This is a genomic window from Bacillus sp. Cr_A10 (assembly GCF_029222665.1).
GTDB lineage: Bacteria > Bacillota > Bacilli > Bacillales_A > Planococcaceae > Psychrobacillus.
In genome coordinates, this window is sequence record NZ_JARHXR010000024.1 from 1 (window position 1) to 57,671 (window position 57,671).

Below are 57,671 nucleotides of genomic sequence, written 5' to 3' on the forward strand. Positions count from 1 at the left end.
GTTTTCAATGTTCATGTTTAAAATTTATTGCGTTGTCGTTTTGGCGACTTTAATATCATACCAAATCTCGTTATCTATGTCAACAACTTTTTTATTTTATTTTCGATGTGAATCGGTAATAAAAATGACAACTTGATTACTATACCACCCTTTTAAACTTATGGCAAGTCTTTTTCTCGAATTTCTAAATGAAGATGGTTGCATCATCAATCATTAATACTTAAGTAAAATAAAAAGTACCAGAATATAGCTAAACGTTTAATTGATGTGCTTTACAAAATGGCTAAAGGTTACGTTTACTAAATCTATATTATAGAAAAAACTCTAATGATGATGAAAATATTTCTTATCAACAATTAAAGAACAAGTAAGAAAGAAAGTTATTGATTAAAGCACTTGTTATTTAGCAAATAGATGTCACCCTTTGGCACTATGTAGACCCACAATAATCAAGTACTTATAATTAATTCTGTAACACAATCCTTAACATTAATGAACTGGTCCCATAAATTCAGTAATAATAAAAATATGTTCCTTCAATTTGACTTTTTTAAATTCTCTACTTTTTCTGCCCCACCTAAACCTAATAGAGGAGTGTATCCAAAACACTCGTCATAGTTAGTGGCACTGTATTTACTAATTGCTTCAGGATAAGGTTGCCACATTAATTCATCGTTCATAAAGTCATTATCTTTTAAATCATCAAAAAAGAATTCAAATCCGGATGAAACAACATTAACAGATCCTTTCCTAAAGTTTAATAAATTTACATACTTATCTTTTTCCCATACTATAATATCACCCATTGCGGTTGTAAAAATAGGAATCGCCTGCTCATGCCTTAGATAACTTCTCTCTAAAATCTATAATCGTCTGGATTAATAACTTTTAAAAAGTCATTTACGAAAGCACCAAAACCATATTTTTCCATGTTTCTATTAATTCTTCAGGAAGTTTATCCTTATATTTTAAAATAACAACTTCATCAACTGTTTCATTTTTTATAAAATCGCTAAATATTGTTTCCAATTAAAATACCCTCCTTTGATTATTGAGTTAATTCACATTTAAATAAGTATTCTTTAGCTGCTAAGGTGTCATATTCTTAGCAATTTTCCTAATTTGTTCATCAACAACATCAATTCTATATTTCCATTGTGAACCTATCGAGGAATTTACTCTTCTATCCCCTAAACCTCCAATAATGTCTTCTCTTCCTCCAGATATTTGATCTGGATTATGAAGTGCTACTTATGTTTCCAGCCATTCTGAAGCTTACTGTGTCGCATCTGCTCTGGAAGGTCCTTGTTTTCGCAGTTTAGCAATTTTATCTTTAAGTGCTTCTTGTCTAGCTGATAATTTACTGGTTATTTATAAGAGATGAAATACATTAAATAGGGTATACGTTTTAAAGGTGTTGTAAGTACTATATAATTTGTTAATACATCATCAATTGATTATAAGGGTTATCACTATTCTATTATTCTACAAGCGGTTTATTTGACACTCCGTACCACCTAAACTATAAAAAATGACCTTGATATAATTTCAAGGTCATCAATAGAAGGGTATTATTTATAAGCTTTCTATATAAACATCTGAATTAGTTTTTAGTCCCTTCTCTAATGCTTTCATTAACATATCTATTAAGTCCTCACCTTCACTTGTTATAAAGTAATTAGATAAGTTTGTGATATCCTTACTAATATTATCACCCCAAGGTGGTCTTTTAGATAGATCTTCAATATCCCATATTACTTGTGATGGACTATAATTCTGTAATTTCTTTTTTATTACTTCTAATTCAGTTATAGCACTATCAATATTCTCATTCTCAAGTTTCCCGTTATAGAGTTCATTTAATAAGAAGGGATACTCAGTTCCCCAACCATTTCGCTCTAAATGATAGCTTATTGTAGAGAAAAAAGAATGTAAGAAATCGCCATGCCCTACTTGATACCAGTAATATTTCACCTTAAATCCCACAGCCATTCTTCTCACCTCAATCAATTTGTTTTAAATCTTATATCTACTTTACCATTTGTTTTATTCATAATCTTTTCATACAATTCATCTAAAATTTCATCTGATACATTTTGTCCTCTAATATCAATTATAACAGATGTTTTGTATCGTTAGGCAAATCACTTAATCTTTTTTCTACCTGCTTTGACACGTTATTAACTAATCTGCTACGTCCGCTTGAAGTAGTAATCTTATAATTTTTCACCTCAATAATATGCCCGGTCTGATACAAATCTGGTCTAGAACTACCTTTTTCTCCATAAGGAACTTCTTTACCATCTTTAAAAGACTTTTGAGCATTATACTCAGGGAAATCCTTCTCTACATCAATTTCAGATTGTTTCCATGACGGTCTAGTTTTATCTATACCCTTACCAGCATCCTTAGCATTTTCCCCAGCTTTCAATAAATCATGGCCAGTATCCGCGACTTTTAAAGGTTTGACGAAAGTAAAGGCAGCTGCTTCTATCCGTTCGTTTACTGTCGCTTCAGGTCCCACGATGGTTGCAATGTCTCCTAAAAAGAAGTCATAGGAGGCCATTGTAAATGGCGCTAAACCATCGGGTGTTCCTAATCCATTTCCGCCCATAACTTTTCTTTTGCCTTCGAAAGTGACCATAATTGATATCAATCTCTAATGTCTGCTTAATATTGATTATAATATTGCTTAATTTAATCATAAATGCCTTTAACAAAAAACCTTGAAAAGCATATAGCAAATCAAGGTTTAAATATCATTATATTTTTATTAACGTAGGTATGTTTATTTAGTATTATTGTTAATATTTTTTTTATACTCTTCAATTATCTTGAAATCTCGTTGTCTATTCTCGTTTGGGATGATGCCTAATTTTTCATATCCCCAAATTACTTGTTGCTCATAACTGTCATCATTTTCTAAATTTCTATAATTATAGTCAATATTAAATTTTCCATTTGAAGTTAATTCAAATGTTAAATTAGTCCATTGTTCTTGTTTTTGATTTTTAAATTCAAACCATAATTCTTTTAGATATTCATATAATTGGTGTAATTGCCTATTAAATTCGCCTTCATTAATATTATCCATATCTTCAATATCTAAACTATAAATAGGTGTTTCTTTTTTATGAGGATAGTAGTAGAAATAAGTTCGATTACTCCACTCTGTTACTTCGGAATATAATAATACTTTATCCCAAGATTCAGGAATAATAAAATTTAAGTGTTGTCCTATTTTTTGATACAGTTGCTCCATTTTTTCTTTGTTCATTTATTTACCTCCATATATGTTTTCCAAGACTTCCACAGATTTTTTACCATCAATTTTATACTTCATTTCAAATCTACTTGGTCGTAAAGACTGACCTTCATATATTGGTTTTACATCTACCGACACTTGTTGACCTTCTTTCAAAGCTTTTGCCCAAGAATATTCAAGTTTTTTATAAGCACTTACATTAACATTCCCATTCATTGCAACTATAAATCGTCTTTTTGATATCGATATCCATTTGTTTCATATTTTACATTCGGCTTTAATTTAAGTTCATCTAAAAAATGACTATCATCTTTAATAACATTATTAACAATCTTACTACCTTCACCCGTACCCTTACCAGCATCCTTAGCATTTTCCCCAGCTTTCAATAAATCATGGCCAGTATCCTCGACTTTTAAAGGTTTGACGAACGTGAAGGCAGCTGCTTCTATCCGCTCGTTCACTGTCGCTTCCGGTCCAACGATGGTCGCAATGTCTCCTAAAAGAAAAGGTGCGAAACCATCTGGAGTTCCTGATGATGGCGTTGAACCATAGATTTTAATTAACTCTTATCTTCTACTTAAAGTTCTATTTTTTCATCAGAATCATAAAATAAATAGATTCTAACTTTTAATGTGTAAAGGGGACAAGAAGATGTTTGCTGTATTTTTTTATGAAAATAATTCTATTGTATTAAATCAAGCTTTAAGAAATATACCTTCTATTGATGAAGATATTAGAATTAAGGGACGTAAAGGAAAAGTTACTGGTGTTCAGGAGATGGAAGAAAACATTATTCATGTACAAGTAGAGTTTGAAAAAGTAGTGGACAAAAACAAAAATGCTCTGAAAGATCTTGGGAAAAATAAAAAGAGATAACTCAAATTGAAAAACGCATCCACTCATTAATCGGAAAAGCCCTCACGTGCTTAATCACTGAGGGCTACAAACATTATTAAGTTTCGAAATTACCATGATAAATTATTTAAGATTAAGTAATCTTGAATATTAGCTAGTGCTAAAACTACTACCTAATACGTCACGAACTTCATGGACGACAACAAATGCCTGATCGTCAACATTGCTGACGGTCTGTTTCAATTGGACTAATTCCTGTTGGTTGATGACAATATAGAGAACATCTTTTTGGTTCTGGCTATAACCCCCACGACCTTCCAAAATCGTCACGCCGCGTGTCATGTTATCTAAGATAAATTGACGAATCGCTTCTGAGTGCTCTGAAATGATCGTTACTGCTGTCCGGTTATTCAGCCCTTCAATTACATAATCGATTACTTTAGATCCTAAGAACACCGCAACAAGAGTATACATCGCTTTTTCCTGACCGATAATGAATACCGAACCAGCAATAACAATAATATCAATCACGAGGACACCCTTCCCTAGACTCCAGCCTAAATATTGATTGGCTAAACGTGCTAGAATAGCTGATCCTCCTGAGGTTCCACCTGCCCTAAACATCATGCCAAGACCCAGACCTACAAACACTCCTGAGAATAAAGCGGCAAGCAATGTGTCTCCATTCAATTGATGGCCAACGTCTTCCGTTATGAACAGAAAAAATGATGAAAAAATTATCCCAAGTACTGTATAAATCATTGTTTTTTTATCAAAAAACTTATAACCTACCGCTAAAAGAATTGCATTGATCAGAAGGTTCACGATACCAGGTGACCAATCAAATAAATAATGAGTAATCACCGTGACCCCGATGATGCCTCCTTCGGATAATCGGTATGGGATTGCGAAATAGTTAATACCGATTGCGAATAATAGAGACCCTATAACAATTAATAATATTTCCTTGATACTTTTCTGTGTCATTTAATTCCTCCTACAAATTGAACCCGGCAAAAAATAGGGCGTTTAGCCGCGATTCGGCCAAACGCCACGTTATGTAGTTTACTGTTGGTCTTCCAGCTCCCATTTCTTTGCATGTTTCTGAATTATTTCCATTAATATTTTCATTGCTGGCGTCACCCACTTATCCTTATGAAACGCAAGTTGAGTAGTCACGAATTCCTCATTGTGCACCCAAGGCAACGCAACCAGACTGCCTCGTTCCAGCTCATCTTTTACAGTCATCAAGGGTAAATAGGATAGACCTAATCCGCATTTGACTGATTGCTTAATGGCCTCGATATTCCAAAAAGTGATACGCGAACAGCTAACTCCCTCTTCTTTGATCCATCTTTCAAGCAAATCTCGATAACTGCCCGACTCCGTAAGAAGTAACACTTCTCCCTCCAATTCGGTTGGAGTAATTACTGCTTTGTCACATAAACGGTGACCTGGTGGAGCAATCATCACCAATGTCTCTTTAACTAAATCGCTTGTGACAATATCTGGACCTAATTTTTCAGGATTTGTAAATAATGCTAAATCAAACTTTCCGGATTTCAATTCATTGTTAAGTTCCTGGCTTTCGGATGGTTGCAAAATAAGATGGACATTTGGGTAAGTTCTCTTAAACTCGTACAGTATTGTTGGCAACCTGTATACCATTAACGATTCATTTGCACCAATCAAGACGGTACCAGAAGGCTCCATATTTAACCGTGAAGAATCGATTGCTTCCTGGTAAAGCTGTAGTATTTCCTTTGCATACGATGCTAGATGTGTCCCAGCATCCGTCAAAACAACAGTTTTTCCTAGCCGGTCAAAGAGACGATTCCCAACAGCTTCCTCCAGTGCCCTAATATGATTAGTAACCGTGGATTGTGTATAACCCAATTGTTCACCAGCGCGCGTAAATCCACCACACTCCGCGACAACTAAAAAGGTTTTTAGGTTACGAAGCTCCATAGTTATTCCCCCTATACGAATAATATTCTTCATATTGTATAGGAATCAGATCGGAAAGACGATATTTTTTACTCCCAACGAATAGTATAATATTCGAATCTAAATTAATGAAATGAATTAATTTAATTAAAATCATTCAAAATTTTAGGGTTAATGTTAAAATATTTAATACGAATTATAAATCTTTTGAAATTAAACTATTAAAGATAAGTTTTTGCTACAATAGCCTTTAAATACTTTATTAAGAAGAACCACAATGGAAAAATTACAGTTTTTGTATCAACTTAAACTTATTCCTTCCTTATTAGATCAAGCAAATTGGACTGAAAAAGAAAATGAAGGAAGGCTCCTGTTAGCTGGTAGAACTTTGAACTTAGACCCAATCGGAATTGTTATTTTAGAAGTTGACACAGAGGAAGAAGCATTTGAACTTATGCATAACGACCCCGCTGTAAAAGAAGGGATAATGGAAGCACAACTATTTCCTTACCGAGTTGCTTTATACAAGAAGTAAAAACAATGAATAAATCGGCATTTTAACGAGAAAGAGCCCTCCTTTTTTACCGGAGAGCTCTTTGTTTCCTAATTAATTCCAACGTCATTTCAACAATTCGTCAATCCATTTTTGTACTTTCAAACCTTCTTCAAATGAAACAACTAAGGACTCCTTGCCGTTTAACAAGCCATGGCATGCATCCAGAAGACTCTGCGGCTGATTGTCGAGTACAACTTGAACAGCTTCTTGGTCTATTTCACTTACCCAGAGTTCTGACCAATTTCTGATTGTCATTACTTTTTTTGTTCCCAGAACCTTAAATTCTAGAAGTTCTTCCCGTCCAATTCCTGACAGGCTATTTAAAATAATCGGTATCCCACTTTCAGTCTTAGCAATTGCCGACACACCTGTTTCACATAGATCCTCATTTTCTGGGTAGGTTGTATAGTGGGAGGAAATCGTAAAATTACCGAACAGATGATACATAAGTTGTAAATAATGTGGAAATATTTCTCTTATGAAGCCTCCTTGTTCTCTTGAAGCAATCCAAGGATTTTGTTGCCATTTCCTTGGCCAATGCGGAAAATATGTATGCAGCTCTATCTTGACAATATCACCAAGCGAAGCTGACGTAATCTCTTTTTTAAGACTTTGTATAGCAGGACTATACATTAACGGAAAATGCATCGCTGTCTTAATATTTGCTTCCTCTGATGCTTTTACCATTCTCCATCCATCGTCCGTATCATGAGCAAGAGGTTTTTCAGAGAGAATATTTAAACCATGCTCAGCTATTAGCTCAGCTAGTGGAGCATGACTTACCGGTGGTGTCCCGATATATACCCAATTTGGTTTTGTTTGTAAAAGCTCGTTTAACGATTCAGCCATCGGAAGTTGGTATTTTGTTGATATTTCCTTTAGTCTTATCTTATTCTCATCGAATATGGAAACAATTTCGCAATTAGGATGAGCCAAAATCTGATTAATAATACGCTCCCCAACGATTCCTGTCCCAATTAACGCAAATGTAGTTTTCATAAAATTACTCCCTTTCTGCCTTTACTTATTTATTTTCACTTTTTTCCTTTATCCATTTCTTCACCTCTTTTGTTGTTCGATTCGGTTCATCCCACTGGAGCATATGCCCTGCACCTTCCATTGGTATCACAGTTAGATCATCTATATGATCCATTAACTGCGACATCCCAATTCTTCTTGCATCATCCAAATTTTCAGGATTAGTAGCATGAATTAACAGGAGTGGAACCTTAATAAAAGGATAAACTTCCACAAAAGGTTCTTCAAAAAATGCTTTTATAATGGATAAGACAGTGATTTTAGAAGCGACTAGCTCAAATCGTACATCTTTCTTTTTGAATAGAGATGCGACATACCTCTCTTTGTTTTCATCCCATTTTTTCGTATAGGTATTATACTCTTCAAAGATACTCTCTAAATCAGTAAACACAGAACGATCCATATAATCATTCCATCCAGCAATCGCATAGTCAAAATCCATTTCAAGTTGGTTTTGCGGAAAGGTGAAGCCTCCATCCAACAGAATAATCCCTAATACATCAAAAGGATTATGCTTTGTAAAATAGAGGGCTAAATCTGCTCCCCATGAATGCCCCATTATATAGAAAGGTTTTGGTAAGATTTGTTGAATTACTTGCCGATACTATCTTGCTAATGCAGAAAACAAATAATCACTTTCTTTATCGAATGAGGATGTTTTCCCATGACCTGGACTATCAAAGATGATAAGATGAAAATCTTTTTCTAAGAGAAATGCTATATCTGAAAAACTATAGAAGCCATTGCCTACAAGCCCGTGGAAACATATAATCGTTAAATTGTTTTTATTACCAAATTCAAAGTAATTAACAGTGCACCCACTCTTTGTTATATTGTAACTTCGCAAATTAGCTCACCCCTAATCTTTCTCGCCCTCCTATCCCCTATTTCATACAACAGACATACTCCGATTGTTAAAAAGCATTAGAAATTAATCAGGAGGAAATACTGTCTAAAAGATATGTATATTGTTTGACAATATTATTCTGATTTCATTACCTTCCCTAATAGTCTTTTTAGAATCGTAATCGCAACTTGTTAAAACGAATAATCAGCAAACGATTGGGGATTCTAATGTTGAATTGGAATGAACATGTGGCTCAAATAAGTTATAAAAAATTAATCAATCACATGTTTACATTAGATTTTTGAACTTCTTTCATTTCTTGCATAAATGATCGGAACCAAAAATCTATATATTCCCTTTCACAAGAAATGTATTCACTTGTTGTAGTATCTTTAATCCAATAGTAGCATATCTACCGTATTACTAAAGCTCATTTTTGATAATTCAGATAGGAGGAATTCCAAACAAATGACCAATAAACCACAACAAAACATCGGTTCAAAAAGTGCATTTACTCGTTTCATGATGGGATCAGTGATGACCGCATACGGTACTGCACAACTAATGCGAAATCCTAAAAGCAGAAGCGGTCAAATGCTCATCATGTTTGGTGCAATGACAGCTGCGGAAGGTGCAACTAAATATTGCCCGTCAAAAGCAATGGGTTCAACCATGTTGAATAGTAACATGATACAAAAAATGATGAACAAAAATGCTTCTCTAAGTACATTAGCTGGGGCCGGCGCTACTAGCGGAACTCAATTTTTGCAAAGTTCTACAAGTGGAAATACTACTCAAGCAAGCGGAAACATCATGCAAATGATCGGAAATATTGCACAAAAATTAACTAGCGGAAATGCTGCTCAAAATAATAAGGCAGGAACTCAAAACATGAGTAGTGGTAATCAACAAAATAGCCAGAGTGGCAACATTGCTCAGACAATCGGAAATGCTGCCCAACAAATGACAAGTGGAACTGCTGCTCAAACTATTGGTAACATTGCTCAAACCGTTGCACCACAAGTTGGTCAAATGATGAATAGCGCGGCTAGTATGACTGGAACACAAAATCCTGCTGGAACGAATAATGTTAAGAAACAAGCATCTGCTACAGGTGGAGCATCAAAGACGAACGGTATTGCAACAAATGGGACATCTAATGTACAGAAAAATGCTTCTGCCAAATCAACTAATAGTAATAACAAGCAAGCTACATCCTCGAATGGGAACAACAATCAAAATACAAATGCAACAAAACCTCTTTTAGACGGTGCAGCCAATAAAGATATTGCAGCTTCATCGGTCATAAATGCTTCAAATTCAACTGACAAAAATACAACTTCATCAAATATTTTGCAATAATGATAAAACCTGTCACCACTCATATTGTGGAGACAGGTTTTTAGTATGCATAAAAAGTGTAATAAGCAAGATAATAGGAAACAAAAAAACTTAATTTTTTGACACTTCAATACTATAATGATAAATATGTAATACTTGTAATCTTTTATTATAACTAGGAGGCGGAATAATGAACTTTAAAACGACTGATTTATGTGATGATTTTTCAAATGAGATTCAAGTAATCGGTTCAGATTTTATATCATACGGAAAAAAGAAAAGTTTTTCAGGACCTATTAGCACTGTCAAAGTATTTGAAGACAATGTCTTAGTAAAGCAATCTCTCGAAAATATACCATCAGGAAATGTTTTAGTAGTAGACGGCGGAGGATCTCGCAGATGTGCTTTATTAGGAGATCGTCTTGCTGAAATCGCTCAAGATAGAGGATTAGCCGGAGTCATTATAAATGGTTGTGCACGCGATACTTCAGAGCTATCCAAATTGGAAATTGGCATTTTTGCATTAGGAAGCAACCCATTAAAAAGTCAAAAAGCAGGAAAAGGTGAACAAGACGTAGCTGTTCAATTTTTAGGAGTCGAATGGAATCCAGGTTACTTTGTATACGCCGACGAGGACGGCGTCATCGTTTCTAAACGAAAACTAGTAGATTAACGAAAAAATCAGCTACTAATAATAATTATCAAAAAAGACCTGCATAAGCATTTCATGCAGGTCTTTCAAGTTTCACATTCTTGCAAACCGATTATAAACATCATGCAATGTTTCACATCCAATTAGTTGCGCTTTTTCTAAGTAAATGCTCCATAGTTTTGCGGTCATTTTCGCATCACCTAATGCGTGATGACGACCTACTACAGGAATGTTGTTGTGACTACATAATTCTTCTAACGTCGTCATATTCATTTTAGGTTCAATTATTTTAAAGAGAAAAGATGTATCCACAATTCGATGTTTGAAAGGTGTGCGAAACAATAGAGAACTTGCAGATTGCAAGAAGTTCCTTTCATGAGTAGCGTGATGAGCAACTAAAGTGCAGTCTTGTTTATATTCAAGAAAATTTATAATAACATCTGCTAATGGCTTTGCTTCTAATACTTGTTCATTGGTAATGCCAGTTAATTGCACAATATGCTCTGGTATTTCCTTTTCATAACGGACTAAAGAATAAAAATTATCTTCTTCGAGAATGGTCGTGCCATACATTTTTGTTGCACCAATGGAAAGTATTCCATCTCCTTTTTCTGGAGAAAAGCCAGTTGTTTCTATATCAAACACGACGACATTTAACTCATGTAAGGGTATATTTAAAGCATCTTCTTGATTCATTTCTTTCTGCAAATGTCTTAAAAAGGCCATTTGTTGGGTATTTCGTATATCCCCAAGACCGATGTTCGTCCGCTTTCCTTGAAGCCCACGTAAAATTTGCATAAATGGTTCAAATGCCATATCTAACACCCTTTTTCTGTTCAAAAACACCTTAGCGTATTTGTGTACAAATTCATGCCACCATACTATCCTAATCAAAATTCATTACTTTCTCTGTAACAGTTAACATGAATCATTATTTGGATAAAGTGAAAGCTATCACTTCATCATGAAGCCTTTTACCATCCTTTATAATTCTCTTTATTCCTTTACGCTCTTCTTTAGATAATTTTTCTATATTTAAATAATGCGTATCTGTATAAGTTTCAGCTCGAAATAAAGACAAACGATAGTTTAATAAGTCTGCAAAATTTTTTTCACAATTATGCAGAAGTTTTTCATAACCACTTTGGCGGATCAATGTGTTCATTCGGGTTAATGTAGAATTTTCATAAATCCCCTCTTTAATAGAGAGTAATCGAACAGAGTTAACATAAGGTAAAAAGGCTGCATACTTCAAATTCACACATCCTTGATAAACACCATGTTGCTCCACTAAAATTTGCCCAAATGGTCCTATGACATTTTTTACATGCATAACATTAGCGATAAAACGATGGAAGAGATTCGGGCTTTGCAATTGATAATGATAAATGAAGTATTTTAATCGATGGATATAGCCGAGTTTACCGTGTAATACTCTTGCATCAAAAAAAATTTGTAAATACCTAATATTCTCCCAGCTTTCATTTTCCATCCATTCCCGAAGTTGTGTATGCCAGCCTTGAAATGACTTGCACCAGATTGGATTAGAGCTCATAATATTCCCTTGACAATACGGATAACCAGTAATATTAAGTCCACATGATAGTTCTTCACCAAGCTTTTTAAAGTACTCATCATTTTCTTCATTCGATATTGCATAAACGATACCATGATCCTGATCACTTATAACGCCCTGTTCAAATCGTCCGCCACTCCCTGTTATAAACCATGTAAAGTCGCATGGAGGACTCTCACTTTTCATTTTGCATTTGGCTATTCCCATTACTTTGTGCATCACAAGATCATGAAAATCATTGAGAGAAACAGTATCATCTAGAAAGGTAGTAATATTTTCATCCTTCCATTCTCTAATAGATTCATACGTTTCCACAATAACACTTCCTTTTAAGCAAAAAGCCCCTGATACAGAGGCTTTTTATTGTTGAGTTATAATTATTTTATGATTTCGATTCCTCTAAAATCATTTGTTCTGGATACCCATAATTACCGTGTTCGCTCATATCTAAGCCCATGATTTCTTCTTCTTCAGAAACACGAATGCCACCCATTACTTTTTTCATTATAAATAAGATAGCATAGGAAACTATGAAAGCAAATAGACCACAAGCGACAACCCCCATTAATTGGACCCCTAATTGTTCCAATCCACCACCATAAAATAATCCTGGTTTACCAACACTTGCAAGCTCTGGTGTGGCAAAGAATCCTGTTGACAAAGTACCCCACACACCAGCCGCTCCATGTACTGATAGCGCATAAATTGGATCATCAATTTTTCTCTTTTCAAAGAATCTAGCGCTGTGGAATACAAGTACTCCAGCTATAAAACCAATAATAACAGATGCCCAAACATCTACAAATGCACAGGAAGCTGTAATGGCAACTAAGCCTGCTAATGCTCCATTTAATATAGTTGTAATATCTGATTTTCCTAATACGACCCAAGAGATTAACGTTGCAGCAACTGCGCCTGCACCAGCAGCAAGTGTAGTATTTAAAGCAACAAACCCAAAGAATGCTCCATCTACTGATACTGTACTTCCTGCGTTGAATCCAAACCAACCAACCCAAAGGATTAATACTCCTAATGTCGTATAAACTTGGTTATGACCTGCAAGATTATTAGCTGACCCGTCTTTGTTGAATTTGCCGATTCTCGGTTTAAGCAACATTGTTGCAGCTAACGCTGCCATTGCCCCAGTTAAATGAACTACTGTAGAACCCGCAAAATCTTGCTTACCGTGCTCCGCTAACCAGCCACCACCCCATACCCAGTGAGCAATAATAGGATATACAATAATTCCGAAAAGAATGGTAAAGATCACATAAGCTGAAAATTTTGCACGCTCAGCAAATCCTCCAAGAGCAATTGTCACAGCAATGCCTGCAAAAGCTAGTTGGAATACAAAAAATACAGTTGTGGCAAGACCAGCATCTTCGATAAGACTCCCATCGTAGAAAAAGTCTGACATTCCAACAAAGAAATTTGCATTACCCCCAAAAATAAAACCGTAACCTAGTGCCCAAAACACTAATGAAGCTAAACCAAATGTGAAAATGGTTTTCCCCGCAACGTGACCCGCATTTTTCATCCGTGTAGATCCAGCTTCCAGAAGGATAAATCCTCCAACCATAAAAATAACTAAAATTGCAGCAACCATCGTCCATAAACTGTTCATCAAATACATGACTTCTTCCATTAAATTACTCCCCCTTTTTATTATGTTATGTTAAATAACTTAATCATGTTAGGAAACATAACATCATTTATATAATATTTATTTTACTTGTATTTTTCTTTAAGTCAATACCATTATCAGAATTTATTTTATTTTATGTTAATAAAAGTAACATCTGAGAGAGTTATCGGTCCTCTTAACTTTACTAAGGATTTTAATGGAGGGATAAAAACGAAAAATAAATCGTAAAAACTTACTTCATATCCTTCTCTTTTCTTTGTTCGTTTTAGGTTGTGGATGGGTTGCTCGATCCGTGGACTTGCAAGTGAGAACAACTAATCGGGAGATGCGATTGTCGATCCTCTATAACGTCTAAGAGTTCGTCCAGAAGGCATCATAACGATTGTGATATAACAGCCATTGTCGCTTTATGGCTGTACACAAGAAATATGAAAACTGATTTTATCAGTAGGAAGAATAATACCCAATTCAATAATTTTCTATAAAAGGACTACACCCAAGTCGTAGCATTACGCCATTAGGTAAATCATTCTTGGAGGGGAAATAATTATGTCTCTAAATAACAACGAAATGTCTTTTCATTGATTGAGTTATTTGTCCCTTCAACAATAAATACGTTGCGTATTATAATCTAAATCTGTTATTAAGGAGGTGCCTGTTATGGGAGGAAAAAAAGGTAATAGTGGTAGTTCATCTTCTGGAAGCTCGTCTACTGGTTCTACATCTTCAAGTCACTCTTCAAGTAGCTCTTCTAGTCGCTCTTCAAATCATTCTTCAAGTAGTAAATCACATGGCAAAAAAGGTAATAGTAGTAGTTCGTCTACTGGTAGCTCGTCTTCAAACAGTTCTTCAAGTAGTAAATCACATGGCAAAAAAGGTAATAGTGGTAGTTCGTCTACTGGTAGCTCGTCTACTGGAAGTTCATCTACTCACAGCTCTTCTTCAAGTAGTTCTTCAAGTAGTAAATCACATGGCAAAAAAGGTAATAGTAGTAGTTCGTCTACTGGTAGTTCGTCTACTGGTAGCTCGTCTACTGGAAGTTCATCTACCCACAGCTCGTCTTCAAGAAGTTCTTCAAGTAGTAGCTCACGTGGCAAAAGGAAATAGTAGTAGTTCGTCTACTGGTAGCTCGTCTTCAAGTAGCTCTTCTTCACAAACCACATTTACTATAAACCCATTTAAAAGAAAAAGTTAGAAGCCTTCCTTTAATCAATTTCCATTAGGTTAAGGGAAGCTTTTAATCCTAAGTAGTTGATTAATGCTAAATTCTATTCATTTTACTGACTACTAACATAGCCCTCGTAAAAAGAAAAGTACTAAGGCTATGTTAGTAGTCAGCTCCAGCCATAGCATAGCATTTTACTAGCCATTAAATAGCAGGAGGTGATTACATGTCAAATCTAATTCCTTCTTATTTCTTAAAGATTAAAGAAGAAGACCTAAACCGTTTAAGAAAGAATCTAAGAAATGATGACTCTGTTTCCAGCAAGTTGAAGGTTGATAAAACCGTTTATGATATAAACATTGCCTATCGCGGTGCTTATACACGAAAGTTTCGAAAACGATCCTATGTGATTGATTTCGATTCTGAAATGTTTTTTGGAGCTCGTAAAATACATCTTAATGCAGAATACAGAGATCCGTCTCTTATTCGAAATAAACTATCGCTCGACTTCTTTCAAGACCTTGGTGTTCTTTCTCCAGAAAGTCAGCATATAAACTTTTACAGAAACGGAACTTTTAAAGGGGTATATCTTCAATTGGAATCCGTAGATGATCTATTTTTGAAAAAAAGAGGGTTACCAGCTGGTCCCATTTATTATGCCATCAACAATGATGCAAATTTTTCCTTTACTAGAGACGAGAAGCCAAAGGAATCGCTTTTAGACGGCTATATACAAGCGTCAGGAGATCCATCAGACGATGACTTTCTTCATGAATTGATTACCATCGTAAATACGACGCCACAATCTAAGTTTCTCGAAGAAGTCTCCCAGTATATTAATATGGACAAATACTTGAACTGGTTGGTCGGGGCAATTTGCACAATGAACAACGACGGTTTTACTCACAACTACGCCCTTTATCGCAATAGTGAGACACGTATGTTCGAAATACTCCCTTGGGATTATGATGCGACTTGGGGTCGAAAAGTCAGCGGTGGAATCATGGAGCATACTTACGTTCCTATTGAAGGCAAAAAAGGAAATCATCTATTATATCTTCTCATCCAATTACCGGAATTTCGAAGGCTTTATAAAGAAGTATTAGAAGAAATCTTGGAAACTAAGTTTACGGTTAAGTACATGGAAAATAAAGTACTAGATTTACATCAATTAGTCCGTCCCAATCTCCTTCTAGATCCTTATAAAAATAATAAGGTTGATATTTTTGATAATGAGCCAGAAATCATTTTTCAATTTATTCGTGACCGAAATAATTATTTAAAAGAGCAATTAAAGAATCTTAAATAAATAATATTTATATAGTTTTGATACGCTTTTAATATTACAGAAAGGAGTTTTCACAGTGGGACCCTTTTGTATTAAAGAAACGGGGAAGTATGGAAAAGGATTATTTGCTACACGTGACATTAAAAAGGATGAACTCATCGAGGTATCACCTGTTATAGTTTCACCTAGAAATGAATGGAAATATATGAAGAAAACCATACTTTTAAATTACTGCTTCCATTGGGGTAAACGTACTGCAATCGCACTTGGATATGGAGCACTTTTTAATCATTCCTATACTCCTAATGTAAGATTTGTTAATAATAAAAAAAATCTATCCATTGACTTTTATGCCATAGATGATATTAATAACGGGGAAGAATTAACCATTAATTACAATGGGGACCCCGAAGATAAATCAAAACTTTGGTTTGAAGTAATTGAGTGATATACATTCTGCTCACAAACTATCCATAAACATTATTTCTATTAATTCATAATTTAACATTTGCCCGTAATAACTCATTTACTTATGAAGCGAAATCTCCGTTATAAGTAAAATGAGTTTTTTTTGCCTGCCCCAAAGCGACTTAGAATGAAAAGAAAGATATATTAAATTAATTAAAGCTATCCCCTTCTCTTGATTTATTTTGAAAAAAATTTAATTACTTGATGAATAATAATTACTGATGTAAGAGAGTGGGAATCCCACTCTTTTCATTTATTCCGCCACTACTACAGGAGGTTTTGGACAGGATACATACCACTAAATAACTCGATAAGTTGATCGTTATATACACACTCCAAGCGTCAATGATCAAACATTAAAAGAAATAATGAAAATAAGAATATTCTCGGCTACGTTTCATACATTAATTGTGCTCGCAATGATTTACTAATTTTTTTATCTGAAATCACAAAAAATACTAAATTATCAAATTTCCAAGTGTATTTACAAAAATCATACGCTATAATCCAAAGTAGAAGGGGGATGGAAAATTGATAAAACAATCAGTTATAGAAAATGTATTGGAAGCTGCTCTATCGACGGGCGGTGATTTTTCGGAAGTTTTCATTGAAGATAAGTATGTGAACAGAATGGAAATGCAAAGTGGAAAGATAGAGAAAAGTATTTCCGGTCGTGATTTTGGAGTAGGTATCCGAATATTTTCAGGTTTTCAAAGTATCTATACCTATACGACTGACTTTACGGAAGAAGGTTTACTATTAGCTGCAAAGCGTGCAGCACATGCCATAATAGGGGGATCCCACGGAATTATTCACCCGCTACAAAGAGAGCTGTATAATCCGATTCACCAAATTGCACAAATGCCACAAACGGTTGAACATGCAAGGAAGGTCGCTATCATTCGGAAAGCAAATGAAATCGCTAGAAATTATGATGGACGCATTCAACAAGTTGGTCTTCGCTATTTCGATGAGGAACAAAATGTACTGATTGCAAATTCGGAAGGTAAATTTGTTGAAGATACCCGAGTTCACAGTAGACTATCTATTCAGGCTACTGCTACTGACGGAGTAGAAATGCAGACCGGCTTTTATGGGCCAGGAGCGCATGCAGGGTTTGAATTTATCGAAAATCTTAATCTTGAACATTATGCAGGTGAAGCTGCACGAATCGCTGTAACTATGCTTGGTGCGGATGAATGTCCAAGTGGTAAATTTCCGGTAATTATTGACAATGAGTTTGGAGGGGTTATCTTCCATGAAGCATGTGGACACGGATTGGAAGCGACTTCTGTAGCAAAGAATAATTCAGTTTTTGCTAACCGTATAGGCGAGAAGGTTGCACCAGATATCGTGACTTATATAGATGATGGTACCCTACCAAACGAATGGGGATCTCTCAATATAGATGATGAAGGTGAAAAAACACGCAAAAATGTATTGATTGAAAATGGTATATTAAAGGGCTATTTAATTGACAAGTTTAATGCACGCCGTATGAAATCAGAAGCAACTGGTTCTTCTCGTCGTGAATCTTATCGTTTCAATCCAACTTCTAGAATGACTAATACGTATATTGCACCTGGTACTTCAACACCTGAGGAAATTATCGCTTCCACTGAGTATGGACTTTACACAAAATACATGGGTGGAGGTCAAGTAAATCCTGCAACAGGTGATTATAATTTCGCAGTTATGGAGGCGTACCTTGTGAAAAACGGGAAAATAGATCGTCCGGTTCGAGGTGCAACACTCATTGGTAATGGCGCTAAAACATTACAGCTTGTAGATCGTGTTGGAAATAATCTTGCCCATGGTGCAGGAATGTGCGGTGCAACAAGCGGAAGCCTTCCTGTTAATGTCGGGCAGCCAATGATACGTGTCAGTGAAATAACAGTTGGTGGTACGAAGGGAGTTTAGAAAAATGAATATTACTGAATTTCAAGAAGAACTTCTTAATAAAGCAAAAAACGTTGGTTTCACCGAAGCTGAAATATATTATGAACGATCTGAATCCTTCCAATGCATGATTTTTGAGGGAGAAATTGATAGCTATGAAACTTCGGAAGACGCAGGATTTGGTCTACGAGGTCTATATAACGGGAAAATGGGGTACGCGTATACAGAAAAAGTGGATGAAAACTCTATTCTATTTTTAATAGAAAGAGCGAAAGAAAATGCCGAAGTACTGGACGATAATGATGGTACAGATATTTTTGAAGGTAGTGATGAATATGCTGGCCATAATTTCTATAGTGAAGAGCTAGCATTAGTCCAAATTCCTGACAAAATTGATTTTATCAAATCAATTGAAAAGAAAGTATTGGCATACGATCCTAGAATCATCACGTTAAACTATTGTATTTTGCAAGACTTTTCTGGAGAGAGATTGTTAACAAACAGTAAAGGCCTCTCATTGAACGAAAAAAAGAACGGACTCATCATTTTCATTTCTGCTGTTGCAAAAGATGGTGAAGAAATGAAGACAGGTAGTTACATTAAAATGACTCGAGATTTTCATTCTTTGAATGCTGATGACATCGCAAAAATGGTAGCTGAGGAAGCTCTATCTAATCTTGGCGAGAAATCAATTCCTGCAGGTAAATACCCAATTATTTTGCGAAACGATGCAGCAGGGTCACTACTTGCCACATATTCACCGATTTTCTCGGCAGAAAACACGCAAAAGGACCAATCACTTTTAAAAGGCAAAGTTGGACAAAAGGTCGCAAACGATTTATTCACATTACTTGATGACCCTTTCCATCCAGAAGCAGTAGCGGGCTCAAATTTTGATGGAGAAGGAGTGGCGACCAAAAGACGCACCATTGTTTCAAATGGAATACTCGAGACTCTTCTGCATAACCGTAAAACCGCTAAAATGGAAGGAAGCGAAACAACCGGGCATGCTCATAAACCATCTTACAAAAGCACCCTGACCGTTGCCCCTTTGAACATGTATATTGCACCTGGAAAAAGAGCGAAGGAAGACCTTGTATCTTCCCTCGCAGAAGGTGTTTTGATAACAGGTTTGTCAGGGCTTCACTCAGGGACGAATGTAATTTCAGGAGATTTCTCCGTAGCAGCAACTGGTTTTCATATTAAAGATGGAAAAATATCATCTGCTGTCAAACAAATGACTATTGCAGGTAATTTCTTTGATTTAATAAAGGGGATAGAAGAAATTGGAACCGACCTCCACTTCCTTCCAGGCGGATATGGTTCACCTTCATTACATGTAAAAGAGCTTTCTGTTACGGTGGATTAAATAAAGTATAAGAAATTATCAACAATCCAACGATTTACAGAAACGAAGAATTCAAGCGTTTTTTAACAGAATGAGGCATCCTCAACTAGGGAGGGTGCCTCTTTTTATTTCCTCCGTATTCTTAAAAAACCAGTGACGATTCGGTCTTTCTAAAGGAGTAACATTCATAATAAAATATCCGATTATTAATATTAAAATAACTATTGAATACAGTAATGTGTCTATAGGGTGGTCATGCTCTACAATAATGAGTCGAATCATAGCGGTAATTCCAACATACAAAAAATAACGTAGCGGAAAATGGTAGTCTTCTTTAAAATATTTTACAATCATTGTTATAAATTCAAAATACAAAAAGAAAATGAGGATATTTGCGAGGAATTGCTTGTAGTCATTGCTCCCTTCCACCATCAACATCTTTACAAAGATAGTGAGCTCTTTGATGAGGAGGAATGATAATATTAGTGCCAAAAGCACTAAACAGAAATTCAAAAAAATTTGCAACACTTTAGGTATAACCTCTAGTACATCTGATAGCCCTACTCTTTTCTTAGACATTCAATTCCCCCATTCATTTTTCTTCACATCGAATGATATGATTAATAAGTATATGTTAGGTTTTCTTACATGTCTAGAATTATTTATGTGAAAATTCAAAAAGAAGACCCTTTTATTATACAAATATATTGTAAACGAGGTGTTAAATTAATAAAACCATTCCTCCCCCACCAGGTAAAAGTGGAGATAAGAATGGTTTTAAATTAATTTGACTTTGGTTCATCAAAATCTTTCTCGAGTCGTTTTACAAACTCTTCTGCAGCACTATACCCTTGTTGTTTTAAATACCAGTTATTTGCTGCTGCTTCAATTAAACCAGCAACATCACGTCCAGGCTGTAGCTGAATTTGAATATGCGGGATTTGAACCCCCATGTAATCAATAAACTTCGTCTCCAGCTCTAACTCATTATTCAGCGCATTATGCTCCCACTTTGTTAATTCAATATCAAGTGCAATCCTTGTTTCTTCTTGAAACGCCTTTCTTCCATAAAGACGAACAACGTTTAGCAATCCGATACTGCGTAACGCCAAAAATTCCTTGTTCTTTTCATTATGTGATCCTAATAGGGTTTGAGGACTTAACTTTTTCAATACGACAATATCGTCTGCTACTAGACGATGACCTCTACCAATCAACGTATGGGCAGTTTCGCTCTTTCCGACCCCTGATTTACCACGTAGTAAAATACCCATTCCCGAAACGTTGACACATACACCATGTATAGCTATTTCGGGTGCCATCGATTTAATGACAAAAGCATCAATTTTCTCACTGACTTCACTTGTAGAGTCAGCAGTACGTAATACAGGAATTTTCTCCTCCACACAATAGGAGATTAAACCAGGTGGCTCCTCTTGATTGGATGTTATAACGATACATGGTGGATCATAACGTACAATATTCCCTATGCGTAGCTTTGATTCGTTTTCAGAAAGAGTATGTAAATAGTTTATTTCATTTTTCCCCAATATTTGTACATGATCTGTCGCTATAAAATCAAATTTATCCATAAATTCAAGACCAGGACGTCGCACTTTAGATTGCTTTAATACGCGGTTTAAGTGACCATGTCCACTTAACACCTCAAACGAAAACCTGTGGACAATATCTTTTACTGTCATTGTTTTCATAGTTATAACACTCGCCTTCTAAATATCATCGTTAATCGTGCTCTTTTCAGCATTTTCAGATGGTAAAACATAAGATTATATGTGTAATGACAATTCATTATACTATGAGAATTCATCGGATGAAACTAAAGAATGCTTAAAATAACTAATAAGGGGTATATTCTTGTAACATTGCTTCACGGAGGTGTACAAGTATGTACCTTGATATAGTTTTCAAAATAGTTGTTGGTCTTTTAGCGTTGATGACTGTAATCCGCATTCTAGGTAAGAAAGAGCTAGCTCAGCTAACTCCATATGATGTCATATATACACTTGTATTAGGAGGAATTCTTGAAGAAAGTATTTTTGACGAAAAAGTGAAAATTTCTCATTTCCTTTTGGCTATAACAACCTGGGCACTATTAATATTTTTAATTGAAAAAGCGACTAAAAAATGGGACCCTATTCGAGTTCTATTAAAAGGAGAACCTGTTAAGCTCATCAGTGATGGTAAGCTTGATATGAAGAAGTTTAATAAAAATCATTTAGAGATGGAACAATTACGGTCTGCCTTAAGAAAACAAGGTGTGTTTTCTCTCCGCGAAGTAAAGGATTTGTTTTTAGAACCTGGAGGCGATTTAACTATTAATAAATACATTCAATATGAGCCAATAAAAAACGGAGATTTTCCAACAAAGGCAACTAATCAAGATCCAACAGTGCTCCTAATAGATGAGGGTGTAGTAAAAGAGGATATCTTAACTTATATAGGTAAAGATAAAAAGTGGTTATTAACAAAGCTTTCTGAACAAGGGTTTACTGATATCAAGAAAATTGCTTATTGTGAATGGTCGGAAACAGAAGGTTTATTTGTACGAAGCTATTAGAAGAAACAAATTTAAAATTGCAAAAAGGCGTCTATCATGTTGATGGACGCCTTTTCACTTGTAAAGTCACACAAATTGGTTTTCTTTATTATCTGATTTTGATGCGTCAATCATTAAGAAAATAGCTGTAAGTATATGCATGATCATTCCAACAAAGGGAATCCACGCGATACAAGATGTAACTATTCCCAATATGCTGCCAGTAGTAGACCCTCCTTCCTTATTAGTAATTACTAGAGTAATAATATGTAGGATTAACATCACAAATAATGGTATCCATAAAAATGAGAGTACAATTGTTGCCCCTAGAATAGGAATTCCTAAAATTGCTTCAAGGCCACCGGTGACCCACTTTAAAACTTTTGAAGATGACATAAAATTCCCCCTGTTTATTTTTCTGAAATCTTATAATAACGTTAAATATACCACATTTTCCAAAATATATCTGTCAATTTATGATATTGTTCCTATGTCAATTAACTTATATTAATTTAATTTGAAAATTTTTCGACAGTTATTAAACTTCTTTTCAGTACATTCTTTACAATATTCTATAAAGTTACCATATTATGTTGACATTATTCTATGGAATCATACAATAGAATTAGGACATAAGTAGTTTTGAATGTATTTTTATTATTTTTAACCAATTACCTTTGTATCATTTTTTACGAAGAATTATTTTTTTGCAATATTATTAAAAAATTATTAGGAGTTGAAATTATGTCAAGTGATAACAAAAATAAGTCAATGGGTTGGTTGAAGGGAGTTCTTACAAATCAAAATCATTTTCCCGAAACAGAACAAAAAGGAAAAGAAGAAGTCTCTATTCAGCTAATAGAAGAGTATAGTAATATGGAGGATTCCTTTCCTCCAGAACAGCCTAGTAAAAAGTACATATTATCAAAAGATAACCAAGATAAGTTATCTTTAGATTTAATTGTTTCGTTAGAGAACCTACTAAATGATCGCCAATTGATGTTTTATAAAAATGAAGGACTCGAAGAACAATTACAAACTGCAAATGAATCAAATAGTCGTTTAAAGCATGATTTGGTAAAGAAAGAACAACTTGTTCAAGACAAAAATAAAGAAATACGTACACTTGAAAGTAATCTTACAAACAAACAAATGAGCTATGATCAGCTCCTAGAGGATTATAAGGAGTATCAAAGCACTTCAAGCAGTGATTTTGACAATATTTCAATTCAACTTGAGAAAGAGATCAATAAATACAACATGCTTAAAGAAGAGTCCTCCAATAATCAGTATCAAAACATGCTATCCATTAGAGAGCTGGAAGAGAGAATAAGAGAATTGGAAGTTGAAAATCAAAAATCCATTGAACAATATACACAAGTACTAGAGGAAAAAACTGAATTAATGAAAACAATCAATGATTTTACTGAGAGAATGTCTTTTTCATTCACTACTAAAGTAACTAACAAAGATTAAAAAAGGAACTCTCCATTCACTAGTAGAGAAAGGAGACAACTTATGTCAGTCTATCTAGTAAAATTAGTAGAATTAATATCAATCAATATAGAATCAGATCAATCATTTTTGCATATTAAATTTACAACTGAAAAAGATGTAGAATTACTTTGGAAAATTGATGATTTTACAGCTGAGAATCTGAAGGCATTGACTGTGTTTGGTGAACATCATAAATACAGACTATCCTTTTATAGCTCATGGGATTCAACTAAAAATCAATATATTAGTTATTTAACAAGGACTTTCCTAGATCAAAGTGAAAAAATCTATTTTGCTTGTTCAGAAGCATACGTAAAAGGATTAAAAGCTATTAAAACTGACGAAGTAAATAGCCAGATTCTTTTACCGTCGATTGCCAATTCTTTATCTATTGAACCTGAAAAAAAGAAACATAAAAAATCTTTGCAAAGTTTTGCCTGGGTATCCTTAGTCTTTATGAGTGTTTTGACGATCGTTCTTGTGGCAAATTCACTCTTATCTATGGCAGAAACGAATGAAAATAGTAAAGAACTTAAAAAAAATAAAACGCAAGAAATAGAAATACCTATCGCTAGTTTGAAAGGAAAAACCGACTCTTTTCAAAAAACTAATATTCCCGAACAAGAATCGGTCCTGCCTTTAGTAGAACTAAGTGAGAACGTTAACTTTAGCATTCAGGAAGGAAATGTTGCCCTGACTTTCGATGATGGCCCTTCCAAATTCACTAAGGAAATTACAGATATTCTAAAGGAACATGATGTTGGTGGAACATTCTTTTTTATTGGAAAAAATGTAGAGAAGTATCACGATTCTATTCAATATGTCAAATCCAATGGGTATTCTATTGGAAGCCATTCTATGCATCATCACAATTTTACTAATCTATCTGTAGAACAACAGGAATACGAACTCTTACATACAAACAAATTAATTGAAAATATAACTCAGGAGAAAATAACTCTTTTTAGACCACCATACGGCTCTAAAAATGAAATTACAATAGAATTAATGGATAAAACGAACACCAAGATGGTACTTTGGAATGCTGATACGGAAGATTGGAAAAGTCAAAATGCAAACGAAATTGTTAATTATGTTGTCAATTCTAAAACCTCAGGGTCAATAATCTTACTACACGAATCACAGGCAGTTATAGAAGCATTACCAAGAATAATTGAGCATTTGAAAAATCAAGGTTTACATATTGTTAGTCTAAACTAAAGATAAAATAATATATAAAGGAGCTGCCTTTCAAACTAAAGGCAACTCCTTTATTAGTCACATTTAATAATACCTTTACCAGCCAAATACGGACTTCATGTCGCTTATACTTTTCTCTTGTTGTTTTAAGCTTTCTAAATATTCTTCTCCAGTTGTCGTGTTTACTTCCATACCTAAGTCATCAATACGCTTGATATGCTCTGGATCTTGAGCTGCTTTTGAAATTGCATCTGCTAGTTTTTTGGCTATTTCTTCATCTAGACCTGCTGGAGCACCTATTCCTCTACTTAACATACGATCAATTTTTGTTCCTGCAATTTCGTTCAAAGTTGGAACATCAGGTAGAAACTATCATCATTCTTAATGAAAAAATACATTTTATAGCATGCTTATTATTTGTAGGAAAATCAACCTTTAGTTGGGATATATTCATATACAGTTAGAAAATCAGCATATGTAGTTGGAATAATGGAGAGTTTAGTCGGAAACAAATTTATTCCAGACAAAAAAGGAGTTGTCCCTTATAGGATAACTCCTTTTTGATTATTTCAACAAGCCTTGCTTCAAATCACTATGCCACGTAGTCAGCAGTGGTAAATCTTCTTCTGCGATTGTTCCAGCTTCCTTTGCTGCATACACGAGTGCATCATAATTTGTTAAACTTACGAAGGTTATTCCTGCTTCTTTGAATGCTTCCTCTGCTTTAGGAAGACCGTATGTAAAAATACTCACAACTCCTAGAACATCCAAGCCTTCTTTTTGCAGTGCTTCCACTGCAACTAAGCTGCTTCCACCTGTAGATATTAGATCTTCAATTACAACTACTTTTTGTCCTGGCACAACTTTACCTTCAATTTGATTGCCACGACCATGCTCTTTGGCTTTCGAACGAACATACATCATTGGTAGTTCTAATACGTCGCTAACCCATGCGGCATGTGGAATTCCAGCTGTTGCTGTCCCAGCTACCGCTTCTGTTCCTAGAAAGTTTTTTTCAATTGCTTCTGCTAACCCTTTTGCAATTTCTTTTCGGATTTTAGGAGAAGACATCGTAATGCGGTTATCACAGTAGATTGGAGATTTAATACCGGAAGCCCATGTGAAAAGGTCATTTGGCTTTAGCTCTACAGCTCCTACTTGAAGTAATGCTTTTGCGATTTTATTTTCTAATGTCATGCGTTTTCCTCCCACATGTTTAATACTTTTTCATACGCGAATACTGGATTTTCTGCTTTTGTGATTGCACGGCCTACTACAATGTGAGATGAGCCAAGTACTCTTGCATTTGAGGGAGTAGCAACACGAACTTGATCGTGTGTGTCTCCTTCTGCTAAACGAATTCCTGGTGTCACACGTAAGAAGTCATTGCCGCAAGCTTCTGCAATTTTTTTTGCTTCTAAAACGGAACAAACGACACCGTCGAGATTTGCTTGTTTTGCTAGTTTTGCATAGTGAACAACAGACTCATCAATTGTCGCTTGAATGAGTTGTTCCTCTTGCATTTGCTTCTCAGAAGTTGATGTGAGTTGCGTTACTGCAATAATAGAAGGTCTTCTATTTCCAGCAGCTGTACCTGCTTCTAACCCCTCTCTTGCCGCACTCATCATCGCTTCTCCACCAGCCGCATGGATATTAACGAGGTCTGCTCCAAGTCGAGCAAGTCCTTTCATCGCTTGTCCTACAGTGTTTGGGATATCATGCAATTTTAAATCTAGAAAAACATCATGACCCATTTCTTTTAACTTATAAACAATGGAAGGGCCTTCTTGTAAATATAGCTCCATGCCTACTTTAACAAATAGTGTCTGTTCAAAAGGAGACAAGAATTGATATACATCTTCTGCAGTAGCAAAATCTAATGCAATTATCGGACTGTTTTTCATAAACGATGACTCCTTCCAACTAGTTCAGATACCGTATTAAAACCTAATTCATCTAATTTATTTGGGAGCTGGTCAATTAGAGTCGGGCAAACAAAAGGATCTACAAAGTTTGCTGTACCTACTGCAACAGCACTAGCCCCTGCACTTAAGAAGTCAATGACATCTTCAATAGTAGCAATTCCACCCATACCAATAATCGGAATAGATACTTGCTTTGCTACATCATATACCATTCGAAGTGCTACAGGTTTAATTGCTGGCCCTGATAATCCTCCAGTTACATTTGCTATTACAGGTCTTCCTGTTTTAGTATCTAATCGCATCCCGAGCAGCGTATTAATCATCGTTATTCCGTCTGCTCCACCTGCTTCCACTGCTTTTGCAATGTCATTTACATTTGTAACATTAGGTGAAAGCTTTACATATACCGGAACGGAAGATACTGCTTTCACTGCTTTCGTTAATTCTTCCGCCACTTTCGGATCTGTCCCAAATGTAATACCACCTTGTTTTACATTCGGACAGGAGATATTAAGTTCCAGTGCATGAACATTTGGTGCTTTGGAGATTTCTTCTGCAACTGTAACATAATCTTCTGTAATATAACCTGCTACATTTGCGATAATAGGCACATCATATTGCTCTAGCCAAGGGAGTTCATTTTCCATTACTTTCGTTAAGCCTGGATTTTGTAAGCCAATTGCATTTAACATTCCAGCAGGTGTTTCAGCTACACGAGGAGTTGGATTTCCTAATCTCGTTTCTGGTGTAGTTGCTTTAATCATAATTGCTCCAAGCTTAGAAAGATCATATAACTGCGCATATTCTTTTCCAAATCCAAAGCAACCCGAAGCTGGCATTATCGGATTTTTCAAGGAAAGGCCTGGTAATTCGACTGCTAATCTATTCATACTCGAATCACTCCTGACTCAAACACTGGTCCATCTGAACAAACTTTCACATAATCAGCATCTGTTTTTTCTGTAGTTTCGCACACACACGCAAAGCATGCACCTATGCCACAACCCATTCTTTGTTCAAAAGATAGATATCCTTCTTTTTCTGGATACATTTTCTCAAGCGCAGCAAGCATAGGCGTTGGACCACAGCTATAATACACTGAAAAATCATCCTCTAATGTTTCAAGCACATTTGTAACAAATCCTGCATGACCAAAGCTACCATCAGCTGTTACGATAAATGTTTCACCGAGTTCCGTAAATTGTTTCTCATAGAAGACTACATCTTTTGTTTGGAAACCTAGCACATGAATTGGCTGTACTCCTTTATCAACCAATCTTTTCGACAGCTCATAAAGTGGAGGCACTCCAATTCCACCTCCTACAAGTAAAGCTTTTTGACCCGCTTGTATTTTATCAATTGAAAAACCATTTCCAAGAGGTCCAAGTACATCAACCTGGTCCCCTTGTCTTTTTTCAGAAAGAAGGATAGTCCCTCTTCCATCAGCGCGGTAAATCATTGTAAATTCTAATGTTTCTTTGTTAATAGAAGATATACTGATTGGTCTTCTAAGCAAAGGTTCCATTTGATCAGACACACGTATATGGACAAATTGACCTGGCTGATTCATTTCTAATGCGAGCTGTCCACTTAATGTTAGTTCAAAAATGTTCGTCGCAATTTGTCTTTGTTTTACGACTTGCATTTGTTCTTGTCTGATCATGCTCGAACCTCCTGTTTCTGCATTATTTCTGTAGAGAATGTCATAGACTCAATTACTCTCAACATTGCTTCTGCTGTATCTAAAGAAGTTAAACACGGTATACCATTTTCTACTGACTCACGTCTAATGCGGAAGCCATCTCGTTCTGGTTGCATGCCTTTAGTTAGAGTATTAATAACAAACTGTGCATTTCCTTTTTGAATGACATCTAGAATTGTTGTGCCTTTTGAGCCAATTTTATCTACAATATCAACTGGAATGCCCGCTTTTTGGATTATATCTGCTGTTCCTTCTGTTGCTATAATACGGAAGCCTATATTATAAAATCTTTTTGCAATCTCAGTAGCTTCTTCTTTATCTTTATCTGAGATGGTCATTAGGACAGAGCCATGATCTTTAATTTCCATTCCAGCTGCTACTAAACCTTTATATAAAGCTTTTTCTAAGGTAATGTCTTTCCCCATTACCTCCCCGGTCGATTTCATCTCTGGTCCAAGTGTAATATCCACTCGGCGAAGTTTTGCAAAACTAAATACCGGTACCTTTACGTATACTCCTGGGCTATTTGGAGCAAGCCCTGGTTTGTATCCTTGTTTTACAATGGATTGACCTAATATTGCTTTTGTCGCAATGTTTGCCATTGGAATTGATGTAATCTTACTTAAGAAAGGTACTGTACGACTTGAACGTGGATTTACTTCAATCACATATACTTCATCTTTTGAAATGACGTATTGAATGTTCATTAACCCTACAATATTTAATCCTTTAGCAAGACGAGTTGTGTAATCTACCAGTGTATCGATATGTTTTTGTGATAGTTTTTGCGGTGGATACACAGCGATTGAGTCACCAGAGTGAACTCCTGCTCGTTCAATATGTTCCATGATTCCCGGAATGAGTACATTTTCCCCGTCACAGATTGCATCAACTTCGACTTCTGTTCCAGTTAAATAACGGTCGATTAACACTGGTTTTTCTGGACTTGCTTCTACCGCATTTTCCATATAATGTTTGATTTCATCTTCGTTATATACGATTTGCATCGCACGACCACCAAGCACATAGGAAGGTCTTACTAATACTGGATAACCAATTTCATTTGCGATTACAATCGCTTCCTCTACAGAAACTGCAGTTTTTCCTAATGGTTGTGGAATTCCGATTCCGTGCAGGGCAGCTTCAAACTTATTACGGTTTTCCGCTCGATCAATATCCTCTAGTGTAGTACCTAGAATTTTAACTCCTCTTTCTTCTAATGCATCAGCTAGGTTGATAGCTGTTTGTCCTCCGAATTGAACAACAACTCCTTTTGGTTGCTCTAGGTCCACGATATGCATTACATCTTCTATTGTTAATGGTTCGAAGTATAATTTGTCTGAGATAGAGAAGTCAGTTGAAACTGTTTCCGGATTATTATTAATAATGATCGCTTCATATCCTGCTTCTTTAATTGCCCATACAGAATGTACAGTTGCGTAGTCAAACTCTACCCCTTGCCCAATACGTATCGGACCAGAACCTAATACAATGACACTTTCTTTTTCCGAACGGATGGATTCGTTTTCTTCTTCATATGTGCCATAGAAGTAAGGTGTTTCCGATTCAAATTCTCCTGCACAAGTATCAACCATTTTGTATACTGGTACAATTCCATGTTCTTTTTTGAAGTCATACACTTCTATTTCTTTTACATCCCAATATTTTGCGATTGTTTTATCAGCAAATCCCATACGTTTTGCTTTGTATAATACTTCTTGATTGAAAGGATTTTCTTGAATAACCTTCTCATATTGCACAATGTTTTGTAGTTTGTTTAAGAAAAACATATCGATTTGGCTCCACTCATGGATTTGCTCTACCGATACGCCTCTACGCAACGCTTCTCCGATGAAGAACAAACGCTCATCACCTGCACGTCGAATACGTTTTTTCATCCACTCGTCTGTAATGGATTCACTGTTTTTCATTTCTAAATGGAAGTGTCCAGTTTCAAGAGAACGAACTGATTTTAAAATTGCTTCTTCAAACGTACGACCAAGTGACATTACTTCACCAGTTGCTTTCATCTGTGTTCCAAGATTACGTTTTGCAGATTCGAACTTATCGAATGGCCATCTAGGAATTTTAGCAACAATATAATCGAGAGCAGGTTCGAAGCAAGCGTATGTTTTTTCTGTTACAGGATTCATCATTTCATCCAATGTTAATCCGACAGCTATTTTTGCAGCTAGTTTTGCTATTGGGTAACCAGTTGCTTTTGATGCAAGCGCTGAAGAACGACTAACACGTGGGTTAACTTCAATAATGTAGTAGTTAAAGCTATGTGGATCAAGTGCTAGCTGAACATTACATCCACCTTCAATTTTTAATGCACGAATAATTTTTAGCGATACATTTCGTAGCATTTGGTTTTCACGATCTGATAATGTTTGAGTTGGTGCAACTACGATAGAGTCCCCTGTATGAATTCCAACTGCATCTACGTTTTCCATATTACATACAACAATTGCATTATCCGCAGAGTCACGCATTACCTCATACTCTATTTCTTTATATCCAGCAATGGATTTCTCAAGAAGACACTGCGTTACTGGGCTATATTTTAATCCGCTTGTTACGATTTCCAATAAGTCTGCATCATTATGACAGATTCCACCACCTGTTCCTCCTAGGGTGAATGCCGGGCGCACGATTACAGGGTAGCCAATTCTTTCAACAAATGCTTTTGCTTCCTCTAAATTATGAATGATATCACTTTCTGGAACTGGTTCATTTAATTCATTCATCAATGTACGGAATAAATCACGATCTTCCGCTTTATGGATTGCCTCCAGTTTTGTACCTAGAATTTCAATACCTAGTTCATCCAAAATACCTGATTCATCCAGCTGAATGGCCATATTCAGACCAGTTTGACCACCTAGTGTTGGAAGTATTGCGTCAGGACGCTCCTTACGAATAATTTTGCTTACAAAAGGTAGAGTGATTGGTTCGATATATACTTTATCTGCTATTTCTGTGTCAGTCATAATTGTCGCTGGATTAGAATTTACAAGGATTACTTTATATCCTTCCTCTTTTAATGACATACACGCTTGCGTTCCAGCATAGTCAAACTCAGCTGCTTGACCGATTACAATTGGACCAGATCCGATAACTAAAATTGTTTCTATATCTTTACGTTTAGGCATTTGAATTCTCCTTTTTGTCTCTAGCATTCATTAATTCGATAAACTGATCAAATAGATGAGTAGAATCTTCAGGTCCCGAAGATCCTTCAGGATGGAACTGTACACAGAACACTGGGAACTTTTTATGTCTTACACCTTCAACCGTACCGTCATTCAATGCAACATGTGTAATTTCTAAATCTGTATTTGCAATTGAGTCTGCATCAATTGCATAACCATGGTTCTGAGAAGTTAACTCTGTTCTTCCAGTAGTTAAATCTTTTACTGGATGATTCCCTCCACGATGTCCAAATTTTAATTTAAATGATGTTGCTCCACTTGCTAGAGAAATAAGCTGATGACCAAGACATACTCCGAAAATCGGAACGTTTCCAATAATTCCTTTCACCATTTCGATAGCCTCTGGAATATCGGTTGGATCTCCAGGTCCATTTGAAAGCATTACACCATCTGGATACATACCTAAGATTTCTTTTGCGGAAGTGTTATATGGCACAACTATAATGTCGCAATCGCGTTTGTTTAATTCTCTTAAAATACCGTGCTTCATACCAAAATCTACTAATACTACTCTTTTTCCGCGTCCTGGACTTGGATATGGACGTGTTATGGAAACCTGTTCTACAACATTTCTTGGTATTTCAGTAGATTTCAATGTCTGAACTATTTCTTCTACCTTAACTTCTTCTCCAGCTTTTGTTAGCTGCCCTTTTAAGGACCCGTGTTTACGAATAATACGGGTTAACTTTCTTGTATCGATTCCTTCAATTCCTGGAACATTTTTTGCTGCTAAAAATTCACTTAATGAGCCAGCACTTCTAAAATTAGATGGTTGTTCTGCAAGCTCTCTAACAACTACACCAGAAAGTCCAATCTCAATAGCTTCAAAATCATCAGGGTTTACACCATAATTACCAACCATTGGGTAAGTAAACGTTAATATTTGACCACAGTTGGAAGGGTCAGAAATAGATTCCTGATAACCGGTCATAGCCGTTGTAAATATAACCTCACCAATTGTCCCTTCCTCACTTCCAAATGCATTTCCTTTAAATACAGTGCCGTCTTCTAATATTAAATATCTTGTTTTCATGCGTTCTCCTCCTGCCATACGATTTCTCCGTTGAAAATAGTTACTTGAGGCCATCCATTACAAGCCCAACCGTCAAATGGTGTATTTTTACCTTTTGATAAAAATGCTTCTTTATCAATCGCTTGTTCTTTTTCTAAGTCAATCAAAACTAAATCAGCGGGTGCCCCCTCTTCTAGTTTTCCAAACTCAAATCCAAAAACCTCAGCAGGCTTTATCGTTAAGTAATCTAATAACTGTTTCAAAGTCCACTCACCAGTTTTCACAAAATGTGTATACAAGAGAGGAAATGCTGTTTCTAGTCCGACAATTCCAAATGGTGCTTTTTCGAATCCATTTGCTTTTTCTTCTTCTGTATGAGGAGCATGATCTGTTGCAATAAAATCTAGCGTACCGTCAAGCAATCCAGACCGAAGTGCAAGCATATCGTCTTTCCCTCTTAATGGTGGATTCATCTTCCAAACGGCATTATTCGATGGAATATCATCCTCGCAAAGCAATAAATGATGAGGACTTACTTCTGCTGTCACTTTTACTCCAGCTTTTTTAGCATCTCTAATTACACGGACAGATTCCTTCGTACTAACGTGACAAACATGATAATGTGCTCCCGCTGCTTCAGCGAGTAAAATATCCCGGGCTATATGTACTGATTCTGAAACGGAAGGGATTCCTTTTAGTCCAAGTTCTTCATTTCGTTTTCCTTTGTGCATAACTCCTCCGTATATAAGTGAGTTATCTTCACAGTGAGCTACTACAGGAATTTGAAAATTTGCTGCTTCCTCCATCGCTTCTAGCATTGTGCCAGCTGCTTGCACGCCTACTCCATCATCTGTTAAAGCAAATGCTCCTAGCTTTTTCAATGCTTTAATATCTGTTCTTTCTTTTCCAGCTTGGCGAATAGTGATAGATGCATACGGCAACACTCGCACAAGCGCATTTTTCTCTATTAAGTCTAAAACATGGGTGAAGTTTTCAACTGTATCTGGTACGGGTCTCGTATTTGGCATTGCACAGATGGTTGTATATCCACCTTTAGCTGCTGCTTTCGTTCCACTTTCAATCGTCTCCTTGTGCTCACCACCTGGCTCACGTAAATGAACATGTACATCGATGAAACCAGGAGAAAGTAACATACCTTTACCATCAATTACTTGTGCATCATTTATAGTTTCATTCGTCCCAATTTTAGTGATTACTCCGTTTTCTATCACAACTGAAGTGTTTTCTAAACTTCCTTCATTGTTAACTATTTGAACGTTTTGAATAATTTTTGTCATCCTATTCTCTCCCTTTCAAAATCATTTCAATGACTGCCATCCGAATGAAAACACCATTTTCTATTTGCTTAAAGATTCTTGAACGATCCACTTCAATTAGTTCACTCGCTATTTCAATATCTCTATTTAATGGACCTGGATGCATAATGATTGCATTTTCCTTCATCCTTTTTTCTCTTTCTACAGTCAATCCATACGCTGCATGATAACTTTCATTTGTAAAGTATGATTTTCCATCATGTCTTTCATGCTGTACACGAAGCATCATCATTACATCACTTGTCTCAATTATTTCATCCATATTGTTGACAGCATCAAATTCTGCTTGCCACTCGGGTGGGCATACAAAATTAACTTTCGCTCCAAGTCTTATAAGCGCATCTGCATTTGAACGGGCAACTCGGCTATGTGCAATATCTCCAACTATAGTTATTTCCTTATTTTCAAACGTCCCGAATTCTTGTTGGATAGTCAATAAATCAAGAAGACTTTGTGTAGGATGATTCCCTGTTCCATCTCCACCGTTAATAATGACAGGTTTTACTTTTTCTATTAATTCATCAAAGAAGTTATTTTGTTCATGTCTGATTACAACCGCATCAACCCCAATTGATTCCAAGGCTTTCACCGTGTCATATAGTGTTTCTCCTTTTAAAGTGCTAGAAAAGCCAGCCTCAAATGGAAGTACATTTAAATGTAACTTTCTCTCGGCCATTTCAAAGCTCATTTTTGTTCGTGTACTCGGTTCAAAAAATAAGTTAGCCATTGTGTAGTTATGTTTTAACGTGGATTGTTCGCCTTCACGAAATGCTTGAGCAAGTTTTAAAATATCCATAATTTGTTCTTTAGATAATTCTTTCATCGATACTAAGTTTTTCATCTATATCCCCCTATATTAAATGCATGTTGGCATATTTGCGTTCAGATTTTTATCGATTTAGCTCGATAAATTCCTCGAAAGATCTATGACATCCGCCGGAGGCTTTAACTTTATTCAGAAATTTGTCTCAATGAAGTTAAAAACCTTCTCGAAAAGTCTCGAGAAGGTTCGTTTTTGCATAGACAAGTAAAGGATCTTATGGAAAATCCCTACTCTGCTAGCCGAACCTTTTGTTGACTCTCTGTTCAACTTCTTAAAAGGTTAATTATTCTTTTTGTTCCATACCTGCAATTGGTTCTTCTTTTCTTCCTGGAAGCACTAGGTTTAAAATAACCCCAATAATCGCTGCTAATGCCATTCCTTCAATACTTAATGATTCTGATACAACAAACTTCGCACCACCGATACCTATTACTAAAATTACAGATGCAATTACTAGATTACGATTATTACCGAAGTCAATATTGTTTTCTACAAGCATTCGAAGACCGCTTGATGCAATAATTCCGAATAGGAGTATGGAAACTCCACCTAGAACTGCTGTTGGAATCGATGCGATCACTGCCATAACTTTTCCAAGGAATGAAATAGCTATCGCAACGACAGCTGCACCTAAAATTACATATACACTATATACACGTGTGATGGCCAAAACTCCGATGTTTTCACCATAAGTCGTTTTAGGTGGACCACCGATTAGTGAACTAACAAATGTTCCTAAACCATCACCTAGTAAAGAACGATGTAAACCTGGTTCTTTTATATAATCACGTTCAACTACTTTACCAAGTACTAATTGATGACCTATATGTTCTGAAATTGTTACAATTACGATTGGAACCATAATTAGCAACAACTTAGAAGTTATTACAAAATCATAATCTATTCCTGGAATTAAGAAGTCAGGAACTTCAAACCACTGCGCTTGTTTTACTGCTGTGTAATCAATAATCCCAATGGCAGCTGAGTAAATATAGCCTACTATTAAACCGATTAAAATTGGCATAGTGCTTAAAATGTTTTTAAAATAAATGGTGCAGAAAATCGCTGTAAATAATGTTACAAGAGCAGCAGAGAAGTGTGTAAAGCTATATACCGAGTTACCATCTACTTTTATATTCATCGCCATATCTACAGCTACTCCAGCAAGTCCTAATCCAATAACCATGATTACGGGACCAACTACAATTGGGGGTAGTAGTTTCATAATCCATTTATACCCGCTTTTCCAAATAACCAGGGCAACTATTCCGTACGTAATTCCAACAAACATCCCACCGATCATTGCACTTCCGGCTCCACTAACTTTTGTTGCTAAAATAATTGGAGCAATGAATGCAAAGGATGAACCTAAGTATGCTGGTACTTGAAATTTCGTGATTAAAAGAAAGAAAATCGTTGCTATACCGCTAGTAAGTAATGCAATTGCAGGACTTAACCCAACTAGCTGTGGCACTAAAATAGTGGAACCAAACATCGCAAACATATGTTGAAAACTTAATGTTATAAGTTGTCCACCTGATGGCTTTTCGTTTACGTCTAACACTGCATTTGTCATGGGATTTTCCTACCTTTTTCCATAAGATTTATTATTCAAAGATGGTAACTGCATCAACCTCATCTGTTTCTACTACTTTTACAACAATTCTTTCACTACTTGATGTCGGAATATTTTTACCAACATAATCCGCTCTAATTGGAAGCTCACGATGCCCCCTGTCAATTAATACCGCTAATTGAATTTGAGCAGGTCTACCTAAATCCATCACTGCATCCATAGCAGCACGGACCGTTCTTCCTGTGTATAACACATCATCTACTAAAATAACTTTTTTATTTGCTACGTCATGCGTAATGTCCACTTGTTGAACGAGTGGCTCATTCGATTCATTTTTTAAAGATAAGTCATCTCTGTATAACGTAATATCCAGTTCTCCAGTTTTGATTGCATTCCCTTCGATACTTTCAATTTTTTTAGCAAGCCTTTTTGCTAGAAAAGCACCTCTTGTTTTTATCCCTACTAGAATACATTCTTCAATTCCTTTATTACGTTCAATTATTTCATGTGCAATTCTTGTCAAAGCCCTATTAATAGACTGTTCATCTAAAATGCTAGCTTTCTCCGCCATATGTACCCTCCTTTTATTGATAAAAAATAAAAAACCTCTTGAGCTAGAGATGCCCAAGAGGTTGTATGTGCGTAATAAAATAGGGTGCACCCACAAAATAAGTCCGCAGACAAATAGTGAGTCACTTTCACATGTACCTTCTCAGCCTCTCTGGACTGTTATTAAAGGTGAAGCTATTTACTTTTCTTTGCTTAGTATAAAGCATTAATCTTCTTTAATCAATGATTGTTTTCGTAAATCTTGTAATAAATTTGTGAAATCCTCTGGAAGTGGGTATGAAAACTCCAAATATTCACCTGTTTTGGGTTGAATAAACCCTAGTACCCCTGCATGTAAAACTTGTCCATCGAAATCAATTGTTTTCTTTGGACCGTACTTCGGATCTCCTGCTAGTGGATAACCAATATACTTCATGTGTACACGAATTTGATGCGTTCTTCCAGTTTCTAACTGACATTCTACTAATGTAAATTTATCAAAACGTTCTAAGACACGGAAATGCGTAACTGCATGTTTTCCATTGTCTACAACTGCCATACTTTGTCGGTCTTTTTTGTCTCGACCAATGGGAGCATCAATTGATCCCTTGTCATGAGGGATACGACCATGTACAACTGCAGTGTATTTCCGTGTTACTGTTTTCTTTACTAGTTGATCAACTAACGAAACATGCGCAACATCATTCTTTGCTACCATTAATAATCCAGTTGTATCTTTATCGATACGGTGAACAATTCCTGGACGTAAAACACCATTAATTCCTGATAAATCTGTTATTTGATACATTAGACCATTTACAAGAGTACCAGTTACATGTCCTGGAGCAGGGTGTACAACCATACCACGTGGTTTATATACAACTGCAACATCTTCATCCTCATAAATAATTTCTAAATGTAAATCTTCTGCAACAACATCAAGTTGCACTGCTTCAGGAGGAGTTACGACAATTACGTCTCCTTCCTTCACTTTATAGTTCGATTTAGCAGCCTCTGTATTCACAAGTACATGTCCATCTTTTATAAGATTTTGGATTTGTGTTCGCGACCATTCTGTGTCAAATGATGCTATCGCTTTGTCGATTCTCTCTTTTGCAAGTTCTTTTTCAATAATAAACGTTAATTCTTCCATTACTTCACCTTTTTCTTTTCAGCTCGTTCTTCTTTCAGTATAAATAATATGACAATTACAACACCGATTGTTAATGCTGCATCTGCAACATTAAAAATAGGAAAATCATAATTAATGATTGGGATTAAGACATCAACAAAGTCCACTACTTCATTTCTCCAAAGTCGATCGATAAAGTTTCCTATCGCTCCACCTAATAGTAGCATTAAACCAGACTGAAACATTGGTTTACCTTTTGCTTCTTTATGAAAGTAATAAATAATACCAATTATGACGACAATCGTTACGACTGTAAATAAACCAATTTGGCCTTGTAACATTCCCCAAGCGGCTCCACGATTTCGATGAGAAAGTAATCCAATATAAGGATCCAATATTGGAATTCGTTCTCCTAATTCCATATTTTTAACTATTAACCATTTAGTCCACTGATCAAGCGCAACTACTAACGCTGCCAATCCATAAAATTTCCACACAACAATTCCCCCGCAATCAAATTCACCTTGGCGTTTTTACACCAGATTTTATCGAACAAAAATCTGTGGTATTTCCCCCGAAGGTTTTAACTTTATTGATCTTGTGCATAGTAAGACCTACCCAATAAAATTAAAAGAATCTACAACAGTTTACCATACATTCTATATATACGTAAAAGATGACCTATCTAAGAAAAGCGCAAGCGCAGAAGGAATACAGTCTAAGTTCGCGACATCGTGTCGCAACGACTGTATGACCCACTTCCTGTGGGCCTCCGACAAGCAAATGTTCTTCACACAAAGAAGTCGCTCTTTGACTTCATTGTGTGAAGGTTATTTGACCTCGAGGGGCTAGTCGCTGGAGCTAGACAGCATAAGAAGAGCGCAAGCGCAGAAGGAATACAGTCTAAGTTCGCGACATCGTGTCGCAACAACTGTATGACCCACTTCCTGTGGCCCTCCGACAAGCAAATGTTCTTCACACAAAGAAGTCGTTCTTTGACTTCGTTGAGGGAAGGTTATTTGACCTCGATGGGCTAGGCGCTGGAGCTAGACAGCATAAGAAGAGCGCTAATACCCCTTTAAGACATTACCTGTTCTCAATCGATATCGGAGTGCTTTGGACAGACTTCGGCTACATGACTACCGTGAGATTATTTTGAAGGGGTGGTCGTGACTGTCGTCACGACCACCTCTTCTTTTTTCGATAATCTTGTACTAGTCGTCTGATTCAACGCACAGAATATTTGCTGGAATACTATTTATAATAGTTTAGACTTTCTAACTGAAAAAAATGTGGTCCTACTATTACGGACCACATTGATTTTATTAGATATAATGTTGCTCTACAACATCTGCACAACGAGTACATAATGTTGGGTGTTTTTCGTTTGCTCCCACTGTTTCAGAAATTGTCCAACAGCGTTCACATTTTTCTCCATCTGCTTTTTCCACCAAAACAGAAGCATTTTCAAGAACTAAGCTAGCTTCTGTAGCATCTTGTTGAGAACCTGCAAGTTCAAATTGAGATACGATAAATAATTGAGCAAAATCAATTGTATCAGTATCAAACAATGGTTTAAATTCATCTTTCACATATAACGTTACTTTAGCCTCTAAAGATTTACCAATTGTTTTAGCATTTCGTGCTTCTTCTAATGCTTTTAATACATCATCACGTAAATCCATGATTTTACTCCACTTAGCAGCTAATGCTTCATACTCTGGGTATTCAACTGCGTCTGGCATATCTGTAAGTTGAATGCTTTCTTCAGTTTCATTCTCTAAATAAGACCAAAGCTCATCTGCTGTATGAGGTAAAATTGGTGTCATTAATTTTAATAGGGAAAGAAGTGTATCATACATAACTGTTTGCATTGCACGACGATCTTTATGATCTTGACCATAAATGTATACTACATCTTTTGCAATATCCAAATAGAATGAGCTTAACTCACCTGAAACAAAGTTATTTACTGTATGATAAACGCTAGCAAAGTCGTAACGTTCATAAGCAGCTCTTACTGTTTTAATGACTTCTTGAAGTTTCATGTATACATATTGATCTACTTCACGAAGATCTTTAAATTCAACACGATCATTCACTGGATGGAAATCGCTAATATTACCGTGTAAGAATCGGAATGTATTACGGATTTTTCTGTAAACCTCTGTCACTTGTTTAAAGATTGCATCCGATACTCGAACGTCTGCTGTGTAATCAACAGAAGCTACCCAAAGGCGAACGATATCTGCACCAAGTTGGTTCATCACTTTAGAAGGCACAATAACATTACCTAATGATTTACTCATTTTACGTCCTTCACCATCTAACGTAAATCCATGGCTTAATAACCCTTTGTAAGGTGCATGACCATATACAGCCGTGCTTGTAATTAATGAAGAGTTAAACCATCCACGATATTGGTCTGAACCTTCTAGATATAAATCAGCAGGGAATACTAAATCGTCACGTTCAACTAAAACTCCTTGATAACTAGAGCCAGAGTCAAACCATACGTCCATAATATCTGTTTCTTTTGTAAAGATTCCATTTGGACTTCTTGGGTGTGTAAATCCTTCTGGAAGTAATTCTTTCGCTTCTTTTTGGAACCAAATATTTGAACCATGTTCTCGGAATAATTTTGATACATGAGAAATAGTTTCTTCAGTAAGGATTGGCTCTCCATCTTCCGCATAAAACACAGGAATTGGAACACCCCAAACACGTTGACGAGAAATACACCAGTCTCCGCGATCGCGAATCATATTGTATAAACGAGTTTCACCCCAAGTAGGAGTAAAATTAGTATTACGAATCGATTGCAATAATTCATCTCTAAAAGCTTCAATTGATGCAAACCATTGTGCAGTAGCACGATAAATAACTGGTTTTTTAGTACGCCAGTCATGTGGGTATGAATGCGTAAAGAATGTAAGTTTTTCTAAAGCCCCAACTTTATCAAGAGCTTCTGTAATTGCTTTATTAGCATTATCATAGAAAAGACCTTCGAAACCTGGAGCTTCTGCAGTCATAACTCCTCGGTCATCCACTGGACATAAAACGTCTAAACCATATGCTTTACCAACATAAAAGTCTTCTTCCCCATGACCAGGCGCTGTATGAACACAACCTGTACCAGATTCTGTCGTTACATGTTCCCCAAGGATAATTAAGGAATCACGATCATAAAGTGGATGTTTTGCAACAAGACGATCCATTTCTTTTCCAACTAATGTACGCTCAACAGAATATTCTTCCCAACCTAGCTCGGATGCAACAGATTCCACTAAGTCTTTTGCAACAATAAATTTTTTATCTTTTACTTGAACTACCGCATACTCTACAGATGGATGAAGGGAAATTGCTAAGTTTGCCGGAATAGTCCAAGGTGTTGTCGTCCAAATAATAAATTTAGTTCCTTCTTCTAGAACGCCTTTTCCTTCTGTTACTGAAAAGCTTACATAAATAGAAGGCGATTTTTTATCTTGATATTCAATTTCTGCTTCTGCTAGAGCAGATTCACTAGAAGGTGACCAGTAAACTGGTTTCAAACCTTTATAAATATACCCCTTCTTCGCCATTTCTCCGAATACCTCGATTTGACGAGACTCAAATTCTGGTTTTAGCGTAACATATGGGTTTTCCCAATCGCCACGAACACCTAGACGTTTAAACTGATTGCGTTGGTTATCAATTTGCTCGTAAGCATATTCTTCACAAAGCTTACGAAACTCTGCTAAAGTCATTTCTTTTCGTTTTACACCTTTATTTGTAAGTGCCTGCTCAATTGGTAATCCATGTGTATCCCAACCTGGTACATAAGGTGCATGAAATCCAGTCATTGATTTATGTCGAACAATCATATCTTTTAATACTTTATTTAGTGCATGCCCCATGTGAAGATCACCATTTGCATATGGAGGACCATCGTGTAACACGAAAAAAGGACGTCCTTGTGTTCGTTCTTGTACTTTTTTGTAAATATCCATTTCTGCCCATTTTGTTTGGATATCTAACTCTTTAACAGGTAAATTTCCACGCATTGGGAAATCGGTTTTTGGCATTAATAACGTGTCTTTGTACTCCATTTTAATTCCTCCTTATTTTTGAAAAAGCGTAAGGTGCTAGAAAAGAGCTAGAAAATAAAAAAAACCCTCATCCCAAAAAGGGACGAGAAGTTATAGCTCGCGGTACCACCCTACTTGCGATTTTCTAGAAAATCGCCGCTTAGTATGTCATAACGGGACATAATCCGAAGACACTTACTAGTTAACTTTCAGTGCCTTTGCTCAAAAGGGATAATCTAAAAAAGTTTCATTGCCTGAGCTCTCACCATCCTCAAGTCGCTTTACGAAATCTAATTTAGAAGTCTTTTTCAACGCATATTTATATGATATGAAATTATTATAGGAAAAGTAAGTGCATCAGTCAAGAAATGTATTAGTCCTCTTTAATAGATATGCGATCTATTTCTGTTGTATCTACGTCATATTCCATTAAATGATTCCAATCATCTGTATTAATTAGGTCTAGCTGTGCTTCTACAAGCATTTTAAAACGATTACGGAAGACTTTCGATTGTTTTTTCAGTTCTTCAATTTCTAGCGCTATTCTTCTCGCTTTCGTAAGTGCTTCATTAACAATACGATCCGCATTTTTTTCTGCTTCTTTAACAATCAACTTAGCCTCTTTTTGGGAGTTACGACGAACTTCTTCTGCTGCCTCTTGTGCTACAACGATAGATTTATGTAAAGTCTCTTCAATCGATGTGAAATGTCCTACTTTTTCGCTTGACGATTTCAGTTGTAATTCAAGTTCTTTTTTTTCTTTCATCACAATTTCAAGGTCTTTCATAATTTGGTCTAAGAATTCATTTACTTCATCCTCATTATACCCTCTGAAGCCTTTACTAAATTCCTTGTTATGTATATCAAGTGGGGTTAGTGGCATCTATTCCATCTCCTTTACTATCCTATCATTCTTTCCCTCTATTATACATTTAGAAGAGAGGGAAAACATCAAAATTCGAACATAATTTATAGATTATTTAATTTTTTACATCTAAACGACCAATTTGTAGTCTAATTTTGTCTTTTTTTGTACGACCTTCAATCATTAAAAGTTTAACTCTTCCCAAACCTCTTATAGAAATTAGGTCTAATTCTTGTAACTCTAAAGAAATTTGATCTTTCTCCGTCCAGTTTACTTTCACTTTTCCACTCTGAATAAGCGAGGAGGATTTTTGTCTGGATATGTTAAAAACAGATGAGATGACAGTATCAAGTCTTAATGAACTGACAGTTAAAGTTTCTGAGGACCATTCCTCCTGTTGTACAAAATAATTAGTAGGATCTTCTACTATTTCAATATGCACTTTTACTTTGCCAATCGCAGTAAAGTTGGCACGTACATAGTCTAACACTTCAGTAGCTACCACAAATTGTATAGAACCATCTTGCACTCGAATATCTCCAAATTTGCTACGATCAATTCCTAAAGACATCATAGAACCAAGGACGTCTTTATGTCGTAATGTCACAAACTTTTTAGGATATTGAACTTCCACTACAGTCATCATGAAGTCTTCTAGAGAAGGCACAAAATAGGATGGGTATAAAAGTAATCTTTTACGTTCTACTTTATCTAAAGCTCCATTCGACGCTACATCTATATCTCCATATTGTCTTCGAATAGAGTCTACAATAAATTGCTGTCTTGGATCTAAAAAATCAGTTAGCTTTGGAGCATACCGATCCTCTACTTCTCGCATCATATTCACTACCTGTTCAATGAAAGGCTGCTCTTCTCTTCTAAAATGCTGCAATACATTTTCCATATAAAAAATTCCCTCTCAGATATAGTAAAAACCTCACGAATGTGAGGTTTAAAATAAGTATACTAATGATACTATACCTCTAAGTGCAATATTTAACACAAAGATTGCAACGATAGGAGATATATCGATCATTCCAATTGGTGGAATAATTTTTCTAAACGGTTCTAAGTATGGTTCACAAATTCTTCCTAGTAACTGACCAAAACTCGATTGTTGAATACTAGGAACCCATGACATTAATATATAAATAATCAATGCATATGTGTAATATTTAACAACATAACTTAACAAAATTAAAACTATGTCCATAAGATTGTTTACTCCTCTATCAATTTAGGTCATTATAATAATAATCCGATATTGCACCAGCAACTTCTACTGAATCGGGTGCACAGAGGAATATATCTGTACCTATTCGTTGAATGTCTCCTCCTAAAGCGTACACTGTTCCACTTAGAAAGTCGATAATTCTGATTCCCTGATCTTTATCAATCCGTTGTAAATTCACAATTACAGCTTTTTTACTTTTTAAGTGTTCGGAAATATCTTGAGCTTCTGCATAAACACGTGGCTCTACTAATATAACTTTAGAAGACTTTTGCACATTTTGAATACTTACAAGATTTGATGCTGCCACTTCTTTGGAGGCAGTATTAAATTTACGTTCTTTTGTAGTAGGTTTTATCGGTTGCTGTCTCATTTGATTTTCTACTTGCTGCTGTTGTTGTTGAGGTCTTGGCTGCTGTCCTGTTGAACTTTCTTCGTCCTCTTCTAAGTAGAAGAAATTTTTCATCCAGTTTTTCATGCTCATTGAATTTCCTCCCTCTCTTTACCGACTAAAGCTGTCCCTATTCGTACAAATGTTGCTCCTTCTTCTATAGCAATTTCATAATCTCCAGACATACCCATCGATAATTCAGTACACGGGGCATACGGCAGTTTTTGGAGAGCGATTCTTTCCTGTAATTGCTTTAACTTACGGAATACATTACGGATAATATTCTCATCTTCTGTATTAGGAGCCATCGTCATTAAACCAATTACTCGTATTCGAGAATATTTGTCTAACTCACCGATAAAGGATTCTACATCTTCCATCGATAAGCCATGTTTGGATTCTTCCTCAGATACATTGACTTGAACAAAGCAATCCTTCGTTGAAGTTGCCCTTTTTTCAATTTCTTCAGCTAAACTTATTCGATCTAAAGAGTGTAAATAGTCTATGTGATTTATTACTGACTTTACTTTTCTTGTTTGAAGTGTACCTATGTAATGCCATTTAACATCATTTTGAATGGCATCTATTTTTTTGTTTAATCCTTCTGGTCGATTCTCACCTAGGTGTTGTAATCCAGCTTCAATTACTTCAACTGTTCTTTCAACGGATACTTCTTTTGTAACAGCAATAATCGTAACATCAGAAGTTTCACGATTTGCACGTGTTAGAGCCTTATTCATTTGATCTTTAATTGTTCTTAAATTTTGCTTAACATATGTCATCGAAAAACCAACTTTTCATCAATTGTTTTTGTTTATTGTATCAATGAAAGGCTTATTTATCAATGATGAATACATACTAGAGTGTATTTTTTGATACAATTATAACATCTTTACCAATTATAGCTATATTTTGCACGGCAATTTTTTTAGTTTCGCTTTTTTTATTAAAGAATGCTGGATATGAACCTTGTGCTTCTACAATAAATGAAGTAATAAATCCTGTATCCTTATCAATTTCCGCATCAACAATATACCCCAATAATTGGCCACTTGTTGCTTCTATAACTTCCTTTTGTTGCGCATCAGAAAATTTCATCATCATCCTCCTTTCCCCATTATATGAATTGAAAAATAAAAAAACGCTTTTTCATTTGAGAAAAAGCGTTTTTTATATGAGAATGTTTTGTATTATTATTCTTTCGGATTTAACTGCCCTTGGATAATAGATAATGCGCTTTTCTCTAGCCTTGAAATTTGAGCTTGTGATAAGCCAAGATCGCTTGCTATTTCCGTTTGGGTAGCCCCGTAGTATATTCGTTTTGTTAGGATTTTCTTTTGTCTAGCATCTAACTTTTGAAATGTATCTTTTACTGTAAAATACGTTACCCATTGTTCTTCCGATACATCATTATCACATAATTGATCCATCATATAGATAGCGTCTCCTCCATCGCTAAAAATTGGTTCTTGTAACGATACTGGATCCTGAATTGCATCTAATGATAATAAAATATCTTCCACTGGAATTTCTAATATTTGTGACAAATCTTCAAGTGTCGGTTCTTGTAAATTATCGTTAATATACTGTTCTTTTGCTTTCATTGCTTTATATGCGATATCTCTTAAAGATCTAGAAACACGGACAGAATGATGGTCGCGTAAATGCCTTTTAATTTCTCCAATTATCATTGGTACGGCATATGTTGAAAAACGGACGTTATGCTTTAAATCAAAATTTTCAATTGACTTGATAAGACCAATACAGCCAACTTGGAAAAGGTCATCAGCCTGTTCACCACGATATGCAAATCGTTGAACAAGACTTAAAACTAATCTTAAATTACACATGACTAGCTCATCTTTTACAGATTCTTCGCCTGCTTGTAATCGAATAAACAGTTCTTTCATTTGTTCGTGGGAAAGTAAAGGAAGCTTAGATGTATCAATGCCGCATAATTCTACTTTTGTTCTCGTCATAGATCTTCCTCCGGACTCTTTTAATAGTTCTTAATCAGTTTGTCCGAGAGAATGAACTTTATTCGAAAGGTGCGACATCCAATTTCACCCATTAGGCTATTGGTTCATTTAAAAGCTCTTTTAAATCCAATATTATTTTCTTCTCTAAACGAGAAATATAAGATTGAGAAATGCCAAGATGATCTGCTACTTCTTTTTGAGTCATTTCCTCTTTTCCATTTAATCCAAAACGACATTGCATAATATATTTTTCTCGATTCCCCAATAGATTAATCGCGTCAAACACGTGTTGTCGCTCTAACTTTTTCTCGACATCTTCAATAATCAAATCTTCACTTGTTCCTAAAATATCTGATAGAAGGAGCTCATTACCATCTGAATCAGAATTCAAAGGTTCGTCAAAAGATACCTCCGATTTCATTCGATTCGTTTTTCTCAAATGCATTAATATTTCATTTTCGATGCACCTTGATGCGTATGTTGCCAGTTTAATACCTTTATCCAAATTAAAAGTTTCCACCGCTTTTATAAGACCAATCGAACCAATACTTATTAAATCCTCTATATTCGTATTAGTTTGATCAAATCTTCGTGCTATATAAACTACAAGACGTAGATTTCGTTCTATTAAAACATCTCGTGCATATTCATCTCCATCCATAAAAGCAAGGAGCATCTCTCTCTCTTCTTCTCTTGTTAGTGGTTTTGGTAAAGATTCATTTCCACCAATGTAGTGTACACTACTCTTCCTTAGAGAGATTATCCAAAAATAGATTCGACGAAAAAACTTTAACAACATTAACTGACACTCCTTTTCTTTAGATGATAGTAGGAAGAGCTATGTAAGATTCCTTCAGCTCCATGTGGAAATTTATCACGCAACCTCGTCATGACTATATAACCTCTTGGTAAATATTGTTCGTTCACTTTCCACTCATCATACTTCATCCCTATGACCCATGTTTTTTCTTGTTGAATCGTAGTAATTGGTATTAATCTTAATTTGCTTATGAACTCTTTTGGCAGGTTGTCCAAGCCAACTTTTCGATCGAACTCCCAATCACAAATTGCTTGAAACAAAGACTCTGGAAGAATATCTTGTAACATTTCTGCAGCAACAAAATGAACCGGATCATTAGAAAGTGGTTCTTTGCAAACATTCCCTGAGTCTATAAAAAGGGTTAATTCCTTTGTTTGTCCAAACAAACGGAGATGTGAGGAGAATAACAGCTCTCTTTCTGAATTAGCAATATTAATATGCAATACATGCTTTGTTAATAAATACAAGCCTCCTGTGGCAATCAAAGCGAAGTTTACAAACATGAAGAGACTGCTACTGGTGTGATAGAGTGGAGCGATAGCTGTAAGTAAACCTCCAGCAAATAGACTTGCAAGTAAAGTAAGTGCAATAGCCTTAATGATTTGTGAACGTTTACGCCAAAAAGCTATACCGATCATAAGAAAGAAAGATAAGAAAACAGTAATGAAATAGTGTGAGAATGTGACTGTAATTGTTCCTGCGATAAAAGCGGATAAAAACAAATATCTTTTTTTGTTTTCTATCCAGCCAATACGATTTGCAAATGCCAAAACAGTGTAATTAAAAAAAGTATTGGTTGCAATCATTACTTCTGCATACATAGCTTCCCTCCTTTTGATTAAATCGTAACATGTCATTTGTAAGAAAAATGTCAAATCAGGGGAGAGAAATCATTCTTTTTTTACGACAAGAAGTGCTATGTAGAATAACTAAATTTAAGTGAAAAGGGTAATAGAAGAGAAAGAGGCAAGTTAAAGATATGAGGTTTGTTATCAAATTAGTGAAAAAGTAAGATACGAAAGGCAAAGTCACTATCTATAGGCTTTTGCGCTGGCCGCACGTCCGCATGAGCCACTGTATGCGCCTGCAAACACAGCTGACGTCATACGGCTGACTAAGCAACGAATGCAAGTGACTCCTATTAATAGGAAAGAGCGTTACTATTTAATGAATAGTAATGGTCTCTGTTATAGTGAAATTGGTCTCGGTTATGCTGCGATTAGTCTCGGTTGTCATTGAATTGGTCTCGGTAACGCTATAAATAGTCTCGGCTGTAACTTAATTGGTCTTGTTCCGACATTTCGTGTCATTTTTAGTGAAATATTACCAATTAAACTAGCTAACTCACATAGAGATAACTCTTCACTTATCATTAACAAGTTACTTCTGACGAGGCTCATGCGTAGGATACAGCAAGCGCACATCCGTGTTCAAAATTATAAGGTACTGATTTGTTTTAGTTTTTCTAAACACACATAATAAAAAAAGCAACCACCTATTCGTGATTGCTTCTCTGTTTTAAAATTAGTTTCTTCTTTGACGATTTCTTAAGAATGTTGGTATATCTAATGCATCCTCTTGCTGGTGTTGTACATTCGGTCGCTCTTGGTGTAATGGTTGATGTTGTTCTTCTTTACGTTGCTCACGAAGTGGAGGAGGAGTAGTTGCCGCTTGTTGTGCACGTGCTGCTCCAAACCCAGTATTTCTTGGTTTATTTTGAGTAAGCAATTCTTCATTGAAACCAGTTGCTATTACCGTAACGATAATTTCATCCTTTAAATTATCATTAATAACCGAACCAAATATCATATTCACTTCTTCATCTGAAGCAGAAGCAACGATATCTGCAGCTTCCTGAACCTCAAATAGACTTAAATTTGATCCGCCTGTAATATTCATTAGGACTCCTGTAGCTCCATCAATTGAAGTTTCTAGAAGTGGGCTTGAAATTGCTTTTTTTGCAGCTTCAGCAGCTCGATTATCTCCACCTGAAATACCGATACCCATTAGAGCTGCACCTTTGTTAGACATAATCGTTTTAACATCGGCAAAGTCAAGGTTGATCAAACCAGGAACAGCGATTAGATCTGAAATACCTTGAACCCCTTGACGTAATACGTTATCTGCTTCTCTGAATGCCTCTAGCATTGGAGTATTTTTGTCCACAATTTCAAGAAGACGATCGTTAGGAATTACAATCAGTGTATCTACAGCTTCTTTCATCATACCAATACCGCCAATTGCCTGAGTCGAACGTTTACGACCTTCAAAAGTGAATGGACGAGTCACAACTCCTACAGTTAACGCACCAATATCACGTGCGATTTGGGCAATTACAGGAGCTGCTCCTGTTCCAGTTCCACCGCCCATACCAGCTGTAACAAAGACCATATCAGCGCCTCGTAATGCTTCCTCAATTTGCTCTTTACTTTCTTCTGCTGCTTTCTTACCAACTTCCGGATTTGCACCTGCTCCAAGTCCACGAGTAAGTTTTCCACCAATTTGTAATCTAACTTCTGCTTTAGACATGTTAAGCGCTTGGGCATCCGTGTTTACAGCTATAAAATCAACACCCTGTACTCCATGTTCGATCATTCGATTTACTGCATTATTACCGCCGCCACCTACTCCAATAACTTTAATGATGGCTAATTGGTCATCGTTCGTTTCAAATTCTAGCATGCTATTGCCTCCTATATTCTTTCAACTATGATAATGGTTTTGTTATTCAAAAAACTTATCGAAAAATTTCTTGGCTTTGGTAATTGCACTTTCTTTGTTTTCATTGTTCCCGTTTTGAACGGTCTGTTTTTGTTTCTTAGGACTTGTTGTTGATTCAGTTTGTGCCATTTGTGATAATGCATGGCTGCTACCAATTTTACCATAGAAAAGATCTTCTTTATAGGCATATCTTATAAGACCAACAGCAGTTGTATATTGTGGTTCACGAACACCAATATAATCCGGCGTGTATAAACGTACTCTTGTTTGTAGAATATGTCTTGCAAGTTGTCCAATACCTTCTAGCTTGGCAACTCCACCAGTAATTACAACACCACCAGGTAAGTCTTGTAGACCCATTCGGTAAAATTCTTCTAAAACCAACTCGAAAAGCTCTTCTAAGCGAACACCAATAATTTCAGCTATATATCTCTGAGAATATTGTTCTTTCATATCTGCACCAATGACTGGTACTTCAAAAAGCTCATCATCTGATGCATCATCATAGAAGGCATGTCCATATTGAATTTTAATTTTTTCAGCTTGTTCTGTAGGTGTTTTTAATACAATCGATAAATCTTTCGTAATATGATCGCCACCTACTGGTATTACGGAAGTATTAATTAAATGTCCTTCGCTAAAAATGGCGATGGTGGTAGATCCTCCACCTATATCTATATAGGCAGTACCGTGATTTTTTTCATCTTCGGTTAAAGCAAAATAACCACCAGCTAATGGCTGTAAATATATCTCTCTTATTTGTAACCCAGCTCGTTCCACACATCTTAACACATTATGTAAAATTGTTTTTGATGTAGTCATCATGATTCCATCCATTTCTAGACGGGTTCCAATCATTCCTCGCGGATCTTTAATTTCATCAAGATGATCGACGATAAATTGCTTAGGAGCTATATTGATCAGTTCACGTTCAGGAGGAATTGACATTACTTGAGCAGATTCAATCACTCTATCTAAATCTGTATCTGTAATTTCTCTGTCCTCACGATTAACAGCGACTACACCTTTTACGTTTTGAATGTTTGCTAGATTAGCAGGAATACCAAGCACTATTTCTTGAATTGACATCCCAATCATACGTTCAGCTTCACTAATAGCTTTCTTAATGGACTGCACGGTTGCGTCTATATCTACAATGGAACCTTTACGAATCCCATTTGATTTAACATTTCCTACACCAATAACATGCAGCGAGTCATCACTCATTTCACCGATTAAAACTTTAATCGATGACGACCCAATATCTAATGATACGTACAATTCTGATTGATTCAACCCGTGGCACCTCCTAAAAACTCTTTATTTATTATTCTATTGTAAAAAACTAATAAAGTCTAAAAATTTCTAATCAAATAGTCGATATTTCATGACTTTACGCAAATATGACTATGTATTATTTCTTTCAGACCACTTTGTCAAAATTAACCGACGTATAACCGCAATATTTTGGAATAAACGAACTCCAAAAGCAAAGATTGCAGCTAAATATAAGTCAACACCTAAATGTACTCCTAAAAAAGCTAGGGCGGCTGCTAAAACTATGTTAAAGAAAAATCCAGAGACAAATACCTTATCATCATACACCCCTTGTAAATGGGCCCTAATTCCTCCAAATAAAGTATCTAATGCTGCAAGTACAGCTATAGACAAATAATTTTCATATATCTCCGGGATTTGTATATCTGTTAAAAGACCAAGTGAAATTCCAAGTATTAGACCTAATAACGGCAACCACATTTATTTACTCTCCTCCTGGAATTTCAAATAAAAATTGTTTATTGATTGATTGATCATAAGCACCTATGTCTAAATCGGTTACCGGTTCTCCAACTACTAGTTTTAAGTTATCAATGTAAAAGTCATCTCCGATAGTCGAAGCCTCTAATTGATTATACATTTTTTTAGCGTCGTCGTAAGTGGTTGTGCCAATTTTTATCGTAAATGGAGCCGTTTTTATAGCAAGATTATTAACGGTTGTCCTTCCATTCACATCCCTTATTGCTGAAGAATAAATCATCCTTTTTCCATCGACTTCAATCGCTTTAGCTTTGAAATGATTAATTTCATTTATAAGACGAACAAGTAAATCAGGAGTTATTCCTTCAATAGCTTGTCCAACAGCAATACTTTCTAAGGATGGTTCCACAGTTATTGTTAAGCCCGGACCATTAAAATCTTTTAATCCAATGTCTTGTTTCAACTGTTCAACGGTTTCATTCAAAGCAGTTTTGGGACTTTCGTTTACCATATTTTCATATTTATCAATCGTTTGCTCCAACACACGCACTTCCGACAATAATTCTGAATGTAATTCAGTTTCTTTTGCAAGCTCTTGTCGTATTGCCCAAACATCCCTAGTATCTCGTTCCTCAGGTTTTTGTACAGTATTGTACTGGACTGCTAACATAAAGCCAACTATTAACAAAATTAATGTAAACCGAATATAGACGGTTTTTTTCATTTATTCGGCCTCCTTCACCTTGTTTAATTTTTGTCGTCACGTAAAGCAGGCATCGTTATTCTCCCTTTTTCCTCCACAGTTACGATAATGTTATCACTTGTTAATTGATCAACAACACCTCCACCTAGATTGACAGAAGCAAGTAATACCTCTGGATCGCCTACAGCCTCAATCGTAAAAGGTGCTGGAAACGTTTTACCGTCAACTGTAATAACTGGACCTGTACAACGAATATAGGAATTTGAATGGAGTCTTTGTCCATTGATAGATACAGCTTCTGCACCAGATATTTTTAACTCATTAATGACCTTAAATACATGGCTCTCATGGACAATATAATCATTTGGATTCTCTTGTGACGGGTTATAAGCACCATCTTGAAGAGAGACTGCAATTCCTTTTCCTTCGGAAGGAATGTCACCGATTAATAATCGTAACATTTCTGCCTCATCCACTAACTCTTCAACGTTCTCTTCACTATTCACAAAAGACTGTTCAAATTCTTTGATTTCATGCTGTTTCTCATTTATTTCATCCGAGAGCTCATTATTTCTTTCTTTTTGCTCGATTAACTCTTTTTTGTATTTTTCCTGTTCATTAAAATTTACTGAGTTTTTAGCTTGTTCTTTGTTTGCAGAAGAAATACTATACGAGTATGCGAGTATAAAACCTAACACTAAACTTACTAAAGAAATTAGTACTAGTCCTCTCGAAGGTATTCTAAGGAGTTTGTTCTTCTTCAACCTCCACCGCCTCCTCTTCAACAACATTGTTATACACTTCTTTATACGGTTGGAAAAAGGAGCCAACTTCAAGATCAATAATTCCTTTTATATCTGGTTCAAGCTGAGACACGATGGATGGATAGAAGTTCATTTTTTCAGAGAAAGAAGGAATTATAGCTTGAACCTCATTTCCATCATTCATAAAAACTTGAATCGAATATGGGTCATTCTCTGTCGGCTTATAATTAATTTGAGAAATAGTTAATAATACTTCGGAGTCCAAGTTTTTTAACTCTTTTATGAGCCTTACCCTAATTTTCTCTTTATTAAAACCTGATAGGATAGGGCCATCTATTGGTACTACTTGTCCTTCAGGTTCTATAGTCTTCCCATTCTCTAGAATAATATGAAGACCTTCACCGTTTTCCTCATAACCAACTTTTTTATATTCTTTTATTTGAATTTCTACACCAGTTAACCAAGTGCGTTTAACTTTAGCAGATTCCACCCAATCATTTTGTTCTATCATTTCTGTCACTTTGTTTTCTCTAAAGCCCCACATCGATTCTCCTAGTTGTAGTGTGCTTTGTTCTATATATTGTTCATCAGACAATAAAGAAGCACCACTAACTGTGATTGATTGAATCTGACTGTAAGAGGATTGAAAATATAAAACTATCAATAGTGTAGTAACGAAGAGAAAAAGTAGAATGGAAAACTTTTTATTTGTTCTTCGTCGTCTACGTTCTTTAAAGGTTGGTATTCGATCTTCAATATCTATTACTTTTTCCATTCTACCGCCTCCCTTCTCTTATAGAATCATTTGCTAAGTTTAAGATAATACCAATTATCCCCCATGTGGTAACCAAAGAAGATCCACCGTAGCTGATAAATGGTAAAGTAACCCCTGTAACTGGTAGTAAACCTGTAACTACTCCCATGTTTAAAAATGTTTGTACTGCCAATAAGGAAGTGAAACCAATAATAGTTAATTGATAAGCACGTGTTTTGGTACGCGCAGCCATTGCAAAGCCAGTAGTAAAAAATAGAACAAAAGCTGAAATAATGATGAAACCTCCGATGAAACCCGTTTCCTCTAAAAGGATAGAGAAAATAAAATCATTCTGCGGTTCCGGTAAGTATAAAAACTTTTGTCTACTGTTTCCATATCCAAACCCAAACAGTCCGGCCGGTCCAACCGCAAGTAATGATTGAATCGCTTGAAAGCCAGTACCTAACGGATCACTCCATGGATCAAGAAATGATTGAATCCGATCAAGCCTATAGGGAGCCGAAGCAATTAATGCGACTAGAGCTACTATTCCTGTTATTCCAACGGTAACAAAAAATTTCAAAGGCAATCCTGCTGCAAACAGCAGGAAAAAAGATGCAACGATTAGAACGAATGCAGAACCAAAATCTGGTTGTATCATAATAAAAGAAATAGGCAGCAATAAAATTACGGCACTTTGGAAATAGATTTGACCTTTTGTTTTTTTCTCCTTTGCCAAAGAAAATGCAAGCATTCCTAATACTGCAATTTTAGCAAGCTCAGCTGGCTGAAAGTTCATAAATCCTAGCGAAATCCAACTTTGTGAACCATTTCGAACTACCCCAATACCTGGAATAAGTACACCTATTAAAAATAATATAGAAAACACATAGATGATTAACCAAAATCTAGGAAGCCTTATAAAGCTTTTGTTTCGTATAAATAAAGCACCTAAAATACCCACTATTAAATAACTGCCTTGCTTGAAAGCAAATGGTAATTGGTCTTTATAATGTACTTGACTCCAGTAGGACCCTGCTGAGTGTACGAAAAGTATTCCGACAATAGATAAAAAAAGGACAGATGCTAAAAATAGAATTGTTCTTTTATCGTTCGTTTAGTTCATCCCTTCGTTAATCTTTTAATGCTAGCACTTGTTCAATAAATTCATCTCCACGAATCTCAAAGCTTTCGTATTGATCCCAACTAGCGCATGCTGGAGAAAGTAGAATAACATCTCCCTCATTAGAAATTCTAACTCCTTCTGCAATTGCATCTACTAAGTTACTTACTCGTATTACGGATGGAATTCCTTGCTGTTCACCAAACATTTGTAGTCTATCAGCAGTAGCACCATAGTGTATGAGCGCCTTCACATTTTGTATATGTGGAACTAATTCATCAAAAGAATGCCCACGATCTACACCGCCTGCAAGTAATATAACAGGTTCTGAAAAGCCTTCTAAAGCACTTTTGGTAGCAAGCGCATTTGTAGCTTTTGAATCATTATAAAACTTTCTATTTTTCCACTCACGAACAAATTGTGTTCTATGTTTAACACCATGAAATGTTGAAAGAACATGAACAATACTATCTAAAGAACATTCCATCAAAATGGCAGCTGCGGTCGATGCTAACACATTTTCTAAATTATGTTTTCCACGTAGTGCAATGATAGATCGTTCAAATAATTTTTCTCCATTCCAATATACATAGGTATCATCTGCACTTATTCCTTCCTCTGCTTTTTTACTTACATAGAAAGGTACTTTCATTGCATTACTTTTACTAGCATAGTCTTTCACAATTTGCTGCTCACCATTATAAATAAACCAGTTCGAAGAGTCTTGATTTTTAGTAATGTTAAATTTTGCATCTGTATATTCTTGAAAATTTGTATGATAGTCTAAATGAGCTTCATATAAATTCATCAAAATGGAAATATGAGGCTTTAGTTGTTCTGTACCCATCAACTGAAAAGAGGATAACTCCGTCACAATTACATTTTCTTTTGTTGCTTCTGATGCGACAGCACTTGCAACAGTACCAATATTACCTGCAACTAATGGTTGTTTACTTCCTGCTTCTAACATTTCAAATATTAAAGTTGTTGTTGTAGTTTTTCCATTTGACCCTGTGATTCCAATCATTGGAGCATCACTTATTCGATAAGCTAATTCCACCTCTGTCCAAACTGGTATTCCTCTCTTTTTAGCTTCAGCAATGACAGAATTTGTGTAAGGAATACCAGGGTTCTTTACTATAAGACTGAATCCCTCGTCTAAAAGATCCTCCGGATGACTTCCACAAATGACTGTTAACCCTTTAGAAAGTAAGTACTGTGCATGTTCATTTTCATCAAAAGGTTTCGAATCATTAACTGTAACAAATGCTCCTAAATCATGTAAAATTTCGGCAGCAGCTGTACCGCTTTTCGCAAGTCCTAATACAAGGATCTTTTTATGATATACCATTGGTAATTGCTTCATTTTATACAACCTCCAAAATAACAACTAGCATTGCTGCTATAAAGCCGATAGCCCAAAATACAGTTACTATTCTTTTTTCTGACCATCCAGAAAGCTCAAAATGGTGATGAATAGGACTCATTTTAAAAATACGCTTACCTGTTGTTTTAAAACTAATTACTTGCAAAATAACAGACAACGTCTCTAATACAAAAATAATCCCTACTAGTAACAATAAAAGCTCTTGTTTTACAAGAATAGAAACCATTGCTAAGGCTCCACCTAATGCTAGTGACCCTGTATCACCCATAAAAACTTTAGCGGGGTTCTTATTGAACAGAAGAAATCCTAATAATGCACCTGACACACTAAAGGTAAAGATTGCTATATCTGTTTGCTCATATGCGAGAGCAAGCACACCAAACGTAGCAAAAGCAACGGAGGCTGTACCTGATACTAAACCATCTAAACCATCTGAAAGATTTACAGCATTTGAAAATCCAACTAACCAAAAAATAAGGAATGCTACATAAAATTGTCCTAGGTCCATTTCTGTATTTGTAAATGGTATAGAAAGTGTTGTGTCAAATGGTCCAAGCTTTAATAAGAAATATGCCCCAACTGAGATTACAATTTGACCTATTAATTTTTGAATTGAAGTTAAGCCTAAATTTCTTTTTAATACTACTTTGATAAAATCATCTAAAAAGCCAATTAATCCGAATCCAACTA

General features: G+C 35.7%; 57 protein-coding genes, 4 pseudogenes and 1 other annotated feature (1 of these 62 running past the window's edge). Of the genes and pseudogenes, 12 read left to right on the forward strand and 49 right to left on the reverse strand.

What is annotated here, in order from left to right; genetic code table 11:
• Positions 1 to 489: 489 nt before the first annotated feature.
• The 7 genes and pseudogenes from P2Q73_RS19195 to P2Q73_RS19225 form a co-directional block, all read right to left on the reverse strand.
• Positions 490 to 1,029 (reverse strand): annotated as a pseudogene (locus P2Q73_RS19195) (T6SS immunity protein Tdi1 domain-containing protein).
• A 60-nt stretch (positions 1,030 to 1,089) separates the two neighbouring features.
• Positions 1,090 to 1,236: pseudogene (locus P2Q73_RS19200) on the reverse strand (polymorphic toxin type 15 domain-containing protein); the annotation flags it as partial.
• A gap of 339 nt (positions 1,237 to 1,575) precedes the next feature.
• Positions 1,576 to 1,992 (reverse strand): immunity 70 family protein, encoded by a 417-nt coding sequence (locus P2Q73_RS19205; RefSeq protein WP_275790163.1) that lies wholly within the window; start codon positions 1,990 to 1,992, stop codon positions 1,576 to 1,578.
• A 121-nt stretch (positions 1,993 to 2,113) separates the two neighbouring features.
• Positions 2,114 to 2,656, reverse strand: coding sequence for a hypothetical protein (locus P2Q73_RS19210; RefSeq protein WP_275790166.1), 543 nt, complete (start codon positions 2,654 to 2,656; stop codon positions 2,114 to 2,116).
• Between the two features lie 132 nt (positions 2,657 to 2,788).
• Positions 2,789 to 3,277, reverse strand: coding sequence for an immunity protein YezG family protein (locus tag P2Q73_RS19215; RefSeq protein WP_275790169.1), 489 nt, complete (start codon positions 3,275 to 3,277; stop codon positions 2,789 to 2,791).
• The gene (locus P2Q73_RS19220; RefSeq protein WP_056827305.1) at positions 3,278 to 3,481 is read right to left on the reverse strand and encodes a DNA/RNA non-specific endonuclease; all 204 of its coding nucleotides are present in this window, start codon (positions 3,479 to 3,481) and stop codon (positions 3,278 to 3,280) included.
• 5 nt (positions 3,482 to 3,486) lie between these two features.
• Positions 3,487 to 3,729, reverse strand: coding sequence for a hypothetical protein (locus P2Q73_RS19225; protein ID WP_056827307.1), 243 nt, complete (start codon positions 3,727 to 3,729; stop codon positions 3,487 to 3,489).
• A 190-nt stretch (positions 3,730 to 3,919) separates the two neighbouring features.
• Between P2Q73_RS19225 and P2Q73_RS19230 the strand changes: the two genes are divergently transcribed.
• Positions 3,920 to 4,144, forward strand: a complete 225-nt coding sequence (locus tag P2Q73_RS19230; RefSeq protein ID WP_053590047.1) for a hypothetical protein — start codon at positions 3,920 to 3,922, stop codon at positions 4,142 to 4,144.
• A gap of 129 nt (positions 4,145 to 4,273) precedes the next feature.
• On the opposite strand, the gene P2Q73_RS19235 is transcribed toward P2Q73_RS19230, so the two are convergent.
• Positions 4,274 to 5,110: a YitT family protein gene (locus P2Q73_RS19235; protein ID WP_053590048.1), complete on the reverse strand. Its 837-nt coding sequence runs from the start codon at positions 5,108 to 5,110 to the stop codon at positions 4,274 to 4,276.
• Positions 5,111 to 5,188: 78 nt separating this feature from the next.
• Positions 5,189 to 6,091, reverse strand: coding sequence for a LysR family transcriptional regulator (locus P2Q73_RS19240; RefSeq protein ID WP_053590049.1), 903 nt, complete (start codon positions 6,089 to 6,091; stop codon positions 5,189 to 5,191).
• Between the two features lie 256 nt (positions 6,092 to 6,347).
• Between P2Q73_RS19240 and P2Q73_RS19245 the strand changes: the two genes are divergently transcribed.
• On the forward strand, positions 6,348 to 6,605 hold the full coding sequence (locus tag P2Q73_RS19245; protein WP_275790178.1) for a YciI family protein: 258 nt from the start codon (positions 6,348 to 6,350) through the stop codon (positions 6,603 to 6,605).
• 84 nt (positions 6,606 to 6,689) lie between these two features.
• Here the strand turns inward: P2Q73_RS19245 and P2Q73_RS19250 are convergent, their stop codons facing one another.
• Both P2Q73_RS19250 and P2Q73_RS19255 read right to left on the reverse strand, forming a co-directional pair.
• Positions 6,690 to 7,625, reverse strand: coding sequence for a Gfo/Idh/MocA family protein (locus P2Q73_RS19250; RefSeq protein WP_275790181.1), 936 nt, complete (start codon positions 7,623 to 7,625; stop codon positions 6,690 to 6,692).
• A gap of 25 nt (positions 7,626 to 7,650) precedes the next feature.
• Positions 7,651 to 8,511: pseudogene (locus P2Q73_RS19255) on the reverse strand (alpha/beta fold hydrolase).
• A 468-nt stretch (positions 8,512 to 8,979) separates the two neighbouring features.
• Between P2Q73_RS19255 and P2Q73_RS19265 the strand changes: the two are divergent.
• Positions 8,980 to 9,873: a YgaP-like transmembrane domain gene (locus tag P2Q73_RS19265; RefSeq protein WP_275790187.1), complete on the forward strand. Its 894-nt coding sequence runs from the start codon at positions 8,980 to 8,982 to the stop codon at positions 9,871 to 9,873.
• 169 nt (positions 9,874 to 10,042) lie between these two features.
• Positions 10,043 to 10,525: a ribonuclease E activity regulator RraA gene (gene rraA, locus P2Q73_RS19270; protein ID WP_275790190.1), complete on the forward strand. Its 483-nt coding sequence runs from the start codon at positions 10,043 to 10,045 to the stop codon at positions 10,523 to 10,525.
• A 72-nt stretch (positions 10,526 to 10,597) separates the two neighbouring features.
• Here rraA and P2Q73_RS19275 read toward each other — a convergent pair whose 3' ends face one another.
• The 3 genes from P2Q73_RS19275 to P2Q73_RS19285 form a co-directional block, all read right to left on the reverse strand.
• On the reverse strand, positions 10,598 to 11,320 hold the full coding sequence (locus P2Q73_RS19275) for an exonuclease domain-containing protein (protein WP_275790193.1): 723 nt from the start codon (positions 11,318 to 11,320) through the stop codon (positions 10,598 to 10,600).
• A 115-nt stretch (positions 11,321 to 11,435) separates the two neighbouring features.
• Positions 11,436 to 12,395 (reverse strand): DUF294 nucleotidyltransferase-like domain-containing protein, encoded by a 960-nt coding sequence (locus P2Q73_RS19280; RefSeq protein ID WP_275790195.1) that lies wholly within the window; start codon positions 12,393 to 12,395, stop codon positions 11,436 to 11,438.
• A gap of 67 nt (positions 12,396 to 12,462) precedes the next feature.
• A complete protein-coding gene (locus tag P2Q73_RS19285) occupies positions 12,463 to 13,725 on the reverse strand; it encodes an ammonium transporter (protein ID WP_275790198.1) in 1,263 nt (420 codons plus the stop codon).
• 682 nt (positions 13,726 to 14,407) lie between these two features.
• Between P2Q73_RS19285 and P2Q73_RS19290 the strand changes: the two genes are divergently transcribed.
• The 5 genes from P2Q73_RS19290 to P2Q73_RS19310 all read left to right on the forward strand — a co-directional run bounded on the left by P2Q73_RS19290 (position 14,408) and on the right by P2Q73_RS19310 (position 19,914).
• Positions 14,408 to 14,920, forward strand: a complete 513-nt coding sequence (locus tag P2Q73_RS19290) for a hypothetical protein (RefSeq protein ID WP_275790201.1) — start codon at positions 14,408 to 14,410, stop codon at positions 14,918 to 14,920.
• Between the two features lie 196 nt (positions 14,921 to 15,116).
• Entirely contained in the window at positions 15,117 to 16,199 is a 1,083-nt protein-coding gene (locus tag P2Q73_RS19295) for a CotH kinase family protein (RefSeq protein ID WP_275790203.1), read from the forward strand.
• A 55-nt stretch (positions 16,200 to 16,254) separates the two neighbouring features.
• Positions 16,255 to 16,626 (forward strand): SET domain-containing protein, encoded by a 372-nt coding sequence (locus P2Q73_RS19300; protein WP_053590059.1) that lies wholly within the window; start codon positions 16,255 to 16,257, stop codon positions 16,624 to 16,626.
• 551 nt (positions 16,627 to 17,177) lie between these two features.
• Complete coding sequence (locus P2Q73_RS19305) at positions 17,178 to 18,566, forward strand: TldD/PmbA family protein (RefSeq protein ID WP_275790206.1); 1,389 nt, start codon at positions 17,178 to 17,180, stop codon at positions 18,564 to 18,566.
• Between the two features lie 4 nt (positions 18,567 to 18,570).
• A complete protein-coding gene (locus P2Q73_RS19310) occupies positions 18,571 to 19,914 on the forward strand; it encodes a TldD/PmbA family protein (RefSeq protein WP_275790209.1) in 1,344 nt (447 codons plus the stop codon).
• Positions 19,915 to 19,995: 81 nt separating this feature from the next.
• On the opposite strand, the gene psiE is transcribed toward P2Q73_RS19310, so the two are convergent.
• Both psiE and hprK read right to left on the reverse strand, forming a co-directional pair.
• Positions 19,996 to 20,472, reverse strand: coding sequence for a phosphate-starvation-inducible protein PsiE (gene psiE, locus P2Q73_RS19315; RefSeq protein WP_275790212.1), 477 nt, complete (start codon positions 20,470 to 20,472; stop codon positions 19,996 to 19,998).
• Positions 20,473 to 20,675: 203 nt separating this feature from the next.
• Complete coding sequence (gene hprK / locus P2Q73_RS19320; RefSeq protein ID WP_056827340.1) at positions 20,676 to 21,605, reverse strand: HPr(Ser) kinase/phosphatase; 930 nt, start codon at positions 21,603 to 21,605, stop codon at positions 20,676 to 20,678.
• 194 nt (positions 21,606 to 21,799) lie between these two features.
• On the opposite strand from hprK, the gene P2Q73_RS19325 reads away from it, so the two are divergent.
• Positions 21,800 to 22,471, forward strand: coding sequence for a DUF421 domain-containing protein (locus tag P2Q73_RS19325; RefSeq protein WP_275790216.1), 672 nt, complete (start codon positions 21,800 to 21,802; stop codon positions 22,469 to 22,471).
• A 66-nt stretch (positions 22,472 to 22,537) separates the two neighbouring features.
• Here the strand turns inward: P2Q73_RS19325 and P2Q73_RS19330 are convergent, their stop codons facing one another.
• Positions 22,538 to 22,846 carry a hypothetical protein gene (locus P2Q73_RS19330; RefSeq protein WP_053590065.1) on the reverse strand — a complete coding sequence of 103 codons (309 nt, stop codon included), beginning with the start codon at positions 22,844 to 22,846 and terminating at the stop codon, positions 22,538 to 22,540.
• A gap of 348 nt (positions 22,847 to 23,194) precedes the next feature.
• On the opposite strand from P2Q73_RS19330, the gene P2Q73_RS19335 reads away from it, so the two are divergent.
• On the forward strand, positions 23,195 to 23,926 hold the full coding sequence (locus P2Q73_RS19335; RefSeq protein ID WP_056827345.1) for a hypothetical protein: 732 nt from the start codon (positions 23,195 to 23,197) through the stop codon (positions 23,924 to 23,926).
• A gap of 42 nt (positions 23,927 to 23,968) precedes the next feature.
• The gene (locus P2Q73_RS19340) at positions 23,969 to 25,168 is read left to right on the forward strand and encodes a polysaccharide deacetylase family protein (RefSeq protein ID WP_056827349.1); all 1,200 of its coding nucleotides are present in this window, start codon (positions 23,969 to 23,971) and stop codon (positions 25,166 to 25,168) included.
• A gap of 75 nt (positions 25,169 to 25,243) precedes the next feature.
• Here P2Q73_RS19340 and P2Q73_RS19345 read toward each other — a convergent pair.
• The 32 genes and pseudogenes from P2Q73_RS19345 to mraY form a co-directional block, all read right to left on the reverse strand.
• Positions 25,244 to 25,501 (reverse strand): annotated as a pseudogene (locus P2Q73_RS19345) (hypothetical protein); the annotation flags it as partial.
• Between the two features lie 210 nt (positions 25,502 to 25,711).
• Positions 25,712 to 26,344 carry an orotate phosphoribosyltransferase gene (pyrE, locus tag P2Q73_RS19350; protein WP_275790222.1) on the reverse strand — a complete coding sequence of 211 codons (633 nt, stop codon included), beginning with the start codon at positions 26,342 to 26,344 and terminating at the stop codon, positions 25,712 to 25,714.
• Positions 26,341 to 27,051 carry an orotidine-5'-phosphate decarboxylase gene (pyrF, locus tag P2Q73_RS19355; protein ID WP_056827354.1) on the reverse strand — a complete coding sequence of 237 codons (711 nt, stop codon included), beginning with the start codon at positions 27,049 to 27,051 and terminating at the stop codon, positions 26,341 to 26,343. The genes pyrE and pyrF overlap by 4 nt, the downstream gene beginning before the upstream one ends.
• Positions 27,048 to 27,962 carry a dihydroorotate dehydrogenase gene (locus P2Q73_RS19360; protein WP_275790226.1) on the reverse strand — a complete coding sequence of 305 codons (915 nt, stop codon included), beginning with the start codon at positions 27,960 to 27,962 and terminating at the stop codon, positions 27,048 to 27,050. The genes pyrF and P2Q73_RS19360 overlap by 4 nt, the downstream gene beginning before the upstream one ends.
• A complete protein-coding gene (locus P2Q73_RS19365) occupies positions 27,959 to 28,735 on the reverse strand; it encodes a dihydroorotate dehydrogenase electron transfer subunit (RefSeq protein ID WP_275790229.1) in 777 nt (258 codons plus the stop codon). Before P2Q73_RS19365 ends, P2Q73_RS19360 begins: the two co-directional genes overlap by 4 nt.
• Entirely contained in the window at positions 28,732 to 31,929 is a 3,198-nt protein-coding gene (gene carB / locus P2Q73_RS19370; protein WP_275790232.1) for a carbamoyl-phosphate synthase large subunit, read from the reverse strand. Before carB ends, P2Q73_RS19365 begins: the two co-directional genes overlap by 4 nt.
• Positions 31,922 to 33,022: a carbamoyl phosphate synthase small subunit gene (locus P2Q73_RS19375; protein ID WP_053590074.1), complete on the reverse strand. Its 1,101-nt coding sequence runs from the start codon at positions 33,020 to 33,022 to the stop codon at positions 31,922 to 31,924. The genes carB and P2Q73_RS19375 overlap by 8 nt, the downstream gene beginning before the upstream one ends.
• Positions 33,019 to 34,299 carry a dihydroorotase gene (locus P2Q73_RS19380; RefSeq protein ID WP_056827363.1) on the reverse strand — a complete coding sequence of 427 codons (1,281 nt, stop codon included), beginning with the start codon at positions 34,297 to 34,299 and terminating at the stop codon, positions 33,019 to 33,021. The genes P2Q73_RS19375 and P2Q73_RS19380 overlap by 4 nt, the downstream gene beginning before the upstream one ends.
• A 1-nt stretch (position 34,300) precedes the next feature.
• On the reverse strand, positions 34,301 to 35,179 hold the full coding sequence (locus P2Q73_RS19385; protein WP_275790238.1) for an aspartate carbamoyltransferase catalytic subunit: 879 nt from the start codon (positions 35,177 to 35,179) through the stop codon (positions 34,301 to 34,303).
• Positions 35,180 to 35,444: 265 nt separating this feature from the next.
• The gene (locus tag P2Q73_RS19390) at positions 35,445 to 36,737 is read right to left on the reverse strand and encodes a uracil-xanthine permease family protein (protein ID WP_053590077.1); all 1,293 of its coding nucleotides are present in this window, start codon (positions 36,735 to 36,737) and stop codon (positions 35,445 to 35,447) included.
• Positions 36,738 to 36,768: 31 nt separating this feature from the next.
• Positions 36,769 to 37,308: a bifunctional pyr operon transcriptional regulator/uracil phosphoribosyltransferase PyrR gene (pyrR, locus tag P2Q73_RS19395; RefSeq protein ID WP_053590078.1), complete on the reverse strand. Its 540-nt coding sequence runs from the start codon at positions 37,306 to 37,308 to the stop codon at positions 36,769 to 36,771.
• Positions 37,309 to 37,512: 204 nt separating this feature from the next.
• Entirely contained in the window at positions 37,513 to 38,439 is a 927-nt protein-coding gene (locus P2Q73_RS19400) for an RluA family pseudouridine synthase (RefSeq protein ID WP_275790242.1), read from the reverse strand.
• Positions 38,439 to 38,915 carry a signal peptidase II gene (gene lspA, locus P2Q73_RS19405; RefSeq protein ID WP_275790244.1) on the reverse strand — a complete coding sequence of 159 codons (477 nt, stop codon included), beginning with the start codon at positions 38,913 to 38,915 and terminating at the stop codon, positions 38,439 to 38,441. Before lspA ends, P2Q73_RS19400 begins: the two co-directional genes overlap by 1 nt.
• Positions 38,916 to 39,743: 828 nt before the next feature.
• Positions 39,744 to 42,506, reverse strand: a complete 2,763-nt coding sequence (ileS, locus tag P2Q73_RS19410) for an isoleucine--tRNA ligase (protein ID WP_275790246.1) — start codon at positions 42,504 to 42,506, stop codon at positions 39,744 to 39,746.
• 75 nt (positions 42,507 to 42,581) lie between these two features.
• Positions 42,582 to 42,806 (reverse strand) — a binding site (T-box leader).
• Between the two features lie 52 nt (positions 42,807 to 42,858).
• Complete coding sequence (locus P2Q73_RS19415; RefSeq protein ID WP_053590082.1) at positions 42,859 to 43,368, reverse strand: DivIVA domain-containing protein; 510 nt, start codon at positions 43,366 to 43,368, stop codon at positions 42,859 to 42,861.
• A gap of 97 nt (positions 43,369 to 43,465) precedes the next feature.
• Entirely contained in the window at positions 43,466 to 44,254 is a 789-nt protein-coding gene (locus P2Q73_RS19420) for a YlmH family RNA-binding protein (RefSeq protein WP_275790251.1), read from the reverse strand.
• A gap of 48 nt (positions 44,255 to 44,302) precedes the next feature.
• Positions 44,303 to 44,563 carry a YggT family protein gene (locus P2Q73_RS19425; RefSeq protein WP_053590084.1) on the reverse strand — a complete coding sequence of 87 codons (261 nt, stop codon included), beginning with the start codon at positions 44,561 to 44,563 and terminating at the stop codon, positions 44,303 to 44,305.
• Positions 44,564 to 44,582: 19 nt separating this feature from the next.
• Positions 44,583 to 45,065 carry a cell division protein SepF gene (locus P2Q73_RS19430; RefSeq protein WP_056827369.1) on the reverse strand — a complete coding sequence of 161 codons (483 nt, stop codon included), beginning with the start codon at positions 45,063 to 45,065 and terminating at the stop codon, positions 44,583 to 44,585.
• Complete coding sequence (locus P2Q73_RS19435) at positions 45,062 to 45,754, reverse strand: YggS family pyridoxal phosphate-dependent enzyme (RefSeq protein ID WP_275790256.1); 693 nt, start codon at positions 45,752 to 45,754, stop codon at positions 45,062 to 45,064. Before P2Q73_RS19435 ends, P2Q73_RS19430 begins: the two co-directional genes overlap by 4 nt.
• A 76-nt stretch (positions 45,755 to 45,830) precedes the next feature.
• Positions 45,831 to 46,070: a PRC-barrel domain-containing protein gene (locus P2Q73_RS19440; protein ID WP_053590087.1), complete on the reverse strand. Its 240-nt coding sequence runs from the start codon at positions 46,068 to 46,070 to the stop codon at positions 45,831 to 45,833.
• Positions 46,071 to 46,165: 95 nt separating this feature from the next.
• The gene (gene sigG, locus P2Q73_RS19445) at positions 46,166 to 46,951 is read right to left on the reverse strand and encodes an RNA polymerase sporulation sigma factor SigG (protein ID WP_053590088.1); all 786 of its coding nucleotides are present in this window, start codon (positions 46,949 to 46,951) and stop codon (positions 46,166 to 46,168) included.
• 91 nt (positions 46,952 to 47,042) lie between these two features.
• Positions 47,043 to 47,750 carry an RNA polymerase sporulation sigma factor SigE gene (gene sigE, locus P2Q73_RS19450; RefSeq protein WP_053590089.1) on the reverse strand — a complete coding sequence of 236 codons (708 nt, stop codon included), beginning with the start codon at positions 47,748 to 47,750 and terminating at the stop codon, positions 47,043 to 47,045.
• A complete protein-coding gene (locus P2Q73_RS19455) occupies positions 47,750 to 48,592 on the reverse strand; it encodes a sigma-E processing peptidase SpoIIGA (RefSeq protein WP_275790262.1) in 843 nt (280 codons plus the stop codon). The genes sigE and P2Q73_RS19455 overlap by 1 nt, the downstream gene beginning before the upstream one ends.
• 703 nt (positions 48,593 to 49,295) lie before the next feature.
• Positions 49,296 to 50,453: a cell division protein FtsZ gene (gene ftsZ / locus P2Q73_RS19460; protein ID WP_056827375.1), complete on the reverse strand. Its 1,158-nt coding sequence runs from the start codon at positions 50,451 to 50,453 to the stop codon at positions 49,296 to 49,298.
• A gap of 42 nt (positions 50,454 to 50,495) precedes the next feature.
• Entirely contained in the window at positions 50,496 to 51,788 is a 1,293-nt protein-coding gene (ftsA, locus tag P2Q73_RS19465; protein ID WP_275790267.1) for a cell division protein FtsA, read from the reverse strand.
• 111 nt (positions 51,789 to 51,899) lie between these two features.
• The gene (locus tag P2Q73_RS19470; protein ID WP_053590094.1) at positions 51,900 to 52,250 is read right to left on the reverse strand and encodes a small basic family protein; all 351 of its coding nucleotides are present in this window, start codon (positions 52,248 to 52,250) and stop codon (positions 51,900 to 51,902) included.
• A gap of 4 nt (positions 52,251 to 52,254) precedes the next feature.
• The gene (locus P2Q73_RS19475; protein WP_056827379.1) at positions 52,255 to 52,974 is read right to left on the reverse strand and encodes a DUF881 domain-containing protein; all 720 of its coding nucleotides are present in this window, start codon (positions 52,972 to 52,974) and stop codon (positions 52,255 to 52,257) included.
• A gap of 23 nt (positions 52,975 to 52,997) precedes the next feature.
• Positions 52,998 to 53,717 carry a DUF881 domain-containing protein gene (locus P2Q73_RS19480; RefSeq protein ID WP_053590096.1) on the reverse strand — a complete coding sequence of 240 codons (720 nt, stop codon included), beginning with the start codon at positions 53,715 to 53,717 and terminating at the stop codon, positions 52,998 to 53,000.
• Positions 53,695 to 54,492 (reverse strand): cell division protein FtsQ/DivIB, encoded by a 798-nt coding sequence (locus P2Q73_RS19485; RefSeq protein ID WP_053590097.1) that lies wholly within the window; start codon positions 54,490 to 54,492, stop codon positions 53,695 to 53,697. The genes P2Q73_RS19480 and P2Q73_RS19485 overlap by 23 nt, the downstream gene beginning before the upstream one ends.
• Position 54,493: 1 nt before the next feature.
• Positions 54,494 to 55,570, reverse strand: coding sequence for an FtsW/RodA/SpoVE family cell cycle protein (locus tag P2Q73_RS19490; RefSeq protein ID WP_275790332.1), 1,077 nt, complete (start codon positions 55,568 to 55,570; stop codon positions 54,494 to 54,496).
• Between the two features lie 34 nt (positions 55,571 to 55,604).
• Complete coding sequence (gene murD / locus P2Q73_RS19495; protein WP_275790273.1) at positions 55,605 to 56,960, reverse strand: UDP-N-acetylmuramoyl-L-alanine--D-glutamate ligase; 1,356 nt, start codon at positions 56,958 to 56,960, stop codon at positions 55,605 to 55,607.
• A gap of 1 nt (position 56,961) precedes the next feature.
• A protein-coding gene (mraY, locus tag P2Q73_RS19500) for a phospho-N-acetylmuramoyl-pentapeptide-transferase (RefSeq protein WP_053590099.1) crosses the window boundary here: on the reverse strand, positions 56,962 to 57,671 show its 3' portion. 262 nt of this gene lie beyond the right edge of the window; only the last 710 of its 972 coding nucleotides appear in the window; its start codon lies beyond the right edge, outside the window; the stop codon is at positions 56,962 to 56,964.

What these genes read in the sequence shown, in the direction of transcription:
- P2Q73_RS19435 (WP_275790256.1), bottom strand. Translation starts at nt 45,754, where the DNA reads ATGACATATGTTAAGCAAAATTTAAGAACAATTAAAGATCAAATGAAT.
- P2Q73_RS19425 (WP_053590084.1), bottom strand. Translation starts at nt 44,563, where the DNA reads ATGGACATAGTTTTAATTTTGTTAAGTTATGTTGTTAAATATTACACA.
- P2Q73_RS19485 (WP_053590097.1), bottom strand. Translation starts at nt 54,492, where the DNA reads ATGGAAAAAGTAATAGATATTGAAGATCGAATACCAACCTTTAAAGAA.
- murD (WP_275790273.1), bottom strand. Translation starts at nt 56,960, where the DNA reads ATGAAGCAATTACCAATGGTATATCATAAAAAGATCCTTGTATTAGGA.
- P2Q73_RS19330 (WP_053590065.1), bottom strand. Translation starts at nt 22,846, where the DNA reads ATGTCATCTTCAAAAGTTTTAAAGTGGGTCACCGGTGGCCTTGAAGCA.
- P2Q73_RS19400 (WP_275790242.1), bottom strand. Translation starts at nt 38,439, where the DNA reads ATGGAAGAATTAACGTTTATTATTGAAAAAGAACTTGCAAAAGAGAGA.
- P2Q73_RS19310 (WP_275790209.1), top strand. Translation starts at nt 18,571, where the DNA reads ATGAATATTACTGAATTTCAAGAAGAACTTCTTAATAAAGCAAAAAAC.
- P2Q73_RS19390 (WP_053590077.1), bottom strand. Translation starts at nt 36,737, where the DNA reads ATGACAAATGCAGTGTTAGACGTAAACGAAAAGCCATCAGGTGGACAA.
- psiE (WP_275790212.1), bottom strand. Translation starts at nt 20,472, where the DNA reads ATGTCTAAGAAAAGAGTAGGGCTATCAGATGTACTAGAGGTTATACCT.
- P2Q73_RS19375 (WP_053590074.1), bottom strand. Translation starts at nt 33,022, where the DNA reads ATGAAAACAAGATATTTAATATTAGAAGACGGCACTGTATTTAAAGGA.
- sigG (WP_053590088.1), bottom strand. Translation starts at nt 46,951, where the DNA reads ATGACGAGAACAAAAGTAGAATTATGCGGCATTGATACATCTAAGCTT.
- hprK (WP_056827340.1), bottom strand. Translation starts at nt 21,605, where the DNA reads ATGAAAACAATGACAGTAAAAGATATTGTCCACAGGTTTTCGTTTGAG.
- ileS (WP_275790246.1), bottom strand. Translation starts at nt 42,506, where the DNA reads ATGGAGTACAAAGACACGTTATTAATGCCAAAAACCGATTTCCCAATG.
- P2Q73_RS19440 (WP_053590087.1), bottom strand. Translation starts at nt 46,070, where the DNA reads ATGAAATTTTCTGATGCGCAACAAAAGGAAGTTATAGAAGCAACAAGT.
- P2Q73_RS19215 (WP_275790169.1), bottom strand. Translation starts at nt 3,277, where the DNA reads ATGAACAAAGAAAAAATGGAGCAACTGTATCAAAAAATAGGACAACAC.
- P2Q73_RS19205 (WP_275790163.1), bottom strand. Translation starts at nt 1,992, where the DNA reads ATGGCTGTGGGATTTAAGGTGAAATATTACTGGTATCAAGTAGGGCAT.
- P2Q73_RS19430 (WP_056827369.1), bottom strand. Translation starts at nt 45,065, where the DNA reads ATGAGCATGAAAAACTGGATGAAAAATTTCTTCTACTTAGAAGAGGAC.
- P2Q73_RS19285 (WP_275790198.1), bottom strand. Translation starts at nt 13,725, where the DNA reads ATGGAAGAAGTCATGTATTTGATGAACAGTTTATGGACGATGGTTGCT.
- P2Q73_RS19325 (WP_275790216.1), top strand. Translation starts at nt 21,800, where the DNA reads ATGTACCTTGATATAGTTTTCAAAATAGTTGTTGGTCTTTTAGCGTTG.
- P2Q73_RS19275 (WP_275790193.1), bottom strand. Translation starts at nt 11,320, where the DNA reads ATGGCATTTGAACCATTTATGCAAATTTTACGTGGGCTTCAAGGAAAG.
- P2Q73_RS19335 (WP_056827345.1), top strand. Translation starts at nt 23,195, where the DNA reads ATGTCAAGTGATAACAAAAATAAGTCAATGGGTTGGTTGAAGGGAGTT.
- sigE (WP_053590089.1), bottom strand. Translation starts at nt 47,750, where the DNA reads ATGTTGTTAAAGTTTTTTCGTCGAATCTATTTTTGGATAATCTCTCTA.
- P2Q73_RS19265 (WP_275790187.1), top strand. Translation starts at nt 8,980, where the DNA reads ATGACCAATAAACCACAACAAAACATCGGTTCAAAAAGTGCATTTACT.
- P2Q73_RS19295 (WP_275790203.1), top strand. Translation starts at nt 15,117, where the DNA reads ATGTCAAATCTAATTCCTTCTTATTTCTTAAAGATTAAAGAAGAAGAC.
- P2Q73_RS19340 (WP_056827349.1), top strand. Translation starts at nt 23,969, where the DNA reads ATGTCAGTCTATCTAGTAAAATTAGTAGAATTAATATCAATCAATATA.
- P2Q73_RS19455 (WP_275790262.1), bottom strand. Translation starts at nt 48,592, where the DNA reads ATGTATGCAGAAGTAATGATTGCAACCAATACTTTTTTTAATTACACT.
- P2Q73_RS19240 (WP_053590049.1), bottom strand. Translation starts at nt 6,091, where the DNA reads ATGGAGCTTCGTAACCTAAAAACCTTTTTAGTTGTCGCGGAGTGTGGT.
- P2Q73_RS19380 (WP_056827363.1), bottom strand. Translation starts at nt 34,299, where the DNA reads ATGACAAAAATTATTCAAAACGTTCAAATAGTTAACAATGAAGGAAGT.
- P2Q73_RS19220 (WP_056827305.1), bottom strand. Translation starts at nt 3,481, where the DNA reads ATGAATGGGAATGTTAATGTAAGTGCTTATAAAAAACTTGAATATTCT.
- ftsZ (WP_056827375.1), bottom strand. Translation starts at nt 50,453, where the DNA reads ATGCTAGAATTTGAAACGAACGATGACCAATTAGCCATCATTAAAGTT.
- carB (WP_275790232.1), bottom strand. Translation starts at nt 31,929, where the DNA reads ATGCCTAAACGTAAAGATATAGAAACAATTTTAGTTATCGGATCTGGT.
- P2Q73_RS19230 (WP_053590047.1), top strand. Translation starts at nt 3,920, where the DNA reads ATGTTTGCTGTATTTTTTTATGAAAATAATTCTATTGTATTAAATCAA.
- pyrF (WP_056827354.1), bottom strand. Translation starts at nt 27,051, where the DNA reads ATGAAAAACAGTCCGATAATTGCATTAGATTTTGCTACTGCAGAAGAT.
- P2Q73_RS19470 (WP_053590094.1), bottom strand. Translation starts at nt 52,250, where the DNA reads ATGTGGTTGCCGTTATTAGGTCTAATACTTGGAATTTCACTTGGTCTT.
- P2Q73_RS19250 (WP_275790181.1), bottom strand. Translation starts at nt 7,625, where the DNA reads ATGAAAACTACATTTGCGTTAATTGGGACAGGAATCGTTGGGGAGCGT.
- P2Q73_RS19420 (WP_275790251.1), bottom strand. Translation starts at nt 44,254, where the DNA reads ATGGAAAATGTATTGCAGCATTTTAGAAGAGAAGAGCAGCCTTTCATT.
- P2Q73_RS19360 (WP_275790226.1), bottom strand. Translation starts at nt 27,962, where the DNA reads ATGAATAGATTAGCAGTCGAATTACCAGGCCTTTCCTTGAAAAATCCG.
- rraA (WP_275790190.1), top strand. Translation starts at nt 10,043, where the DNA reads ATGAACTTTAAAACGACTGATTTATGTGATGATTTTTCAAATGAGATT.
- P2Q73_RS19245 (WP_275790178.1), top strand. Translation starts at nt 6,348, where the DNA reads ATGGAAAAATTACAGTTTTTGTATCAACTTAAACTTATTCCTTCCTTA.
- pyrE (WP_275790222.1), bottom strand. Translation starts at nt 26,344, where the DNA reads ATGACATTAGAAAATAAAATCGCAAAAGCATTACTTCAAGTAGGAGCT.
- P2Q73_RS19385 (WP_275790238.1), bottom strand. Translation starts at nt 35,179, where the DNA reads ATGAAAAACTTAGTATCGATGAAAGAATTATCTAAAGAACAAATTATG.
- P2Q73_RS19235 (WP_053590048.1), bottom strand. Translation starts at nt 5,110, where the DNA reads ATGACACAGAAAAGTATCAAGGAAATATTATTAATTGTTATAGGGTCT.
- P2Q73_RS19365 (WP_275790229.1), bottom strand. Translation starts at nt 28,735, where the DNA reads ATGATCAGACAAGAACAAATGCAAGTCGTAAAACAAAGACAAATTGCG.
- pyrR (WP_053590078.1), bottom strand. Translation starts at nt 37,308, where the DNA reads ATGGCGGAGAAAGCTAGCATTTTAGATGAACAGTCTATTAATAGGGCT.
- P2Q73_RS19415 (WP_053590082.1), bottom strand. Translation starts at nt 43,368, where the DNA reads ATGCCACTAACCCCACTTGATATACATAACAAGGAATTTAGTAAAGGC.
- P2Q73_RS19475 (WP_056827379.1), bottom strand. Translation starts at nt 52,974, where the DNA reads ATGAAAAAAACCGTCTATATTCGGTTTACATTAATTTTGTTAATAGTT.